The 55,735-nt window shown below is 71.7% G+C and carries 53 protein-coding genes (2 of these 53 only partly in view); 31 read left to right on the top strand and 22 right to left on the bottom strand.

Annotated features, from left to right (window positions below; translation table 11 throughout):
• Positions 1 to 240, top strand: the 3' portion of a protein-coding gene (locus tag ACIP84_RS25945) for a RidA family protein (protein ID WP_355961838.1). 195 nt of this gene lie to the left of the window's left edge; only the last 240 of its 435 coding nucleotides appear in the window; the start codon falls outside the window, past its left edge; the stop codon is at positions 238 to 240.
• Positions 241 to 381: 141 nt separating this feature from the next.
• Positions 382 to 1,824 carry a GntP family permease gene (locus ACIP84_RS25940; RefSeq protein ID WP_401800704.1) on the top strand — a complete coding sequence of 481 codons (1,443 nt, stop codon included), beginning with the start codon at positions 382 to 384 and terminating at the stop codon, positions 1,822 to 1,824.
• A 122-nt stretch (positions 1,825 to 1,946) separates the two neighbouring features.
• Here the strand turns inward: ACIP84_RS25940 and ACIP84_RS25935 are convergent, their stop codons facing one another.
• Positions 1,947 to 3,302 carry a M14 family metallopeptidase gene (locus tag ACIP84_RS25935; protein WP_355961843.1) on the bottom strand — a complete coding sequence of 452 codons (1,356 nt, stop codon included), beginning with the start codon at positions 3,300 to 3,302 and terminating at the stop codon, positions 1,947 to 1,949.
• 171 nt (positions 3,303 to 3,473) lie between these two features.
• Between ACIP84_RS25935 and ACIP84_RS25930 the strand changes: the two genes are divergently transcribed.
• A complete protein-coding gene (locus ACIP84_RS25930) occupies positions 3,474 to 4,817 on the top strand; it encodes a protein kinase (RefSeq protein ID WP_401800701.1) in 1,344 nt (447 codons plus the stop codon).
• A gap of 89 nt (positions 4,818 to 4,906) precedes the next feature.
• On the opposite strand, the gene ACIP84_RS25925 is transcribed toward ACIP84_RS25930, so the two are convergent.
• The gene (locus ACIP84_RS25925; RefSeq protein ID WP_355961849.1) at positions 4,907 to 6,628 is read right to left on the bottom strand and encodes a glycoside hydrolase family 18 protein; all 1,722 of its coding nucleotides are present in this window, start codon (positions 6,626 to 6,628) and stop codon (positions 4,907 to 4,909) included.
• 419 nt (positions 6,629 to 7,047) lie between these two features.
• Between ACIP84_RS25925 and ACIP84_RS25920 the strand changes: the two genes are divergently transcribed.
• The 13 genes from ACIP84_RS25920 to ACIP84_RS25860 all read left to right on the top strand — a co-directional run bounded on the left by ACIP84_RS25920 (position 7,048) and on the right by ACIP84_RS25860 (position 17,284).
• Positions 7,048 to 8,157 carry a hypothetical protein gene (locus ACIP84_RS25920; RefSeq protein ID WP_401800697.1) on the top strand — a complete coding sequence of 370 codons (1,110 nt, stop codon included), beginning with the start codon at positions 7,048 to 7,050 and terminating at the stop codon, positions 8,155 to 8,157.
• 111 nt (positions 8,158 to 8,268) lie between these two features.
• Positions 8,269 to 8,976, top strand: a complete 708-nt coding sequence (cpaB, locus tag ACIP84_RS25915; RefSeq protein ID WP_355961853.1) for a Flp pilus assembly protein CpaB — start codon at positions 8,269 to 8,271, stop codon at positions 8,974 to 8,976.
• Between the two features lie 7 nt (positions 8,977 to 8,983).
• Positions 8,984 to 10,252 carry a CpaE family protein gene (locus ACIP84_RS25910; protein ID WP_401800694.1) on the top strand — a complete coding sequence of 423 codons (1,269 nt, stop codon included), beginning with the start codon at positions 8,984 to 8,986 and terminating at the stop codon, positions 10,250 to 10,252.
• 3 nt (positions 10,253 to 10,255) lie between these two features.
• A complete protein-coding gene (locus ACIP84_RS25905) occupies positions 10,256 to 10,633 on the top strand; it encodes a TadE/TadG family type IV pilus assembly protein (protein WP_401800691.1) in 378 nt (125 codons plus the stop codon).
• A complete protein-coding gene (locus ACIP84_RS25900) occupies positions 10,630 to 11,013 on the top strand; it encodes a TadE/TadG family type IV pilus assembly protein (RefSeq protein WP_401800689.1) in 384 nt (127 codons plus the stop codon). The genes ACIP84_RS25905 and ACIP84_RS25900 overlap by 4 nt, the downstream gene beginning before the upstream one ends.
• 16 nt (positions 11,014 to 11,029) lie before the next feature.
• Positions 11,030 to 12,376, top strand: a complete 1,347-nt coding sequence (locus ACIP84_RS25895; RefSeq protein ID WP_401800686.1) for a CpaF family protein — start codon at positions 11,030 to 11,032, stop codon at positions 12,374 to 12,376.
• Between the two features lie 31 nt (positions 12,377 to 12,407).
• Positions 12,408 to 13,349 carry a type II secretion system F family protein gene (locus ACIP84_RS25890; protein WP_355961868.1) on the top strand — a complete coding sequence of 314 codons (942 nt, stop codon included), beginning with the start codon at positions 12,408 to 12,410 and terminating at the stop codon, positions 13,347 to 13,349.
• Between the two features lie 15 nt (positions 13,350 to 13,364).
• Complete coding sequence (locus tag ACIP84_RS25885) at positions 13,365 to 14,252, top strand: DUF5936 domain-containing protein (protein ID WP_355961871.1); 888 nt, start codon at positions 13,365 to 13,367, stop codon at positions 14,250 to 14,252.
• A gap of 290 nt (positions 14,253 to 14,542) precedes the next feature.
• Positions 14,543 to 14,752 carry a hypothetical protein gene (locus ACIP84_RS25880; RefSeq protein ID WP_078944822.1) on the top strand — a complete coding sequence of 70 codons (210 nt, stop codon included), beginning with the start codon at positions 14,543 to 14,545 and terminating at the stop codon, positions 14,750 to 14,752.
• Positions 14,749 to 15,435, top strand: a complete 687-nt coding sequence (locus ACIP84_RS25875) for a pilus assembly protein TadG-related protein (protein WP_401801117.1) — start codon at positions 14,749 to 14,751, stop codon at positions 15,433 to 15,435. The genes ACIP84_RS25880 and ACIP84_RS25875 overlap by 4 nt, the downstream gene beginning before the upstream one ends.
• A 14-nt stretch (positions 15,436 to 15,449) precedes the next feature.
• Positions 15,450 to 16,022 (top strand): hypothetical protein, encoded by a 573-nt coding sequence (locus tag ACIP84_RS25870; RefSeq protein WP_401800681.1) that lies wholly within the window; start codon positions 15,450 to 15,452, stop codon positions 16,020 to 16,022.
• 9 nt (positions 16,023 to 16,031) lie between these two features.
• Positions 16,032 to 16,652 carry an OmpA family protein gene (locus ACIP84_RS25865; RefSeq protein ID WP_401800678.1) on the top strand — a complete coding sequence of 207 codons (621 nt, stop codon included), beginning with the start codon at positions 16,032 to 16,034 and terminating at the stop codon, positions 16,650 to 16,652.
• A 47-nt stretch (positions 16,653 to 16,699) separates the two neighbouring features.
• Complete coding sequence (locus tag ACIP84_RS25860) at positions 16,700 to 17,284, top strand: hypothetical protein (RefSeq protein ID WP_401800675.1); 585 nt, start codon at positions 16,700 to 16,702, stop codon at positions 17,282 to 17,284.
• A 13-nt stretch (positions 17,285 to 17,297) separates the two neighbouring features.
• Here the strand turns inward: ACIP84_RS25860 and ACIP84_RS25855 are convergent, their stop codons facing one another.
• Together ACIP84_RS25855 and ACIP84_RS25850 are read right to left on the bottom strand one after the other, a co-directional pair.
• On the bottom strand, positions 17,298 to 18,173 hold the full coding sequence (locus ACIP84_RS25855) for a hypothetical protein (RefSeq protein WP_355961887.1): 876 nt from the start codon (positions 18,171 to 18,173) through the stop codon (positions 17,298 to 17,300).
• Between the two features lie 109 nt (positions 18,174 to 18,282).
• Entirely contained in the window at positions 18,283 to 19,209 is a 927-nt protein-coding gene (locus ACIP84_RS25850) for a hypothetical protein (protein WP_401800672.1), read from the bottom strand.
• A 122-nt stretch (positions 19,210 to 19,331) separates the two neighbouring features.
• Between ACIP84_RS25850 and ACIP84_RS25845 the strand changes: the two genes are divergently transcribed.
• The gene (locus ACIP84_RS25845) at positions 19,332 to 19,751 is read left to right on the top strand and encodes a hypothetical protein (protein ID WP_355961893.1); all 420 of its coding nucleotides are present in this window, start codon (positions 19,332 to 19,334) and stop codon (positions 19,749 to 19,751) included.
• 168 nt (positions 19,752 to 19,919) lie between these two features.
• Positions 19,920 to 21,065: a glycosyltransferase family 39 protein gene (locus ACIP84_RS25840; protein WP_401800670.1), complete on the top strand. Its 1,146-nt coding sequence runs from the start codon at positions 19,920 to 19,922 to the stop codon at positions 21,063 to 21,065.
• Here ACIP84_RS25840 and ACIP84_RS25835 read toward each other — a convergent pair.
• Positions 21,037 to 21,411 (bottom strand): DUF192 domain-containing protein, encoded by a 375-nt coding sequence (locus tag ACIP84_RS25835; protein WP_401800667.1) that lies wholly within the window; start codon positions 21,409 to 21,411, stop codon positions 21,037 to 21,039. The genes ACIP84_RS25840 and ACIP84_RS25835 overlap by 29 nt on opposite strands.
• A 41-nt stretch (positions 21,412 to 21,452) precedes the next feature.
• Here ACIP84_RS25835 and ACIP84_RS25830 point away from each other — a divergent pair, with 41 nt between their 5' ends.
• Complete coding sequence (locus tag ACIP84_RS25830) at positions 21,453 to 22,190, top strand: prepilin peptidase (protein WP_401800664.1); 738 nt, start codon at positions 21,453 to 21,455, stop codon at positions 22,188 to 22,190.
• A 433-nt stretch (positions 22,191 to 22,623) separates the two neighbouring features.
• On the opposite strand, the gene mgrA is transcribed toward ACIP84_RS25830, so the two are convergent.
• Positions 22,624 to 23,661, bottom strand: coding sequence for an L-glyceraldehyde 3-phosphate reductase (gene mgrA / locus ACIP84_RS25825; protein WP_401800661.1), 1,038 nt, complete (start codon positions 23,659 to 23,661; stop codon positions 22,624 to 22,626).
• Positions 23,662 to 23,789: 128 nt separating this feature from the next.
• Between mgrA and ACIP84_RS25820 the strand changes: the two genes are divergently transcribed.
• From ACIP84_RS25820 to ACIP84_RS25800, 5 genes are all read left to right on the top strand, one after another.
• Positions 23,790 to 24,551: an isoprenyl transferase gene (locus tag ACIP84_RS25820; protein WP_401800658.1), complete on the top strand. Its 762-nt coding sequence runs from the start codon at positions 23,790 to 23,792 to the stop codon at positions 24,549 to 24,551.
• A 317-nt stretch (positions 24,552 to 24,868) separates the two neighbouring features.
• A complete protein-coding gene (locus ACIP84_RS25815; RefSeq protein ID WP_266968856.1) occupies positions 24,869 to 26,194 on the top strand; it encodes a PhoH family protein in 1,326 nt (441 codons plus the stop codon).
• A gap of 376 nt (positions 26,195 to 26,570) precedes the next feature.
• Positions 26,571 to 27,281 carry a transglycosylase SLT domain-containing protein gene (locus ACIP84_RS25810; RefSeq protein ID WP_355961912.1) on the top strand — a complete coding sequence of 237 codons (711 nt, stop codon included), beginning with the start codon at positions 26,571 to 26,573 and terminating at the stop codon, positions 27,279 to 27,281.
• Between the two features lie 138 nt (positions 27,282 to 27,419).
• Positions 27,420 to 28,907, top strand: coding sequence for an AI-2E family transporter (locus ACIP84_RS25805; protein WP_401800654.1), 1,488 nt, complete (start codon positions 27,420 to 27,422; stop codon positions 28,905 to 28,907).
• Positions 28,904 to 29,578 carry a hypothetical protein gene (locus ACIP84_RS25800; protein ID WP_355961918.1) on the top strand — a complete coding sequence of 225 codons (675 nt, stop codon included), beginning with the start codon at positions 28,904 to 28,906 and terminating at the stop codon, positions 29,576 to 29,578. The genes ACIP84_RS25805 and ACIP84_RS25800 overlap by 4 nt, the downstream gene beginning before the upstream one ends.
• Before the next feature lie 86 nt (positions 29,579 to 29,664).
• Here the strand turns inward: ACIP84_RS25800 and ACIP84_RS25795 are convergent, their stop codons facing one another.
• The gene (locus tag ACIP84_RS25795; RefSeq protein ID WP_015035886.1) at positions 29,665 to 30,204 is read right to left on the bottom strand and encodes an alkyl hydroperoxide reductase; all 540 of its coding nucleotides are present in this window, start codon (positions 30,202 to 30,204) and stop codon (positions 29,665 to 29,667) included.
• Between the two features lie 6 nt (positions 30,205 to 30,210).
• On the bottom strand, positions 30,211 to 30,765 hold the full coding sequence (locus ACIP84_RS25790) for a peroxiredoxin (protein ID WP_073809243.1): 555 nt from the start codon (positions 30,763 to 30,765) through the stop codon (positions 30,211 to 30,213).
• A 150-nt stretch (positions 30,766 to 30,915) separates the two neighbouring features.
• Between ACIP84_RS25790 and ACIP84_RS25785 the strand changes: the two genes are divergently transcribed.
• A complete protein-coding gene (locus tag ACIP84_RS25785) occupies positions 30,916 to 31,851 on the top strand; it encodes a hydrogen peroxide-inducible genes activator (RefSeq protein ID WP_401800649.1) in 936 nt (311 codons plus the stop codon).
• Between the two features lie 159 nt (positions 31,852 to 32,010).
• Here ACIP84_RS25785 and ACIP84_RS25780 read toward each other — a convergent pair whose 3' ends face one another.
• From ACIP84_RS25780 to ACIP84_RS25770, 3 genes are read right to left on the bottom strand one after another with little or no spacing between them, the layout of a single operon-like run.
• On the bottom strand, positions 32,011 to 34,383 hold the full coding sequence (locus ACIP84_RS25780; protein ID WP_401800647.1) for an FtsX-like permease family protein: 2,373 nt from the start codon (positions 34,381 to 34,383) through the stop codon (positions 32,011 to 32,013).
• Positions 34,380 to 35,063 (bottom strand): ABC transporter ATP-binding protein, encoded by a 684-nt coding sequence (locus ACIP84_RS25775; RefSeq protein WP_355961930.1) that lies wholly within the window; start codon positions 35,061 to 35,063, stop codon positions 34,380 to 34,382. Before ACIP84_RS25775 ends, ACIP84_RS25780 begins: the two co-directional genes overlap by 4 nt.
• The gene (locus tag ACIP84_RS25770; protein ID WP_017239865.1) at positions 35,060 to 35,584 is read right to left on the bottom strand and encodes a PadR family transcriptional regulator; all 525 of its coding nucleotides are present in this window, start codon (positions 35,582 to 35,584) and stop codon (positions 35,060 to 35,062) included. The genes ACIP84_RS25775 and ACIP84_RS25770 overlap by 4 nt, the downstream gene beginning before the upstream one ends.
• A gap of 279 nt (positions 35,585 to 35,863) precedes the next feature.
• Here ACIP84_RS25770 and ACIP84_RS25765 point away from each other — a divergent pair, with 279 nt between their 5' ends.
• The gene (locus tag ACIP84_RS25765) at positions 35,864 to 38,083 is read left to right on the top strand and encodes a transglycosylase domain-containing protein (protein ID WP_401800643.1); all 2,220 of its coding nucleotides are present in this window, start codon (positions 35,864 to 35,866) and stop codon (positions 38,081 to 38,083) included.
• A 102-nt stretch (positions 38,084 to 38,185) separates the two neighbouring features.
• On the opposite strand, the gene ACIP84_RS25760 is transcribed toward ACIP84_RS25765, so the two are convergent.
• From ACIP84_RS25760 to ACIP84_RS25750, 3 genes are all read right to left on the bottom strand, one after another.
• On the bottom strand, positions 38,186 to 40,150 hold the full coding sequence (locus ACIP84_RS25760) for an ATP-binding SpoIIE family protein phosphatase (RefSeq protein ID WP_355961936.1): 1,965 nt from the start codon (positions 40,148 to 40,150) through the stop codon (positions 38,186 to 38,188).
• Positions 40,151 to 40,461: 311 nt separating this feature from the next.
• The gene (locus tag ACIP84_RS25755; RefSeq protein ID WP_355961939.1) at positions 40,462 to 41,127 is read right to left on the bottom strand and encodes a DUF402 domain-containing protein; all 666 of its coding nucleotides are present in this window, start codon (positions 41,125 to 41,127) and stop codon (positions 40,462 to 40,464) included.
• 72 nt (positions 41,128 to 41,199) lie between these two features.
• Positions 41,200 to 42,609, bottom strand: a complete 1,410-nt coding sequence (locus ACIP84_RS25750) for a class II fumarate hydratase (protein WP_401800638.1) — start codon at positions 42,607 to 42,609, stop codon at positions 41,200 to 41,202.
• 106 nt (positions 42,610 to 42,715) lie between these two features.
• Between ACIP84_RS25750 and ACIP84_RS25745 the strand changes: the two genes are divergently transcribed.
• Positions 42,716 to 44,254: a ricin-type beta-trefoil lectin domain protein gene (locus ACIP84_RS25745; protein WP_401800636.1), complete on the top strand. Its 1,539-nt coding sequence runs from the start codon at positions 42,716 to 42,718 to the stop codon at positions 44,252 to 44,254.
• Between the two features lie 80 nt (positions 44,255 to 44,334).
• On the opposite strand, the gene ACIP84_RS25740 is transcribed toward ACIP84_RS25745, so the two are convergent.
• The 3 genes from ACIP84_RS25740 to ACIP84_RS25730 all read right to left on the bottom strand — a co-directional run bounded on the left by ACIP84_RS25740 (position 44,335) and on the right by ACIP84_RS25730 (position 47,632).
• Positions 44,335 to 44,994: a lipoprotein gene (locus ACIP84_RS25740; protein WP_401800633.1), complete on the bottom strand. Its 660-nt coding sequence runs from the start codon at positions 44,992 to 44,994 to the stop codon at positions 44,335 to 44,337.
• 124 nt (positions 44,995 to 45,118) lie between these two features.
• Positions 45,119 to 45,760, bottom strand: coding sequence for an HAD family acid phosphatase (locus ACIP84_RS25735; protein WP_401800630.1), 642 nt, complete (start codon positions 45,758 to 45,760; stop codon positions 45,119 to 45,121).
• 201 nt (positions 45,761 to 45,961) lie between these two features.
• On the bottom strand, positions 45,962 to 47,632 hold the full coding sequence (locus tag ACIP84_RS25730) for a fumarate hydratase (RefSeq protein WP_073909739.1): 1,671 nt from the start codon (positions 47,630 to 47,632) through the stop codon (positions 45,962 to 45,964).
• 348 nt (positions 47,633 to 47,980) lie between these two features.
• Between ACIP84_RS25730 and ACIP84_RS25725 the strand changes: the two genes are divergently transcribed.
• Positions 47,981 to 48,700: a DUF1707 domain-containing protein gene (locus ACIP84_RS25725; protein WP_355961957.1), complete on the top strand. Its 720-nt coding sequence runs from the start codon at positions 47,981 to 47,983 to the stop codon at positions 48,698 to 48,700.
• Between the two features lie 364 nt (positions 48,701 to 49,064).
• Positions 49,065 to 49,436: a WhiB family transcriptional regulator gene (locus ACIP84_RS25720; RefSeq protein WP_030320581.1), complete on the top strand. Its 372-nt coding sequence runs from the start codon at positions 49,065 to 49,067 to the stop codon at positions 49,434 to 49,436.
• Between the two features lie 144 nt (positions 49,437 to 49,580).
• On the opposite strand, the gene glpX is transcribed toward ACIP84_RS25720, so the two are convergent.
• On the bottom strand, positions 49,581 to 50,615 hold the full coding sequence (gene glpX / locus ACIP84_RS25715) for a class II fructose-bisphosphatase (RefSeq protein WP_355961961.1): 1,035 nt from the start codon (positions 50,613 to 50,615) through the stop codon (positions 49,581 to 49,583).
• 117 nt (positions 50,616 to 50,732) lie between these two features.
• On the opposite strand from glpX, the gene ACIP84_RS25710 reads away from it, so the two are divergent.
• Positions 50,733 to 51,266, top strand: a complete 534-nt coding sequence (locus ACIP84_RS25710; RefSeq protein ID WP_355961964.1) for a DUF4245 domain-containing protein — start codon at positions 50,733 to 50,735, stop codon at positions 51,264 to 51,266.
• Between the two features lie 106 nt (positions 51,267 to 51,372).
• Here the strand turns inward: ACIP84_RS25710 and ACIP84_RS25705 are convergent, their stop codons facing one another.
• The 4 genes from ACIP84_RS25705 to ACIP84_RS25690 form a co-directional block, all read right to left on the bottom strand.
• A complete protein-coding gene (locus ACIP84_RS25705; protein ID WP_355961966.1) occupies positions 51,373 to 51,963 on the bottom strand; it encodes a malonic semialdehyde reductase in 591 nt (196 codons plus the stop codon).
• Between the two features lie 410 nt (positions 51,964 to 52,373).
• Complete coding sequence (locus ACIP84_RS25700; RefSeq protein WP_355961969.1) at positions 52,374 to 52,649, bottom strand: exodeoxyribonuclease VII small subunit; 276 nt, start codon at positions 52,647 to 52,649, stop codon at positions 52,374 to 52,376.
• A 74-nt stretch (positions 52,650 to 52,723) separates the two neighbouring features.
• The gene (gene xseA, locus ACIP84_RS25695; RefSeq protein WP_355961972.1) at positions 52,724 to 53,941 is read right to left on the bottom strand and encodes an exodeoxyribonuclease VII large subunit; all 1,218 of its coding nucleotides are present in this window, start codon (positions 53,939 to 53,941) and stop codon (positions 52,724 to 52,726) included.
• Positions 53,942 to 54,288: 347 nt separating this feature from the next.
• Positions 54,289 to 55,659, bottom strand: coding sequence for an APC family permease (locus ACIP84_RS25690; protein WP_401801114.1), 1,371 nt, complete (start codon positions 55,657 to 55,659; stop codon positions 54,289 to 54,291).
• Between the two features lie 54 nt (positions 55,660 to 55,713).
• On the opposite strand from ACIP84_RS25690, the gene ACIP84_RS25685 reads away from it, so the two are divergent.
• Positions 55,714 to 55,735, top strand: the 5' end (the start) of a protein-coding gene (locus ACIP84_RS25685; RefSeq protein ID WP_401800624.1) for a 4-hydroxy-3-methylbut-2-enyl diphosphate reductase. 1,031 nt of this gene lie beyond the right edge of the window; only the first 22 of its 1,053 coding nucleotides appear in the window; its start codon is at positions 55,714 to 55,716; its stop codon lies off the right edge, out of view.

Raw genomic sequence — 55,735 nt, 5'->3', positions numbered from 1 at the left:
CTCCAGACCTTCGCCAACGTCAAGGCGATCCTGGAGGAGGGCGGCGCGAGCTGGGACGACGTGATGATGATGCGCGTCTACCTGACGGACGTGGACCACTTCGCCGAGATGAACGCGATCTACAACCAGTACTTCGAGGAGCAGGGCCTCAAGGCCCCCGCCTCCGCCCGCACCACCGTCTACGTCGGTCTGCCCAAGGGCCTCCTCATCGAGATCGACGCCCTCGCCGTCCTCGGCTGACCCCCGCACGTACGGCCGGAGCCCACGCGCCCGAACGGACCTGAACCGATCCACCTGAACCAGCCGCTCCACGGCACGGCGTTCTCCCCCGGAACGCCGTGCCGCGCTCCCCCCTACCCAAAAGCGAGGCCTCCCCCCGCCATGAACCCCGCCACGCCCCCGCACACCGGTGGACTGCTCCACCTGATACCCGGCACCGCCGGGCTGCTCACCGTCGCCGCCCTCGGCATCGCCGTCCTGCTCCTGCTGATCATCAAGATCCGGCTCCAGCCCTTCGTCGCGCTGCTCGCCGTCTCCATCGGTGTCGGCCTCGCCGCCGGCCTCTCCGTCACCGAACTCTTCGGCACCGTCCAGAAGTCCGCCGCCACCTCCGTCATCGAGACCGGCATGGGCGGCATCCTCGGCCACGTCGCGATCATCATCGGCCTCGGCACCATGCTCGGCGCGATCCTGGAGGTCTCCGGCGGCGCCGAGGTGCTGAGCAGCCGTCTCCTCGGCCTCTTCGGCGAGAAGCGCGCCCCCCTCGCCATGGGCCTCACCGGACTCATCTTCGGCATCCCGGTCTTCTTCGACGTCGGCATCTTCGTCCTCGCGCCGATCGTGTACGCCGCCGCCAAGCGGTCCGGCAAATCGATCCTGCTCTACGCCATGCCGCTGCTCGCGGGCCTCTCCATGACCCACGCCTTCCTGCCGCCGCACCCCGGACCGGTCGCCGCCGCCGGCCTCCTGCACGTCTCGCTCGGCTGGGTCATCCTGATGGGCGTCCTCGTCGGCGTCCCCGCCGTGCTCGCGGCCTGGGCGTACGCCGGCTGGATCGGCCGCCGGCTCTTCGTCGCGGTCCCGCAGGACATGGTCGAGGCCGCCGACGAGGCCAGGGCCAAGGTCGCCGCCGAGCGGACCGGCGGCACCGAGGCGCCCGTGGCCCTGTCCACCGTGCTCCTCATCATCGGCACGCCGCTGGTCCTCATCCTCGCCGCGACCTTCTCCTCCATCGCGCTGGACGAATCCACCCTCCGCTCCGTCATCGAGTTCTTCGGCAACCCGTTCGTCGCGCTGACGCTCGCGCTCTTCCTCGCGTACTGGCTGCTCGGCATCCGGAGCGGCTGGTCCCGGAAGTCCCTGGAGCAGGTGTCCACCTCCTCCCTCAAGCCGGTCGGCAACATCCTGCTCGTCGTCGGCGCGGGCGGGGTCTTCGGCGCGGTCCTCAAGGTGAGCGGCGTCGCCCAGGCGCTCTCCGACACCTTCCACGACGTCGGTCTCCCCGTCATCGTGCTCGCCTACCTGATCTCCCTGGTGCTGCGCGTCGCCCAGGGCTCGGCGACGGTCGCGATCGTCACCACGGCCGGCATCGTGCTGCCCCTCGTCGAGGGCGGCGACCACTCGCAGGCCTTCCTGGCCCTGGTCATCATGGCGATCTCGGCCGGTTCGATCTTCGCCTCGCACGTCAACGACGGGGGCTTCTGGATCGTCTCCAAGTACTTCGGCATCACCGAACGGGACACCCTGAAGTCGTGGACGGTGCTTGAGTCGGTGCTTTCCCTGGCCGGCTTCGGGGTGGCAGCCGCGCTGAGTCTGTTCGTCTGAGGGCGCGGGCACCGGGTGTCCGGAGTTTGACGCGCGAGGGCGCCGGGTGTCCGGAGTCCGACGCGCGAGGGCGCCCCGGCGGTGGTCCCGCCGGGGCGCCCCCCCCGTTCACGTACGGGCCGTCAGGCCGCGCAGTACTGCGCCTCCTTGCCGATCGAGCGGTACATGCAGTCGGCGTTCTCCAGGAGCTGCAGGACGGCGTCGCGGTTGCGGCTCGTCTCGCGCTCGATGACCTCGTCGGGCGGGTAGAAGCCGCCGCCGCCGGACGAGGACGGGTACATCTCGAAGGTGTACGCGAAGATCCGCTGCGAGCCCCACAGGTAGTCGTCGATCGACCCGTCCGTGATGTAGAGGTCGCTGGACTGCTCGGGCGTGTAGCCGTTGCTGGCCGCCATCTTGCCGCCGACCGCCGCGAAGGCGTTCCGGTCGTCGAGCGTCATGCCCGGCGCGGTGTTGGCCGTGGTCCAGCCGAAGGGCCAGAGCACGAGCTCGCTGTACGTGTGGAAGTCGATGGCCGCGGTGATCTGCTGCTTGCCGCCGACCACCCGGGAGCGGACGAAGTCGGCGACGACCTTGACCTCGGGGGCGGACTCGGGGGCCGCGCCGCGGTACGTCTCGGAGCTCTTGGAGCTGGAGGAGCCGCCGCAGCAGCCCCACTTGTAGTTCCAGTTCCGGTTCATGTCCGTACCGACGTACGAGGAGCCGGAGTTGGGCTGACGGTTCTTGCGCCAGCTGCGGTAGGAACCGCTCGCGATGTCGTACTCGCCGCCGTCCGGGTTGAGGTCCGGGACGATCCAGATCTCGCGGCCGTTCACGGCGTTGGTGATCCTGGAGTCGCTCCCGTACCCCGCGCCGAGCTCGCGGAGGAGGTATAGCGCCATCTCGACGGTGAGGTGCTCGCGGGCGTGCTGGTGGTGGGTGAAGAGGACCTCGGGCTCGGCCTCGTCGGTGGCGACGTTGTCGCTGATCTTGATGGCGACGATGTCCCGGCCCTGGTAGGACTTCCCGATCACCTGCTTGCGCATGATCGAGGGGTAGGAGGCGAGCCGTTGGTCGATCTCCGCGTTCATCTCCGCGTAGTTGTGGTACCTCGCGTCGGCGGAGGGGAAGTCGAGCGGGCCGGCCGCCTTGCCGCCCTCGGCGGTCCGGTCCGGCGGGCCGGGGAGGGCGACCGGCTTGTAGCCGAGCGCCTTGAGGTTCCTCAGCTGTTCGGTGTTGGCACTGACCACGACCGACCGGGCGTCGACCTCGTCGATCGAGACACCGGTGGCGGTCAGCGCGCTCCGGGCGGCCGGGGTGGAGGGTCCGGCGACCTCGTACTGCCGGATCACCTCGTCGGCGCCGACGGCGAGCCGGGCGGCGGCCGACGACGGGTCGGCCCCGGCGGGTGTCGTGAGGGCGGACAGGGGCGCCGCGAGGGCGAGCGCCACGAGGGCCGCGAGGGTGGCGGACCTTCTGCCGCGGAGAGAACGTCGCATGCTGTCTCCTGGGTGGGGAGGGTGGGGGGTGCGACAAGCGCGTGCGGGTGTTCTGTGTTCGGTGTTCTGCGTTCTGCGTTCGGTGCACCGTGTTCGGTGTTCCGTGTTCGGCCACATGGTGATGCTGTGTCATGGACCGGTCAAGATACTGAGTTCGGCCATACTGTCCCGGTGGGGACCCTCATCGGTAGATACGTCATCGAGCACAAGCTAGGCGAAGGCGGCATGGGCACCGTCTATCTGGCCCGATCGCGCGGCGGGCGTGCCGTGGCCGTCAAGGTGGCCCGGCCGGAACTCGCCTCCGATCCCTCCTTCCGCGCGCGCTTCCGCGCCGAGGTCGCCGCGGCCCGGCAGGTCGGCGGCTTCCACACCGCCCAGGTCGTGGACGCCGACCCCGACGCCGAGGCGCCCTGGCTCGCCACCGCCTACATCCCCGGCCCCACCCTCTCGGCACTCGTCACCGCCGAGGGCCCGATGGACGAGGGACGGCTGCGCTCGCTCGGCGCCGCGCTCGCCGAGGCCCTGGAGGCCATCCACGCCTGCGGGCTCGTCCACCGCGACCTCAAGCCCGGCAACATCGTCATGGCCCCCGACGGCCCCCGCGTCCTCGACTTCGGCATCGCCCGCGCGCTGGAGTCGACCCGGCTCACAGCCACCGGCTCCGCCTTCGGCACCCCCGGCTACCTCGCCCCCGAACAGGCCCTCGGCGAGGAGGTCACGGGCGCGGCGGACGTCTTCGCGCTGGGCGCGGTGCTGGTCGCCGCGGCGGGCGGCCGCCCCTTCGGGGACGGCACGCCGATGGGCCTCATGTACCGCGCCGTGCACGAGGGCCCGGACCTCGCCTCCGTGCCGGAGTCCCTGCGCGGGCTCGTGGGCCGCTGCCTCGCGAAGGACCCGGCCGGACGGCCGACGCCGGAGGAGATCCTGGACGTGCTGGGCGAGGCGGTGACGCGGGACGGCGCGGGGGCGGTGCCGCCGCCGACGGTCCTCGACGCGCCCGCCACGCCGCGCCATCCGGTCCCGCCGGGGTTCGGGCCGCCGCAGGACTCGGTCCCGCCGTCGTACGGACCGCCGGGAGCCGCCGCCCCGTCGACGCCCGTGCCGCCGCAGGCCGCGGTGCCGTCGCCGTACGCGCCCCCGGCTCCGCACGACTCGGTCCCGCCGGGGTTCGGCCCGCCGACCCCCGCCTTCTTCGTCCCGCAGCCGGTCCCGCCGCCGCCCGCCGCGCCCCCGCAGCCCGTGCCGGATTTCGTGGCCGCCGACAGCGTGTACGGGATCGTCGTGGACGGCGCCGGAATCTGCCTCCAGCTGCTCGACGACGAAGCCGAGTTCACCTGGGCCGAGATCGGAGCCGTACGGTACGAGCGGACCCGGCGCGGACGGTCGCTGCGGATCGCCGTCGACCTCTACGGCGGCACCAGCTACCTCTGCGAGATCGACGGCCGCCGGGCGGCCAGGGTCGAGGAGTGGGTCAGGGGGCTCGACAGGGTCCTGGTCCGGTTCCTGCCCAGGTGAGGTCCGCCGGTCCGAGGCCGAAGGCCTGAGGAGACGACGCGGCGCCGCCGGGAGACCGGCGGCGCCGCGGGTGGTGCGGGATCGTTCCGTTACGGCAGGTTGTGGACGTGCGGGCCCACCGCGTTCGACCAGGCGTTGCCGGCCGTCGCGTCCCAGTTGGTCGACCAGGTCATGGCGCCGCGCAGCGTCGGCCAGGCCTGGGCCGGCTTGAAGGTGCCGCAGCTCGTGAGCTTGGTCAGGCAGTCGAGCGCGTTCTTCACGATCTGCGGGTCGACGTAGCCGCTGCCCGCGCCCCGCGTGGAGGCGGGGACGCCCAGGCCGACCTGCGACGGGGAGAGACCGCCCTGGATCTGGATGCAGGCGAGCGCGGTGAGGAAGTCCACCGAGCCCTGGCTGTAGACCTTGCCGTCGCAGCCGAGCATCGAACCGCTGTTGTAGTACTGCATGTTGACGACCGTGAGGATGTCCTTCACGGCGAGCGCGGTCTTGAAGTACTCCGTGCCCGTGTTCTGCATGTCGATGGTCTGCGGGGCCATGGTCAGGACCAGCGACGAACCGGCCTTGGCGGACAGCTGGCGCAGCGCCTTGGTCAGGTACGTCGAGTTGATGCCGTGCTCGAGGTCGATGTCGACGCCGTTGAAGCCGTACTCCTGCATCAGGGCGTACGCGCTGTTCGCGAAGGCGGTCGCGGAGGCGTCACTGTTGATCGTGACGTTCCCCTTCTCGCCGCCGACCGAGATGACGACGGACTTGCCGGCGGCCTTCTTCGCGGCGATGTCCGCCTTGAAGTCGGCGACCGAGGCGTAGCCGACGGCCGGGTCGAGGTTGAAGACGATCTGGCCGGCCGTGGTCGTCGAGTCGGCGAACGAGACGGCGATGATGTCGTACTGCGACTGCACGTCCCGCAGCTTCTGCACGGTGGCGCCGTTGTTGAAGTTCTGCCAGTAGCCGGTGAGGGCGTGCTTGGGCACGGCAGGGCCGGGGCCCGGGTCGGTGACCTTGGCGGTCCTGGCCGAGACGGCGGCGGACTTCGCGGACTCGCCCGCGGAGTTCGTCGCGGAGACCTGGAACTGGTACGCCGTGTCCGCCGTGAGTCCGCTGATCGTGGCCGAAGTACCGCTCACGGTCTGCGGGTTGCCGCCGTCGCGGTACACCTTGTAGCCCGTGGCGCCGGAGACCGCGCCCCAGCTCAGGCCGACCGAGGAGGAGGTGACGGTGCCCGCGGCGAGACCGGCCGGGGTGGACGGGACCACCGGGTCGGGGTCCTGGCCGCCGCCCCCGTCGGGGCCGAAGACGCTGACGTCGTCGACGGAGTACGGGGAGGTCCCGTACCAGCCGTGGGTGTAGAGCTCGACCGAGGTGGTGCTCGCCCCCGTGGTGAACGTGGTGGTGAGCTGCTTCCAGGCGGCGCTGTCGGGCGTCCAGGTGGAGACGCTGCCGGAGCCGGTCCCGGTGTTGTTCACGCCGAGGTAGGCGTAGCCGCCCTGCACCCAGGCGCTCAGCGTGTATGTCGAGTTGGGCTTCACGGCCACGGTCTGTACGCACTTGGCGTTGTCGAGTCCGGCCGGGGTCGCCCGGAGCGCGCCGGCCCCGGTGCGGACCGGGGAGGAGACGGCGGCGCCGCTCCCTGCGGAACAGGACCAGTTGGCGAGGCCGTTCTCGAAACCGGCGTTCTTGGCGACGTTGACGTCGGCCGCCTGCGCGGTGCCGGCTCCGCCGACGAGGACGAGCCCGGAGCCGACGGCGAGCGCGAGCGCTCCGCCGAGCCAGCGGCGTCCGTGCGGGCGGGTGGTGGTGCGGTCCACGTGCATCCTCCGGAGGGGAGTTGGGGATGTGGGGGATGTGGAGGTGCCGTACGTCGTCGTACGGAGGGGCTCGTACGGGGGTACGAGGCGGTACGGGGGGTAGGGGGGTGCGGAAGGTGCCGGCGGTACGGGCAGTGCGGGCGGTGGCCACCGCTGTGGGGACAAGTTGGTCCAGACCAATCGCGTTGTCAAGACCTCTGGCAGCAAGCCCTGTTCGGAGCGGGTGACCGCTGCCCGGCGCGGGCCGACGGGTTCGCGCTCCGGACCCCCGAGAAAGGCGGCCGGCTTGGCGGATTGTGTGTTCACCACCCCGGGGGTCGTGGATAAGGTGCAGAGACGGCAGCACCCTGCGGTGATGCCGTGAACGCGGTAAGTGATCCGCGGCCCCCGGGACACCGGAGGCCGGAGGGGACGGGGGGTCCGACGTGCCGACAGCGATCGCGGTCACCAGTGCCGACCTGGTGCTGCCGCCGACCGACCCCGGAACCCCGCACGCCACCGTCCTGCCGGCTCCCGAGACCCGGTCGCTCGACGCCTCGGTCGCCGACATGCAGCAGCTCCTCGCGCGGTACGGGCACGTGGTCGTCGTCTGCCCCACCTCCGCACCGCCCGCCGTCGAACAACGGCTGCGCGCCGTCCGGGCCCTGCTCGAAAGCGACCGGATCGCCCTGGTCGGCACCGACCTGCCACCCCTCGGAGCGGCCGTACTCGTCCGCCAGCTCCGCCAGTTGGCGGGCTGTGACTTCAGCCCCGGCGTCCTCGCCTCCGCCGCCCGGCTGCTCGCCCACTACATCTACGCCGGTGCCGTCCTCGGCTCCGTCTCCCGGCTCGACCGCGTCCCCGTCAGCCTCGGCTCCCACCTCAAGGGCTGGCTCCCCGGCGCCCACTTCGCCGTACTCGCCGGCCCCACCGCGCAGATCACCCGCGTCGGGTCCGGCGAGGTAACCCTCCCCGGACCCGAGTTCACCACCGAACTCCTGCTCGCCCGCGGCCAGCTCCAGACCGACTGGCCCACGACCACCCTCGTCCCCGGGTGGCGGATCCACGGCCCCGTCCTGGAGACACCGCTGCCCGAGGCGTCGCCCCGCTGGTGGGGGACGGGAAAGCTCGTCGAGTTCGCCGCGTACCTGCCCGACCTGCCCGTCCTCTACCAGCTGGTCTCCTCCGTACGGCGCGAGACCTGCCACTGGTGCGCGATGGACCTCATCGGCGACCGCTGCGGCTTCTGCGGAGCCCCCCTCCAGCTCGGAGCGGTACCGGAGCAGGGCGGCCGCGCGCTGCACGGCGCCCAGGACGGAGGCCGGCGCGAAGGCGGCACCCGCGCGCTCGGGCCGGCGGCGCAGGCGACCCCGCAGCCGGGCGGCGCGCACCCGGCCCCGTACCAGGGCCCGCACGCGACCCACCCGGGCCCCCCGACCCACCCGGGCCCCCCGACCCACCCGGGCCCCCCGACCCACCCGGGCCCCCCGTCCTCCTCGTACACCCAGCTCACTCCCGTGAACGCGCAGGGGAACCCCACCCGTGCCCTGCCCTGAGCCGCTCCCCGCCCCCTCCGCGCCGACCCCCTTCCGCGCCCCCGCCTCCCGCCCCCGACCGCCCGCTCCCGTCCGCCCCGGACCCACGTCTCCGATCGAGGTAGTACGGCCATGAACTCCCGCCAGCGCCGCGGCGTGATCCTGCTGCTGCTGTCCGTCCTGTGCGCGATCGGCGCCTTCGCCGGTGTGCTCGCCGTCATCAGCGACGTGAACTCCAAGGTCGGCCCGGAGACCACCGCGTACCGGATCAAGGAGAACGTGGCCCCGTACGCCCCCCTGAGGGCGAGCCAGTTCGAGAAGATCTCCATGCCGGAGCGCTGGCTCTCGGAGACCGCCGTCACCGACCTCCGCCAGATCGAGGGCCGCATCGCCGTCACCCAGCTCAAGGCCGGCTCGCTCCTCCAGTCCGACATGATCGTCGAGCAGCCCGAGCTCCAGCCGGGCCAGCAGGAGATCGCGATCATGATCGACGCCGCCACCGGCGTCGCCGGCAAGATCACCGCGGGCGCCACCGTCAACATCTACGCCACCTTCGCCGGCGACAAGAAGGGCGAGGCCTCCCAGTCCCGCATGATCGTCGCCGGCGCCCGCGTCCTCGACGTCGGCAAGCTCACCCCGATCAGGGACAGCTCCCAGAGCTCCGCACGCGCCGACGCGGCCGTGCCGATCTCCTTCGCCCTCTCCACCCTCGACGCCCAGCGCGTCGCGTACGCCGAGTCCTTCGCCGAGCACGTACGCCTCGCCCTGGTCGCACCCACCACCGGCGGCGCCCCCGCCGACCAGCGCGACCGCACCTACACGCTCGAAAAGGACAAGTGAGGCCGGTATGACCACCAGGATCCTGCCGGCCGTCGGCGACCCCGACGCGGCCCGGTCCGTCACCACACTCATCGGGCAGCTCCCCGACGCAGAGCCCGCCCCGCCGGTCACCGACTCCACCCAGCTCGTCGACACCCTCGCGCGGCTCGCCGCCGCCTCGCTCGACGAACTCCCCGAGGTCGTCCTGGTGCACGAGCGGATCGGCCCCGTACCCGCGCTCGAACTCGTCCGCGAGGTCGCCCTCCGCTTCCCCGCCGTCGGCGTCGTCCTCATCACCGCCGACGCGAGCCCCGTCCTCTTCTCCGCCGCCATGGACTCCGGCGCGCGGGGACTCGTCACCCTGCCCCTCGGCTACGAGGAACTCGCCAGCCGCGTCCAGGCCGCCGCCCAGTGGTCCGCCGGCGTCCGCCGCCACCTCGGCGCGGGAGCCGACCAGGTCACCGGACCCGGCGGCACCGTCGTCACCGTCAGCGGCGCCAAGGGAGGGGTCGGCGCCACCGTCACCGCCGTCCACCTCGCCCTCGCGGCCCGCGCCTCCGGGCGTACCGTCGCGCTCGTCGACATGGACCTCCAGAGCGGCGACATCGCCTCCTACCTGGACGTCCAGTTCCGGCGTTCCGTGGCCGACCTCGCCTCCATCGCCGACATCTCGCCGCGGGTCCTCCAGGACGCCGTGTACGTCCACGAGACCGGACTCTCCCTGCTCCTCGCCCCGGCGGAGGGCGAGCGCGGCGAGGAGGTCACCGACCGCGCCGCCCGCCAGATCGTCAGCGCCCTGCGCGGCCGGCACGAGGTCGTCGTCGTCGACTGCGGCTCCCAGCTCAACAGCGCCAACGCCGCGGCGATCGAGATGGCCGACACCGCGATCCTCGTCGCCACACCGGACGTGGTCGCCGTCCGGGCGGCCAAGCGGACCGTACGCATGTGGGAACGGCTCCAGGTCCGCAAGGCCGAGGAGACGGTGACCCTGGTCAACCGCCACCACCGCTCCACCGAGATCCAGCCGCCCCTCGTCCAGAAGATCACCGGCACCCGGGTCGCGGGCGTCGCCGTCCCCGCCCACTTCAAGGAGCTCCAGGCGGTCGTCGACGCGGGCCGGCTGCACGAGCTCGACGCCAAGTCGACGGTCAAGCAGGCGCTGTGGGCCCTCGCGGGCGAGCTCGGCCTGGTCCAGGCACCGGCCGCGACGCCGACGGCCGGCCGGCCCGGCCAGCAGCTCGCACGGGCGGGCGACCGGGGCTCGCTGGGACTGCGGCGCCGCGCCGGAGGGCGCTGACCCATGCGCATCCACCAGGGCTCGGGCAGGGACGACAGGGGACAGGTGGCGGTCGAGTTCCTCGGCATGGTGCCGCTGATCCTGCTCACCCTCGCGCTGCTCTGGCAGATCGTCCTGGTCGGATACGCGTTCACGCTCGCGGGGAACGCGGCGGACGAGGCGGCACGGGCCTGCGCCGTCGGCGACGACGGGGCGGCCGCGGCCGCCCGGCACATCAGCGGCGCCTGGAGCGCCTCCGGTGGGGACTGCGGAGACGTGAGCGGCGGCATGGTCCGCGTACGGGTCTCCGTCGAGGTGCCGGTCCTCGTCCCCGGGCTCGGCGGGCTCTTCCCCGTGGTGGGCGAGGCGGGGGCCGTGTACGAGGAGGACCGCACGCCATGAGGAGAGAACCGCGCACCGGGCGGCGCGACCCCGGCCAGGCCGCCATCGAGTACCTCGGCTTCCTGCCGATCCTGCTGATCGTCGGCCTCGCCGGGCTCCAGCTCGGCATCGCCGCGTACGCCGCGCAACAGGCGGGCACGGCGGCACGCGCGGCCGCGCGGGCGGAGAGCAGCGACGCGGAGGACGGGCTCGACGCGCGGGCGGCCGCCGGCGCCGCCGTGAGCGGCTGGATCGATCCTGACGTCGTCACGTACCGGGGGGGTGACGAGGTCACCGTCACCGTGACCGTGAAGATCCCGTCCGTCGTGCCCTTCGTGAAGGGCTTCGGCGAAGTGACGAAGACCGCCACCATGCCCCTGCCCGACGAGGAGGACGAGTGAGAAGGGACCACGAATCATGAGTCTGCGGGCCCGGATCAGCGCCCCCGAGGACCACGGGGGCGGCGCTGCGGCCCGGGAGGACGGCCATCTGGTCGCCGCCTTCCGCGCCAAGCTCCTGGAGGAGATCGACCTCACCGAGATGTCCGCGCTCGCGGCCGCCGAGCGGCGCGCCCGTCTGGAGCGCGTCCTCGGGCACATCATCAGCCGCGAGGGGCCCGTCCTCTCCACCGCCGAGCGGGCCCAGCTGATCCGCCGCGTCGTCGACGAGGCCCTCGGTCTCGGCGTACTCGAACCACTCCTCGAAGACGCCTCGATCACCGAGATCATGGTCAACGGCCCCGACCAGATCTTCATCGAGCGGGCCGGCCGCGTCGAACTGCTGCCACTCCGCTTCGCCTCCCACGACCAGCTGATGCAGACCATCGAGCGGATCGTCTCCACCGTCAACCGGCGGGTCGACGAGTCGAACCCGATGGTCGACGCCCGACTGCCGTCCGGCGAGCGCGTCAACGTCATCATCCCGCCGCTCTCGCTCACCGGGGCCACCCTCACCATCCGCCGCTTCCCCCGGGCGTACACACTCCACGAGATGGTCGGTCTCGGTTCGCTCGACGAGCAGATGCTGCTCCTGCTGTCGGGACTGGTTCAGGCCAAGTTCAACCTGATCGTCTCGGGCGCCACCGGCACCGGGAAGACCACCCTCCTCAACGCCCTCTCCGGTCTCGTGCCCGACGGCGAGCGGATCATCACCATCGAGGACTCGGCCGAACTCCAGCTCCAGCAGTCCCACGTGATCCGTCTCGAGGCCCGCCCGCCGAACATCGAGGGCCGGGGAGCGATCTCCATCCGCGATCTCGTCCGCAACTCGCTCCGCATGCGGCCCGACCGGATCATCGTCGGTGAGGTCCGCGGCGGTGAGACCCTCGACATGCTCCAGGCGATGTCCACCGGCCACGACGGCTCGCTCGCCACCGTCCACGCCAACTCGGCCGAGGACGCGCTGATGCGGCTCCAGACGCTGGCGTCGATGTCCGAGGTCAAGGTGCCGTTCGAGGCGCTCCGGGACCAGATCAACAGCGCCGTGGACGTCCTCGTCCAGCTCACCCGGCACCCCGACGGCACCCGTCGGATCACCGAGATCTCCGTCCTCGCCTCCCACGGGCGCGAACGTTTCCTGCTCGCCACGGTGTGCCGGTTCCAGGCGCAGCCGGTGGCCGCGGACGGGCGGGTGTACGGGCAGTTCACCTACCACCCGCTGCCGAGGCGGGTCGCGGAGCGGCTCTACCTGGCGGGCCAGCCCATCCCGCAGGCCTTCGGCGTGGCCGTGACGGAAGCCCACCTCACCACCCGCGAGGCCGACTGATGCCGACGAGAGCCGACGAGGAGCAAGGCCCATGACCGACCCCTTCTGGCTGACGATCGGCGTCGCGCTGCTCTGCTGCGTCCTGGGCATCACCGGGATCCAGCTGTACGCGAGCGGGGCCCGCCGGCACGCGGCGCTCGTCGCGCGGCTCGACGAGTCGGGCGCCCCCGAGGGCACCGGACGTCGGAGGCGCCGCTTCCAGGGCGTCGACCGGCGGGTCCGGCGGACGACCCTCGGCCGGAAGCTGGAGCTGCGGATCGCGGCGACCGGTCTCGACGTCACCCCGGGCGAGTTCACGGTGGCCCTGGCGGCGACGGTGGCCGTCCTGTGGGTCGTCGGCCAGGCCGCGCTGTCGCCGTTCTTCGGCCCGATCTGCGGACTGCTCGGCATCTGGGTGGCCATGGGCTATCTCGGCTGGCAGCGGCAGAAGCGGATCGAGAAGTTCATCAACCAACTCCCGGAACTCTCCCGAATCCTGGCCAACGCCACCCAGGCCGGGCTCGCGCTCCGGATGGCCCTCAGCCTGGCCGCCGACGAGATGGAGGCGCCGGCCGGGGACGAACTGGAGAAGGTCGCCCAGCAGTTGGCCGTCGGCACGTCGCTCGACGACGCCCTGGGGGAACTCGCCGAACGCCTCCCGTCCCGCGAGCTCGTCGTCCTCGTCACCACCCTGGTCCTGGCCAACCGGGCCGGCGGCACCGTCGTCTCGTCCCTGCGGAACCTCACCGAGACGCTGGAGGAGCGCAAGGAGACCCGGCGCGAGGTCCGTACCCAGCTCTCACAGGTGAGCATGACCGCGTACTCCGTGCCCGTCATCGGCGTCGGTTCGCTTCTGCTCATCGACAACATGCAGCCCGGGGCGCTGGACCGGATGACCGGTTCCGGTCTCGGGCAGTTCGCCGTCGTCGCCGCGTTCGCCCTGTACGTGGTGGGCTTCATCGCCATCCGCCGCTTCTCGAAGATCGACGTGTAGGGACGGACTGCCGCCGTGGACCTCCTCCTCGCCCTCCTCGCGGGCCTCGCCGTGGCCGGGGCCGCGTACGGCATCCGCCTCTACCGCGCGGACGCCAAACTCCCCGACGACCTCCGGCTCGCCCTGGAGGTCGGCGCCACCCGCACCGGGGCCGTCGACTCGGCCGTCGACCGCCTCGGCATGCGCTGGTCGCCGACCGTGCTCCGCCTGATGGGCCCCAAGCGGGTCAACGCGGTCCGGCGCCGCATCGACCTGGCCGGAAACCCGGGCGGCCTGACGATCGACCGGTACGGGGCGAGGCGGGCGGTCTACGGCTTCCTCGGCGTCCTGGGCGGCCTGCTGATGCTGAGCAGGGGGTCCTTCCTGGTGGCGGTCCTCCTCTTCGCGTTCGGCGCGTTCTGGACGGAGGTCGGCATCTGGTCGGCGGTCCGCATCCGCAAGGACCAGATCGAACGCACGCTGCCGGACTTCCTGGACGTACTGGCCGTCGTGGTGTCGGCGGGCCTCGGCTTCCGTCAGGCGCTGGAACGGGTGGCGGAGAAGTACGAAGGCCCGTGGTCGGACGAACTCCGCATCACGCTCCGGCAGATGGACATGGGCGTGAGCCGCCGCCAGGCCTTCGACGAACTGCGCCGGCGGAACGACTCGGAGCAGGTGGCGCAGTTCGTGACGGCGCTGCAGCAGGGCGAGGAGCTGGGCGCGCCGATCGTGGACACGCTGATACAGATCGCCAACGACATGCGGCGCACGGACGCGCAGAACGCGCGCAGGAAGGCGGCGAAGGCGGTACCGAAGGCGACGATGGTCATCACGACGCTGATGGTCCCGGCGACGATGATCCTGCTGGGCGCGGGCCTGTTCCTGGGCACGGGGACGGACTTCGGGTCGGTGACGGGAGAGTGAGGCGCCGAGGGGGCGGCCGGTGACATATTCACGGGAAAGGCCTTCGCGCGCACAACAGGATGTGCCACAGTGCGGACTGAGTGTGAGGGAGGGGAGTGATGGGCGTGCTCGCGAGGAGCCTCGGGAACCGTCGAATCGCCACCCGCACACGGTCCGAGGCCATAGCCTCCCGGCTGGGCAGGAGGCCCACCCGATGACCAGGGCCCACACGGCCCACGGGCCCTGTCCGCCGACCCGCCGGTCGGCGAACCGAACCCGAGCACAGGCGTCTGAACGCGGAGGGGACCACGATGAACGACGCGATGCTGAAGGCCCTGACGAGGGCCAAGGTGGGAGTGACCGCGCGACTGCTGCGAGGGGATCGCGGGCAGACGGCGGTGGAGTATCTGGGGATCATCGTGGTGGTGGTGGCGATCGTGGTCGCGATCACTGGTACGGATATCGGGCAGTCGATCAAGGACGCGATCGCCACGAAGATCACCGAGCTGACGGGCGGCTGAGGGCCGCGCGCCGTGGCAACGGTGACGCGGGCCAGGCCTTTCCGGTCTACGTCGCGGCCATAGCGGGGTTGTTGTTTCTGGGGTTCGTCTACTTCGTGGTGGGACAAGCTGGCGCTACGCGCAACGGCGCCCAGACCGCCGCGGACGCGGCGGCACTTGCCGCCGCGCAGGATGCTCGGGACCAGCTCCGCGATGGGTGGATCGCCGTCATTCTCGAACCTGGGCGGTGGGAGGACTTCCTCCAGGGAAAAGCCTATGACGGCACCCTGGCGTGCCAGCAGGCGGCTGACTTCGCCGGCAGGAACGGTGCGGACATCCTGGATGGCGGATGTCTGCCCCTGTCGGGGGCGGAAGGCTTCAGCGTCACAGTGCAGACACGGGAGACCGTCGGTCGGTCCCTCGTGCCAGGAACGGAGACTAGGCACGCCACTGCTTCTGCAAAGGCCGTGATCAAGCCGAAATGCAACTTCACGCCAGCAGAAGTGCCTGGACCGGAAGTAACCGAGCCGGATCCCGATCCTACGGAACCGACCGAGGAGCCGGAGCCCGAACCCGAACCCGAACCCGAACCGATCACTGGGCTCACCTGTGATGACGAGGCCTGGACGATCGATCCCGAGGACCCGGAACTTCCCGACGTCGAGGACCTCTTCACTGTCCGACTGGCCGGAGACGACGAGTAAAGGAAGCGCGTTTCATGAATAAGCGGTACGCACGGAAGGGGTTGGCCTCCCTGGTGATTGCGTCGGTCGCTCTCCTCGCAGTCGGCTGCGGAGCTGAGGACAAGCCGAAGGCGGATAAACCGGCCGCGACCACTCCTTCGGCGCAGAAGACCCAGGAGGGTCAAGAGTCCCAGAGCGCGGAAGAGCCTGCCGAAGTGCTGGCAGTCGCCAAGGGGCAGAAGGGGCTCGAGTTGTCTATCAACTCCGTGGAGCGAGATGCGGGCGGATTCCTGACCATCAAGGGGCAATTGAAGAACACCTCCAGCACGGCGACCATCGTTTCCTCTCGCCTGAGTGGTGACGAGACCGAGGTCGTGAAGCACGGGAACTCCCTGGGCGGAGCCACGCTCGTCGACTCGGTCGGCAAGAAGCGGTATTACGTACTACGGGACACGGACGGGCGCCCGCTGACCACTTCCGGGCTCACCAATCTTGGCGCCGACCGGTCGATCCCGGTCTTCATGCAATTCCCGGCCCCACCCCCCGCCACAACCGACGTCTCGTTCCAGCTCCCCACCTTCGAACCCGCCACCCTCAAACTCTCCTGAGGCGACGCCATGACGACGACATACCGCCGCCTCGCCGTACTCCTGGTCGCATCCGTCGCCCTGGGGCCCCTCCTCGTGCCCGTCGCCTTCGCCGACGATCCCCCCGGGTCCGCCGCGAGTGCGTCCCCGCCGCCGGCCGTCGATCCCAGCTCCCCGGGGCTCATGCTTCCCGACGGTGCCACCCTCGCCGCCGCCAAGGTGCTCGACATCAAGCAGATCGTCGAGGACGAGGGGGGTGAGCAGCGCCGTCAGGACACCAACGTGGACGTGACGTTCGCGCTGCAGGCCGAGGTCCTGTTCCCCAAGAACAGTGCCAAGCTCGGCGCCGCCGCCAACGCCCGTATCGCCGCCATCGCCGCCGAGATCAACAAGCTCGGCTCCGGTCGCGTCCGGGTCTTCGGGTTCACCGACAACCTCGGGACGTACGAGCACGGGCTCAAGCTGTCGAAGGAGCGGGCCGTCGCCGTGCAGCAGGTCCTCGCGCGGGGTCTCGACCCGGGCACGACCTTCGACATCCGGGGCTACAGCGAGGACTACCCGATCGCCGACAACGGCTCCGAGGAGGGCCGCAAGAAGAACCGTCGCGTCGAGATCTCCTTCCCCCGCACCACACCACCCGTCACGCCCTGAGGCCGACGCCCCCGCGGCCGGGCTGCCCGCGGGCATACTGGCGTGTCATGAGCACTGCCGGATTCACGCTTCGCCACACCGACCCCGAGGCCGCTTCCCGATGGCTCGCCCCCGCGCCCTCCTGGGGCGGGGCGATCCCGGGGCTCGGGTCCGTGGAGTTGCGGTACGGGAACGCCGTCGGGCGGGGCGACGGCTTCGCGCAGTTCTCGGTCGCCGGCGAGCGCCTGCCGCAGGGGGTCTTCAGCGGCATCCGGTTCGGCAGGGCGCCACTGCCCGCCCGCGCCAGGTTCCAGGTCGGCGAGTACACCGGCACCCTGAGCCGCCGCCGCAGCGGCCTGTCCCGGGACGGCCGCGCCCTGCGCATCGGTCTCGCCGGCCGGGCGTACCGCTACCGGCGGGGCCAGGACAAGCGGGTCACCGAGCTGCTCCGGCAGGGGATCGTCGTCCGGGTCACCCGCGACGACTGGAGCAGGCCGGTGACGCTCGATGTCAGGACCGAGGGCCAGGTCGACGCCGTGGACCTGTCCCTGGCCCTGCTCCTCCAGGGCGTCTACACCCGGCACCTGGCCCAGAGCGGCCGCTGGTACTCCCTGCCGGGCCGGATCCTGAACCGTACGCCCGACATCTTCTGATTCCTCCGGTGGCTCAGGTGCCCGGCTTCCAGAGGGTGACCTCCAGGGCGATCTGCGCCGGCGGGGCGATCGAGGACTGGGGGTTGCCGCCGATGAAGCCGGTGATCACGACCCGGGCGATGTTCCCCTTGTCGGTCAGGACACAGAGGACCGTCTTGGCGGGGAGGTCCCACTTGGACATGGCGGACTCGGTGAAGCCGCCGACCCTGGCGGCCCGTGCGCAGTCCTGGGCCTGCTCCGAGGCGTCCGTGGGCTGGAGCTGGGCCGCGTTGCGGCCGTTGCGCAGGGAGAGGTAGCCCTCCAGGGTGTCCTGGTAGGTGAGGTCGGCCTCGATGGGGACGCCGCTCTGTTCGGCCTTCTCCTTCGCCCTGTCCCACTCCTCGCGGGTGTACCGGCGCGTGGCCGGCGCGTCGAAGTCGATGGTGCCGAGGTCGGAACCGGGCGGCAGGCCGAGGGACATGGCCTGCTTCGGGTAGAACTCGGTGTACGACCCGGCCGTCGGTGCCGTCGCCGACGCCGTCGAGGAGCTGTCCGGGGAGGGCCCGTCGCTCACCTGGTCAGACCCTGTCGAGGGCTCCGATGACGGCACCTCGGAGGTCGACGGAGGCGGCGTGCCCGGCTCCGTGGCCGTGCGGGACTGCGTCGGTGCCTTCGCGTCCGAGGGGCTCTCGCCCTTGTCCGTCAGGGCGGAGGTCAGGACGGCGCCGGCCAGGGAGAAGACGCCGGCGATGACCGCGCCGATGACGGTGATCCGGACGGCTTCGCTCTGTCTGCCGAGCCAGCCCTGCCGTCGGGGCGGCGGCTGCGGGGGAGGCGGCGGGAACGGCCCGCCGGGCGAACCGGCGTCCTGGTGCGGGTGGTTGCTCGGAGGCATGGGGGCCGTGGACACCGAAACTCCCTGTTTCTCTCTGGTGTTGATGGAGATCGCCGAGACGCGCTGCCGTGGTGATCTCTTCGCAGCCAACGGACTTTACCCTGCGCCTCGTTGCTCCTCCTCGTCAGAGAGTCAGCGCCGCCCTGATCGTGGCCGTCATCCGGTCCGGATGCCGGAAGACCTCGCCCGCCGTGAACCGCAGCACCCGGCGGATCTCCGGGCAGGACTGCAGCGCGTTGAAGCGGGCCACGTCCCGCTCGTGGGCGCGGCGGGTGCCGTGGAAGGCGTAGCCCTCGACCTCCACCGCCAGGCCCTGCGCGCGGAACAGGAAGTCCGGGCGCAGCGCAGGCCCCGCCGCCGTCCGCAGGATCGGCTGGCACTCCGGGAACAGGTCGGCGTCCCCCATCCGCAGCCTCGCCACCGTCTCCGCCGGTGAGCCCGACGCCGGCTCGGCGAGCCGCAGCCAGGACCGGGCGCGGGGCGCTCCCCGCCGGGGCGCCGCGAGTTCGGCGGTGAGGTCCTCGTGGCGGACGAGCGCCTCGCGCCGCACCCCTTCGACCGTCCGCCGCGCGAGTGCCGAGTCGGCGACCACCACGGCCTCCTCCCGGCCGGCGGCCGCCCGTATCAGGTCGCCGACCGTCCGCGCCGGGGTCGTGGTCCGCAGGCCCCGTCGTATCGTCCCGTCGCCGGCCGTCAGGAACCTCGTGCCGTGGACGCGCACCCGTGTTCCCCCGCCGGCCGTCGAGCGGGACGCCGCAGGGGCGGTGAACTCCAGGCGGTCCACCCGCCCCGGCGGCTCCAGCCGCTCGATGCGGTGCAGTCGTGCCGCCGTCCCGTGGCTGCACACCCACTCCGGGCGCAGGAGCTGGAGCGCCGTCGCCCGCACCCGCCAATCCACCTCCTTGCCCGGGGCCGCCCACGCACCCCGGCAGATCCGCTGCCAGCCGTCCCCGCGCAGGCGGCCGGCCAGGCGGCCCGGGGGCCAGCCCGCCGCGACCGCCCAGACCGTCAGGAGGACCCCGCCCCTGGCGAGGATCGCCAACTCGTACATACGCCCAACGATCCACGGAAGAGGGACACTTCGCACCCCCTGTGGAAAACCTGCCGAAAGCCGTCGTCAGGAAAGCGCAAAGGTGGCGGGACAAGCCTGTCGGGCAGGAGCATTCTGGACAGATGACGACGACGGGCGAGACTCCGGGCGCGGCCCCGGGTCTGCGGAGCGCGCAGAGGGTGCAGAGCGCGCAGAGTGTGCAGTTGGTCAGCGATCTCGTCACCCGGATCCCCGAGTTCCGGGACGTGTACGAGAATCATGTCTTCCATCAGGGCGGTGTGCAGCCGCACGTGTTCTTCTGGGACGTCGTCCAGGACACCGTCCGCTCCTTCCTCGGCGAGTCCCCGTGTGCGGCTGACTGGCGCCGCACTCTCGCCTTCCTGGAGGAGCAGAGCTGTCGTGGTGTCCTCGGTGTCGACGAGGTCATCGTCACCTCCTTCCTCGGCGACCTGCCCTCCCCGCACGAGCCGGGGCACGCCATCGTCCAGCAGCTGGGTCCCGTCATGGCCGCGAAGTTCGTCCGCATAAGGCCACGGGGCTGAGCCCAGCGACGCCACGGGGCCGAACCCATCGATGCCACGGGGCTGAGCCCCGGCGATGCCACGGTGGCCGAGCCCAGCGATGCCCGGTCCGAGCCGCACGATGCCGCCGGCCCGAGCCGCGCAAGGCCGCCCGGATGGGCTACGCGCGCCGCCGGGATAATCGGGCGCATGTCCCCGCCGTCCCCGCCCGCACTCAGCCGTCGCAGGCGCGCCCTCCGTCCCCTCCGTACCCTCGACCCCACCGTCCTCGCCGTCGGCGGGTACGCCGTGACCCGCCTCATCGGCCTCGCGGTCCTCGCGATCGCCTCCGCCGTCACCGGCGAGGACGGGCTGCACCGGCTCAAGGGCCGCTGGGACTCCGTCTGGTACGTGCGGATCGCCGAGAACGGCTACGGGTACCAGGCCACCCTGCCGAACGGTGACGTCCACCCCGACCTGGCCTTCTTCCCGCTCCTCCCGGCCCTGGAGCGCGGTCTCTCCACCGTCCTCCCGCTGGACGCGGCCACCGCCGGGCTGCTGGTCTCCTGGACCGCCGGACTCGCCGCCGCGTGGGGAATGTACCGGTGCGGCGCGCACGCCTTCGGAGCCCGCGCCGGCATTCTGCTCGCCGTCCTCTGGGGCGTGTACCCGACCGCGTTCGTCCAGTCGATGGCGTACACGGAGACGCTGTTCACCGCCTTCGCCGCCTGGTCGCTGTACGCGGTGCTGCGCGGGCGCTGGATCCTGGCCGGCGCCCTGTGCGCGGCGGCCGGGCTCACCCGGCCGACGGCCGTCGCCCTGATCGCCGCCCTGGGGATCACCGCACTCGTCACGCTCGTACGGGACCGGCGGCTGCCCCCGCGGACGGTCGCCGGAGTCCTGATCGCGCCGCTCGGCTGGCTCGCGTACATCGCGTACGTCGGCGTCCGCCAGGACAGTGCGACCGCCTACTTCGACGTCCAGGCGGCCTGGGGCAACTCCATCGACGGCGGTGTCGCCCTCGCCCGGTTCATCGCCGGTCTGCCGTGGCCCGCCGCCCTCGGACTCTGCGCGGCGCTCGCGCTGCTCGGCCGGCTGGTCGTCCTCTGCGTACGGCAGCGGCAGCCGCTGCCCCTGCTGCTCTACACGATCGGCGTCGTGTTCGTCTCGCTCGTCGGCGCCGCGTACTTCGGCTCCCGGCCGCGGCTGATGATGCCCGCGTTCGGGCTGCTGCTCCCGCCCGCCGTGGCCCTCGCTCGGCTCCGCGTCCGGACCGCCGTGCCGGTCCTCGGCGGGCTCGCGCTCGCCTCCGCCGTGTACGGGGCGTTCACCCTGCTCGGTTCGGGACCGCCGTGACGTCCACGCGCACGCGTACCCCCGGCCGCAGCCCCCAGCCGGCCATCGCGCCCGCCTCCGCCTCCAGGACGTGCCGGCCGCGCGGCCGGATCATGCCGAGCCGTCCCGGCCGCATCGTGACGACGGAGCGGACCGTGAAGGAGCGGTCCAGATATGCCACGTCGATCGCGAACCGCATCCCGAAGGTGTGCACGCTGTTCGTCCGGACGATGAGCATCGCCCCCGCGATCCCGTCCCGCCCGAGCAGCCCCCGCCGCCGCGCGCGGTACGAGGCCGCCACCTCCAGCGGCACCTCCCCGACCGCGTCGGTCGCCAGCGTCCCCGTCCCGTCCGCCCATTTCCCCATGTGCCAGACCGTAGCGGCCCGCCGAGCCTAGGGTCGGCTCCGTGTACGTCACGACGATCACCCTCGCCGCCCTCTGGGGCGCCGCCGTCGGGCTGTTCGTGCCGCGTGCCGCGTACCGGCTCTCCGTGGCCTTCGAGGAACCGTGGCGGGACCGCTGCCCCGTCGGGCACGAGCTCGCGGGGCCCGCGCGCGGCTGGCTCGGCGGGCCGGGGCGGCAGGACTGCGCGACGACCGGAAGCCCGCACACGGCACCGCTGCTCACCGCTCTCGTCTGCGCCGTGCTCGCCGCCGCCACCGGCGGGCCCCGGCCCGAGCTCGCGGTCTGGCTGCTCGGCGCGCCCTTCGCCGTGCTCCTCGCCACCGTGGACACGCGCGTGCACCGGCTTCCGGACGCTCTCACCCTGCCGCTGGCCGCCGCGGTGCCGCTGCTCCTCGGTGTCGCCGAGCTCCTGCCGTACGACGCGGGCTCCTGGCTCCACGCGCTGCTGGGCGCGCTCGCGCTCGGCGGGGCCTATCTGGTGCTCCATCTGATCAACCCGGGCCAGCTCGGTCTGGGCGACGTCAAGCTGGCGGTGCCGCTCGGCGCGGCCCTCGGCTGGTACGGCTGGGGCGTGCTCTTCACGGGGGCCTTCGCGGGGTTCCTGTTCGGGGCGGTGTACGGCGTCGGGCTCGTCCTCCTGCGCCGCGCCGACCGCTCCTCGGCGATCCCCTTCGGCCCTTTCATGCTCGCCGGCGGGCTGCTGGGGCTGCTCCTCGGCGCGTTCACCGCGCTTCCGTGACGGTCGTGCCCGCCGGTCACCGCGGCATCGCCCGCCGTGACGGCGGCGGCCCGCCTCCCCGCGCGCCCGGTGGCCTGACCTGCCGGAAGGCGGTCCCGTGCGGCTGCCTTCCGTCAACGCGGCGCCCGGCCCGGGCGGTCCCTCTTCGGAGGGACGGAACTCCGCCGCCGCGCCGGGGCGCAAACCCGCCACAGGGGCCTGCACCCCTTGTCCCGCCTGGGATCCGGCGAATTCGTCGGGGTTCGTTCGGCGTACGTGGCGCGCAACACGACTAACGAAGGGTTATGGTGGAAACCCCCCCTCGGGCCGGTCCGTATCCCCCCCACGGACCGGCCCGTTTTCTTTCCCGGATCCCGCGAGGGCCTGCCCCCGGATCCTCCCGACGGCCTGCCCCGGATCCCCACAGGGCCTGCCCCCGGTCACTCCGGACGCGTCAGGACCGGCCGGCCCAGATGTTCGTCCCCTGGGTGTCCACGGCGAACGAGTCGATCTCCACCAGCTCGTCGGCGGTCAGCGGCGGGGCCGCGAGAGCCGCCACGTTCTCCTCCAGCTGGGCGACGCTGGACGCGCCGATCAGCGCCGAGGTCATCCGCTCGTCGCGCAGCACCCACGACAGCGCCAGCTGCGCCAGCGACTGCCCGCGCCGGCCCGCGATGTCCGCGAGACCGCGCAGCCGCCGCAGCACCTCGTCGGAGAGCAGGTTCGGGTCGAGGGACTTGCCCTGGGTGGCCCGCGAGCCCTCCGGGATGCCCTTCAGGTACTTGTCGGTGAGCAGCCCCTGCGCCAGCGGCACGAAGGAGATGCAGCCCATGCCGGCCTCCTCCAGCGTGTCGAGGAGGCCGTCCTCCTCGGTCCAGCGGTTGATCATCGAGTACGAGGGCTGGTGGATGAGGGCCGGGACACCCATCTCACGCAGGATCCGCGCGGCCTCGGCGGTCTGCTCGCTGGTGTACGAGGAGACGCCCACGTACAGCGCCTTGCCCTGCTGGACGGCGGAGGCCAGGGCCCCCATCGTCTCCTCCAGCGGGGTGTGCGGGTCGAAGCGGTGCGAGTAGAAGATGTCGACGTAGTCGAGGCCCATCCGGTTCAGGGAGGCGTCGAGCGAGGACAGCAGGTACTTGCGGGAGCCCCACTCGCCGTACGGGCCGGGGTGCATCTCGTAGCCGGCCTTGGTGGAGACGATCAGCTCGTCGCGGTAGGGCGCGAAGTCCTGGGCGAAGAGCTTGCCGAAGTTGAGCTCGGCGGAGCCGGGCGGCGGCCCGTAGTTGTTCGCCAGGTCGAAGTGGGTGACGCCGAGGTCGAAGGCGCGGCGCAGGATGGCCCGCTGGGTGTCGAGCGCGCGGTCGTCGCCGAAGTTGTGCCAGAGGCCGAGGGAGATCGCGGGAAGCTTGAGGCCGCTGCGGCCCGAGCGGCGGTACTCCATGGAGTCATAGCGGTCCGCGGAGGCGCGGTACAGGGGGGAATCAGTCACGTATCTCTGCTTATCACGGACTTGTGACAGTCCCGGGCTGGGAGCCCGTCGCCCGTCCGCAGTAGTGTGGCGGCTTGCGGACCGCCGCGGCACGGCGGGCCTGCCGCTGCATGGAGAGGTAAAGAACAGTGAACCTGCGCGACCTGGTGTACGGGCTCTACGCACGCCGGGTGGAAGGCCGCCTCGACCATGCCCAGGTGCCCAAGCACATCGGGGTCATCCTCGACGGGAACCGCCGCTGGGCCAAGGCCTCCGGCGGGACGCCCGAGCAGGGCCACAAGGCGGGCGCGGACAAGATCCAGGAGCTGCTCGGCTGGTGCGCCGAGACCGACGTCGAGGTCGTCACGCTCTGGATGCTCTCCACGGACAACCTGAACCGGCCCGAGGAGCAGCTCGTCCCGCTGCTCGGCATCATCGAGAACGCCGTGCGGGCGCTCGCCGCCGACGGCCGCTGGCGCGTCAACCACGTCGGCACGATGGACCTGCTGCCCGCCCGTACGCAGTCGGTGCTCAAGGAGGCCGAGCAGTCCACCCACGACAACACGGGGATACTCGTGAACGTGGCCGTGGGCTACGGCGGCCGGCAGGAGATCGCGGACGCGGTCCGCTCGCTGCTCCTGGAGCACGCGGAGCGCGGCACGAGCTTCGAGGAGCTCGCCGAGATCGTCGACGTCGAGCACATCTCGGAGCACCTCTACACGCGCGGCCAGCCCGACCCGGACCTGGTGATCCGCACCAGCGGCGAGCAGCGGCTGTCCGGATTCATGCTGTGGCAGAGCGCCCATTCCGAGTACTACTTCTGTGAAGTGCACTGGCCGGCCTTCCGCAAGGTCGACTTCCTGCGGGCGCTGCGTGACTACGCCGCCCGGCACCGGCGCTACGGAACCTGATTCCCGGACTCGGACGGTCCCCGGAGCACCCCGGGGACCTGACCGGAACCGATCACCTCGTGTTCACGAACACGTCGTCATATGCCATGGCATGGCAGAGCCTGTTAGAGGGCATATCCCTGGTGAAGTGAGCGGCACGGAGACCGCCACCCGGGAGGCCCCTTGCACCAGGACGACCGTGCGGGACACGTACGGGAGAAGCGGAGGGCCGTGGTTCGGCCCGTGCACGGCGGCCTGAACCCGGTCCCATTCCGCAGCGACACCGGTTCCGTCGCACCCCGACCTCACAGGGGTCTTCCGAGGGGGTCTGTCCTTCCGTGGTGACCAGCACGAAGCGCCGCCTTTCCGACCGGCGCACCTATGTTCTCGACACCAGCGTCCTGCTGGCCGACCCCAACGCCATGTCGCGCTTCGAGGAGCACGAGGTAGTGCTCCCGATCGTCGTGGTGACGGAGCTCGAGGCCAAGCGGCACCATCCCGAACTCGGCTACTTCGCCCGGCAGGCCCTGCGCCTCCTGGACGACTTCCGGGTCCGGTACGGGCGCCTGGACGCCCCGCTCCCCATCGGGGAGCTGGGCGGCACCCTGCGTGTCGAACTCAACCATTCCGACCCCGGCGTACTGCCCGCCGGCTACAGGTTGGGGGACAACGACTCACGGATCCTCGCGGTCGCGCGCAACCTCCAGGCGGAGGGGTACGACGTCACGGTCGTCTCCAAGGACCTGCCGCTGCGCATCAAGGCCTCGTCGGTCGGCCTCCTCGCCGAGGAGTACCGCGCCGAACTGGCCATCACCGACGCCAACGGCTGGACCGGGATGTCCGAGCTGGCGCTCTCCGGCGAGCAGGTGGACCTGCTCTACGACCAGGAGTCGCTGTACGTGCCGGAGGCCGCGGAGCTTCCGGTCCACACGGGTCTGGTGCTCCAGTCCGAGCGGGGCAAGGCGCTCGGCCGGGTCACCGCCGAGGGGAACGTACGGCTGGTCCGCGGCGACCGGGAGGCCTTCGGGCTCCGCGGCCGCAGCGCCGAGCAGCGGATCGCGCTGGATCTGCTCCTCGACCCGGACGTCGGCATCATCTCCATGGGCGGCCGGGCCGGCACCGGCAAGTCCGCGCTCGCGCTCTGCGCGGGCCTGGAGGCGGTCCTGGAGCGCCGTCAGCACCAGAAGGTGATGGTCTTCCGTCCGCTGTACGCGGTCGGCGGCCAGGAGCTCGGCTACCTGCCTGGCAGCGAGGCGGAGAAGATGAGCCCGTGGGCTCAGGCCGTCTTCGACACGCTGTCCTCGGTCGCGAGCCGTGAGGTGGTGGAGGAGGTGCTCGGCCGCGGGATGCTGGAGGTCCTGCCGCTCACCCACATCCGGGGCCGTTCGCTCCACGACGCGTTCGTCATCGTGGACGAGGCCCAGTCCCTGGAGCGGAACGTCCTGTTGACCGTTCTGTCCCGAATCGGGGCGAATTCGCGGGTCGTTCTGACCCATGACGTCGCCCAGCGGGACAACCTCAGGGTCGGCCGGTACGACGGAGTCGTCGCCGTGGTCGAGAAACTGAAGGGGCATCCGCTCTTCGCCCATGTCACCCTCACCCGCTCCGAGCGCTCCCAGATCGCGGCGCTCGTGACGGAGATGCTGGAGGACGGTCAGATCTGACCCGATTCGTACGCGTACGTATGCGTACGGAAGTTGGCGCCGCCCGGCAGAGCGCAGGAGCTTAGCCGGGCGGCGCCCCCATGTCCGCCTTATCTTCGAAAACACCTGCCCGCGCCCAGGTGTGAGCTTTCACACGCAACGCAGAATTGCCTTGCGGTGTCGCCGTCCGGCAAAGTCTTGCTTCCGTCAGGCCCCGCATACGGCACCCGTGCACCTTCAGGCGCACAACCACCACATAACTCCACAGTCGTTCGCCGTATGCCGCCCACAGCACCACGGGCCCGTGTCTTCTGTGACCGTGTACGTCGGAGACCAGCGCCAGGGGCACGATTTCGCCCGCGTGGTCACCTGTGCGGGCGTGCTGGAAGGAAACCGTGTGAGCCGGATCTCGGTCCGGGGATTCGCGGTGGCTTCGGCCACTGCGGTCACCACCGTCGGCGCCGTCATGGGCGTTGCGTCGGGTAACGCCGCTCAGTCCTCGGACGACAACTTCGAGGCCGCCGCGGCCGACACCACGCTGCTCGCGGACATTCCCGTGGGCGAACAGGCCCAGGTACAGGTCTCGTCCCTCTCGGAGCAGGCCGACGTCCAGGCCGCCGCTGCCGACTCCGTCGCCAAGAAGTCCGCGGAGGAGACGGCTCGTCTCCGCGCCGCCAAGGACGCCGAGGCGAAGAAGGAGGCGGCCGACAAGGCCGCCGCCGAGGAGAAGGCCGAGAAGGAGCGCAAGGAGGCGGAGGAGCGCGCCAGCCGTTCCGCGGTCCGCGACGCCTCGTCCTTCAGCGCGCAGGGCTCGTACTCGGTCTCCGAGGTCAAGGCGATCGCCCGCCAGATGGTCCCGGCCTCGCAGTTCCAGTGCTTCAGCAACATCGTGGACCACGAGTCCACCTGGAACTACAAGGCCGTCAACCCGGGTTCGGGCGCCTACGGTCTCGTCCAGGCGCTCCCGGGCAACAAGATGGCCAGCGCCGGCGCCGACTGGCAGACCAATCCGGCCACCCAGATCAAGTGGGGCCTCAACTACATGAACGACCGCTACGGCAGCCCGTGTGGCGCCTGGTCGTTCTGGCTGTCCCACCGCTGGTACTAGTACGGCGTGCTCAACCCCGGGGAGCCCCTCACCGTCCTACGGTGAGGGGCTTCTTGCGTGTAGTTTCGAATGCCCGCGGTCTCCGGGGGCAACGGTGGGGGAACGGTGGGAAAGAGCGAGCGGGGGATGAGGAAAGCGATGTCGAGAGTGCCAGGGTGGCTGGGACGGCTGGGCGAGAGCCTGAGCCGCATGGGTGAGCGCCTCGACGAGCGCCGTGCCGAGGCGGAGCGCGAGGAGCCGCTCGGCCCGACGTTCGAGGACCCGGGGGAGCGGCGCCCGGCCGGCGCGGCCCCCACTGCCGGGGACGCCGACGGAACCGGTACCGGTACCGGAGTCACCGCCGGGGCGGCCGCCGCCGTGCCCGCCCGCCCCGACGTGGACCCGGACACCGCCGCACCGCTCCCGCCGGCCGCCGGCGAGCCCGGTCTCTCCGTCCCCGCACCCCCCACGTACGCACCGGCCGTCGCCGCGAGGCCCGATCCCGCCGCCGCGATCCCGTGGGGCATGCGGGTGGCCGCCGAGGCGAGTTGGCGCCTGCTCGTCTTCGCCGGCACCGTCTGGGTGCTGATGAAGGTGATCAGCTCCGTCCAGCTGGTCGTCCTCGCGTTCGTCGCCGCGCTCCTCGTCACCGCCCTGCTCCAGCCCACCGTGGCCATGCTGCGCAGGAAGGGCCTGCCGCGCGGGCTCGCCACCGCCGTCACCGCCGTCTCCGGCTTCGTCGTGATGGGTCTGGTCGGCTGGTTCGTGGTCTGGCAGGTGATGGACAACATCGACAACCTGACCGACCGCGTCAAGGACGGCATCGAGGAGCTCAAGCGCTGGGCCCTGGACAGCCCGTTCCATGTGACCGAGCGCCAGATCAACGACATCGCGAAGAACCTCAGCGACACCATCGGCGCCAACGCCGAGCAGATCACCTCCGTCGGACTGCAGGGCGTCGCCGTCTTCGTCGAGACGATGACCGGCATCCTGCTCGCCATGTTCTCGACGCTCTTCCTGCTGTACGACGGGAAGAAGGTCTGGGAGTGGACGCTCAAGCTGGTCCCCGCCCAAGCCCGGCCCGGCGTCGCGGGCGCGGGCCCGCGCGCCTGGCGCACCCTCACCGCCTATGTGCGGGGCACGGTGCTCGTCGCCCTCATCGACGCGGTCTTCATCGGCCTCGGACTCTGGTTCCTCGACGTGCCGATGGCCGTACCGCTCGCCGTCTTCATCTTCCTCTTCGCCTTCATCCCGCTCGTCGGCGCGGTCGTCTCCGGCGCCCTCGCGGTGGTCGTCGCCCTCGTCACCAACGGACCGTTCACCGCGCTCATGGTGCTGATCGTCGTCCTCGCCGTGCAGCAGATCGAGGGCCATGTGCTCCAGCCCTTCATCCTCGGACGCGCGGTGCGGGTCCACCCGCTGGCCGTCGTCCTCGCGGTCGCGGCCGGCGGCCTGACCGCCGGCATCGGCGGTGCCGTGGTCGCGGTCCCGCTGGTCGCCGTCGTCAACACGGCGGTCGGATACCTGCGCGCGTACAGCAGGGAGCAGGCGCTGCGCAGCGCGCGGGAACCTCGCGGGGCGACCGCCTACGAGATCGCGCCGACCCCGGCCCCCGGCGCGCTCGCGGGCAAGGGGGACGGCGAGTGATATCGGAACCGGAGCTCGACGGGGACAGCTCGTACGAGAGCACCGAGGTTCTGACGGAGGAGCGGGCCCCGCGCCCGCCCAGGCCCCGCCGCCCCTGGCTGTGGGCGCTCGGCGGCGCGGTGGTGGCGTCGGCGGTCTGGGGCGGGGCGCTCTACGCGGTCCAGCGGGGCGAGGAGCCGGGTCCGGACATGCGGGGCTACAAGGCCGTGAAGAACCTCTGCGAGACGGCCAGGCTGGGGGCGCTCACCAGCATCCTGGGCAAGCGGTCCTCGGACACCGAGGCGGAGCTGGCCGACGATGCCGCGTTGGAGACGCAGCACTGCCCGGTGCTGTTCGGGTCGCCCGAGACCGGGTACAGCGGGAGCGTCGAGTACACGAGGCACCTGGTGACCGACCCGGGGCCCGAGTTCGACGCCCGGGCCAAGCGGTTCGAGATGGAGCCGTACCAAGGGCTCGGGGAGAAGGCCTACCTGCAGGTCGACGACGCGTTCGGGGCGCAGCTCCTGGTGCTCGACGGGCAGGTGGAGATCGAGATCAACTTCAGCTCGATGTCCAGCTGGGACCAGGACACCGGTGAGGGCGTCCGGGACACCGAGCCGGTCGACCTCTCCGGGATCGAGATCCCGCTCGCCCAGGACATGCTGGCGCTCATGGCCGCGCTCAAGAAGTGACCCCGCGCGGGGGGTGACCACCCTCCGGACGCGACGAAAGGGCCCCGGGGCGCGAAGCCCCGGGGCCCTTCTCGTACCGTGACGCCCTACTCGGCGGAGGCGAGGACCGCTTCCGCGTCGAGGGTGACGCCGACCGCCTGGATCACCGCGGCGATCTTGACGGCCTCCTGGATCGTGGCGCGGTCGACACCGGCCTGGCGCAGGACCTGCTCGTGCGAGTCGAGGCACTGGCCGCAGCCGTTGATCGCGGACACCGCCAGCGACCACAGCTCGAAGTCGACCTTCTCGACGCCCGGGTTGCCGATGACGTTCATCCGCAGACCGGCGCGCATCGTCCCGTACTCGGGGTCCGACAGCAGGTGCCGGGTCCGGTAGAAGACGTTGTTCATCGCCATGATCGCGGCGGCGGACTTGGCCGCCTGGTACGCCTCGGGCTTCAGGTTGGCCTGGGCCTCGGGCTCCAGCTCCTTGAGGACCTTCGGCGAGCGCGAGGCGATCGCGCAGGCGAGGACGGTGCCCCAGAGCTGCTGCTGGGGCAGCTCGCTGTTGCCGATGACCGAACCGAGGTTCAGCTTCAGGTCCTTGGCGAAGTCCGGTATGGCGGACTTCAGTTCGTCGAGAGCCATGTCAGATCACTCGCCCGACAGGAGCGCGGCGGCGTCGAGGGTGCCCTCGCCCTTGTTCCAGTTGCAGGGGCACAGCTCGTCGGTCTGCAGGGCGTCGAGGACCCGCAGGACCTCCTTGGGGTTACGGCCGACGGATCCGGCGGTCACCATGGTGAACTGGATCTCGTTGTTCGGGTCCACGATGAAGACGGCACGCTGGGCGAAGCCGTCCTCGCCGCGCACGCCGCAGTCGCTCATGAGCTCGTGCTTGGAGTCGGCCAGCATCGGGAAGGGCAGGTCACGCAGGTCGGCGTGGTCCTTGCGCCAGGCGTGGTGCACGAACTCGGAGTCGCCGGAGACGCCGAGGATCTGGGCGTCGCGGTCCGCGAACTCGTCGTTCAGCTTGCCGAACGCGGCGATCTCGGTGGGGCAGACGAAGGTGAAGTCCTTCGGCCAGAAGAACACCACGCGCCACTTGCCCTCGTAGGCCTTGTGGTCGATCTGCTCGAACTCCTTGCCGCTCTCCAGCGACACGCAGGCGGTCAGGTCGTAGGCGGGGAACTTGTCACCGACAGTGAGCACGCGCTCTCCTTGCAAACAGGAAGGGTCCCTTTTGGGGTCTTCCGTGGGGGTTGGACGGCTCACAGCATGGCACGGAGTGCATTGATCAGTGAAATAGCTAGAGTGGGTCGTGTTGATCGAAGGTGGTTATCAGTGATCCCGGCACGACGTGTGAAACAGCCCAGCCTGTCCCAGCTCAGAGCCTTCGCGGCGGTGGCGGAGCATCTCCACTTCCGCGACGCGGCGGCCGCCATCGGCATGAGCCAGCCCGCGCTCTCGGGCGCGGTTTCGGCACTCGAAGAGGCACTCGGTGTCCAGCTCCTCGAGCGTACGACGAGAAAGGTGCTGCTCTCGCCCGCGGGGGAGCGGCTCGCGGTCCGCGCCCGGGCGGTCCTCGACGCGGTGGCCGAGCTGATGGAGGAGGCGGAGGCGGCCCAGGCCCCGTTCACCGGGGTGCTGCGGCTCGGAGTGATCCCGACGGTCGCCCCGTATCTCCTGCCGACGGTGCTGCGGCTCGTCCACCGGCGCTACCCGGACCTCGACCTCCAGGTCCACGAGGAGCAGACCTCCTCCCTCCTGGAGGGGCTCGCCGCCGGGCGGCTGGACCTGCTGCTGCTCGCCGTGCCGCTCGGAGTGCCCGGGGTCACCGAGCTGCCCCTCTTCGACGAGGACTTCGTCCTGGTCACCCCGCAGGGGCATCCGCTGGCCGGCCGGGACGACATTCCGCGCGAGGCCCTCAAGGAGCTGCGGCTGCTCCTCCTCGACGAGGGGCACTGCCTGCGCGACCAGGCCCTCGACATCTGCCGCGAGGCCGGGCGCACGGACGGCGCCGAGGTCACCACCACCGCGGCGGGGCTCTCCACCCTGGTCCAGCTGGTGGCCGGCGGTCTCGGGGTGACGCTGCTGCCGCGCACCGCCGTCACGGTCGAGACCGCCCGGAACAACGCCCTGTGGACGGGGCTGTTCACCGAGCCGGCCCCGGCCCGGCGGATCGCCCTCGCGATGCGGACGGGCGCGGCCCGGCACGCCGAGTTCGAGGAACTGGCGGCGGAGCTGCGGGGCGCGATGCGAGGCCTTCCGGTACGGGTGCTCGGCGACGGCTCCTGAGATCCGCCGGGGCGGGACAGCGGCGCCGGCTCCTGAGATCCGCCGGGGCGGGACAGCGGCGCCGCCTCCCGGGGCCCCCGTACGGGTGAGGGCGGCGGTTCCTGAGACCCCCCGGTGTCAGGAACCGCCGCCCACCTCCTCGTACATCCGCCCGGAGGGTTACTCCGTGCGCAGCCCGTCCGCCCGCATCAGGCGCCAGAGGACCGGCATGCTCAGCAGCGTCACGGCCGCGATCAGGCCGAGACCGATCCCGACGACGGGCAGGAAGACCCACCAGTCCTGGACCTGCTGCCCGCCCATCTTCAGCAGGACCACCCCGAGGCCGGTCCCGCCCGCGACGGCGAGGACCAGACCGAGGACGATCGGCACCGCCGTCTGCCACAGCACCGACCAGCTCAGGGTGGAGCGCCGGGTGCCGAAGGCGACCAGCGAGGAGAGCAGCCGCTTGCGGTCCCTGAGCTGCTCCAGGGTCGCGACCAGGAGCGAAGCCGCCACCAGCAGCATCGTCAGCGTGGAGCCGACGAGGATGCCGGTGCGGACGCTGCTGAACGCGGCGTTCCGCTCGGTGTCCGCGAGCGTGCGGACCCAGGACGTCGGGGAGATGGCCTCCGCCGTGTTCCGTACGAGGTCGGCGGCGTCCGGCACGGCCGGGTCGAGCCTGACCATGGCCTGCGCGTCGGGGTCGTCGAGCCGGGCGGCGTCGATCGCCTTCGGGGTGGCGAGGACGCCGTACTCGTACATGCCCGTCGGGTCCGGGCGGGAGTCCACGACCCGGGCGGTGGCGGGGATGCGCCACCGCGGCAGCGGGCCGCCCTCGGCGCGCTTCGGCTCGTCCGGGTGCGGATGAGGGTCGCGCAGGGCGACCGTGGCGCCGGGCCGTGCCGCCCTGGTGACGAAGGAGTCGTCCGGGTTGCCCTGCGCGCCGTGCGCGAGGAAGACGAACACGTCGCCGTCCGTGCAGGAGGGCAGGACGGCGAACTCCGCGAGAGAGGCGCAGTCGCCGACCCTGAGCGAGGTCATCGGGGCGAACTCCTCGCCCTCTTTCAGGGGGCCCGCACGCCACACATGCGATTCGACGATGCCGGTGACGCCGGTGACGCCCTTGGTCCGCTCGAAGCGGTCGATCATCGCGCGGGCCTTGTCGGCGGTCCCGGCGTCGACACCGACGGCGATCTGGGCACGGGACACGTCCTGGCCGGTGACCTCGGTGAAGTCGTTCTCCATCGCCTGGAAGAGCATCTGGAGCGCGATCGCGCCCGTCGCGGCCACGACGATGCCGCTGACCGCGCGGGCCGCCGTGCCACTGCTCAGCTGGAGCCGGCGGACGGCGAGCTGCCAGGCCACCGGGCCCGCGTGGAGCCGCTTCACCCCGGCCTCGACGAGCCACGGCAGCAGGGTGGTCAGGCCGATCAGGGCGAGGGTGGTGCCGGTCGCCACGCCCACGGTGTCGAGGCTCGTCTCGGTCACCCGGACCTCGCCCATGAGCGGGACGAGCAGCGCGACCCCGGCCGCGAGGAGCAGCAGGCGCCACCACAGCCGACGGCGGCGGGGAGTGGAGGTCCGGACGACCCCGAGCGGCTCGATCACCACGCCGCGCAGCGCGAAGAGGGTGACCACGACGGAGGAGACCGGGACGGTGGCGAGGGTGAGCACGGCGAGCGCGGGCATCGGTACGACGTCGGACGGGTAGGCGTTGACGTCCCAGATGGTGAACGCCCCGGCGAACTGCCGGGCCACCGCGAAGAGTCCGAGGCCCACGAGGAGGCCGAGCAGCGAGCCCGCGAGGGACTCGCCGGCCGCGATCCGCCGGGTCATGGCGGTGTCCGCGCCGACGAGGCGGAGCGCCGCGAGCCGACGGTCGCGCTGCTCGCCGCCGAAGCGGACGGCGGTGGCGATGAAGACGAGCACGGGCAGCAGCAGGACGACGCAGGCGACGACGACGAGGAGGATCAGGAACGCGTTCATCGGTTCCTCGGGCACCGACCAGCCGTAGCGCACCCCGCGTCCGTCGAAGTTGTCGGTGGTGAGGAAGCCGACGTGGGCGACGTACCGGAGGTCGGCGGGGCCGATGAGGCCGTCCTGCCCGATGGTTCCGGCGACCTTGTAGGGGAGGCGCTCCTTGAGGAGGGCGCCGTCGGGGGAGCCGAGCAGGTCCCGGAGCGCGGGGGAGACCAGCATCTCGCCGCGCTGGGGGAACGCCGCCGCGCCCGGCGGGACCGCTGGGCTTTCGCCCTCCGGGGTGAGCAGCAGGCCGCTGATGACGTCGTCCCGGTAGACGGTGGTCCTGCCGAGGTGGAGGAAGGAGTCGTCCCGGGGCTCGTTGACCATCTCACTGCCGTCGACGGCGCGGACGGACTCGCGGACCTCCCGCTGGAAGAGCATGTTCGGCAGGGAGGAGGCGAGCAGCAGCATGGCCACGCCGAAGCCGACTCCGGTCGCGGTGAGCAGGGTGCGGAGGAGGCCCGAGCGGCCTCCGGTGACCGCGAACCGGGCGCCGAGCGCCAGGTCGCGGGTCCAGGTGCGGAGCGTCATGCCACCCACTCCGCGTCGCGTACGGCTCCGTCGCGTACGACGATCTCGCGGTCCGAATAGGCGGCGACACGGGCCTCGTGGGTGACGAGGACGACGGCGGCGCCGGTGTCCCGGGAGGCGTCGGTGAGCAGCTGCATGACCCGCTCGCCGTTGAGGGAGTCGAGTGCGCCGGTCGGCTCGTCGGCGAAGATCACCCGCGGGGCGGTGACGAGCGCGCGGGCGACGGCGACGCGCTGGCCCTGACCGCCGGATATCTCGCCGGGGCGCTTGTGCGCGGTGTCGTCGACCTCCAGACGGGCCATCCACTCGGCGGCCCTGGCCTCGGCGGCCTTCCGCTTCTCGCCGTTGAGGCGGAGCGGGAGGGCCACGTTCTCGACGCAGGTCAGCTCGGGGACGAGCTGGCCGAACTGGAAGACGAAGCCGAAGTCGGTACGGCGCAGGGAGCTGAGCGCACTGTCGGACAGGGCGGTGAGTTCGCGTCCGTCGTAGGTGATCGTGCCCGCGTCGGGGCGCACGATGCCGGCCAGACAGTGCAGCAGGGTCGACTTGCCGGAGCCGGAGGGTCCCATGATGGCGACGACCTCGCCGGCCCGGAGCGCGAAGGAGGCGCGGGCGAGGGCGGTGGTCGGGCCGTAGGTCTTGTCCAGGCCGGTGGCCGTCAGGAGCGGGGTGGGGGTCATCGGCGGATCTCCTCGGCGAGCCGGTCGAGGCGGGCGGCGGTCAGTTCCAGCCAGCGCAGGTCCGCCTCCAGGTGGAAGAGGGCGTGGTCGCAGATGAGCTGGTCGGCGAGGTCGCCGTCCTTCTTGCGGCGGGTGAGCTCTCGCATCAGGCGCAGGTGCTCGGCGCGCTGGGTGTCGAGGAGCTCGGCGGCGCCGCGGCCGGTCAGCAGGGCCAGGACGACCTTGGTGTAGAGCGTCGACTGGAGGTACGGCTCGGGCTTCTCGGGGGTGGTGAGCCACTGGGCGACATCGGTGATGCCCGCCTCGGTGATGGCGTACCGCTTCCGTTCCGGGCCGCCGCCCGCCTCGATGCCGTCGACGACGACGAGGCCGTTCTTCAGGAGCCGGGACATGGTCGAGTAGACCTGGCCGTAGTGCAGCGGCCGGTCGTGGCCGAACTTCTCGTCGAAGGCGCGCTTGAGGTCGTAACCGTGGCGCGGGCCGGACTCCAGGAGTCCCAGGAGGGTGTGACCGATGGACATGCGGGTCACTGTACACGGGGTGTATACCTACGATGTATAGCGGCCCGTCGGGAGGCGGTAAGGCCTGGTCGCAAAGCGGAAGGACTCCCTCACGCAACCATCGGCCCCGTCCGAGCGTCGGTTCCTCTGGGCATGGGTGCTGATTCTCACGTCCGGAAAAGGCGTGATCGGTTGTCCTTTGTCTGCATCGTCGGTGTTAGCTGACTAGCTGAGCAGATCCGGCGCGGGGGCACGGGCCGGGGCACGCCGGGACACACGACGAGCGGAGCGACACGACACATGGGCCGACCGGACAAGAGCAAGGCGAAGAAACGCGGCCTGCGCCGCTTCTTCTCCTGGAAGAAGCTCCTGGGCACCTTCTTCGTGGCCTGCCTGCTCGCCATGGGCGCCCTGTACGTCGTCTACCTCCTGGTCCCCGTGCCGACGGCCAACGCCGAGGCGATGATGCAGAGCAACATCTACAAGTACGCCAACGGCAAGGTCCTCGCCCGCACCGGCAAGATCAACCGCGAGATCGTCGGCCTCGACAAGATCCCCCTGAAGGTCCAGAAGGCGTTCGTCGCCGCGGAGAACAAGACCTTCTACAAGGACAACGGCGTCGACATCAAGGGCACCACCCGCGCCGCCTGGTCCACCATCACCGGCAAGGGCAAGCAGGGTGGCTCGACCATCACCCAGCAGTACGTCAAGAACTACTACCTGAGCCAGGACCAGACCGCGACGCGCAAGCTCAAGGAAATGGTCATCGCCATCAAGGTCGACCAGCAGTCGACCAAGAGCGAGATCCTCGCCGGGTACATGAACACCAGCTACTACGGTCGCAGCGCCTACGGCATACAGGCCGCGGCCCGCTCGTACTACGGCGTCGACGCCACCCAGCTCACCACCGCCCAGGGCGCCTACCTCGCCTCGCTGCTCCAGGCGCCCAACCAGTACGACTGGACCTCCGCGAGCACCACCGGCCGCAAGCTCGTCGAGGAGCGCTGGAACTACGTCCTCGACAACATGGTCGGCGAGGGCTGGCTCCCCGAGTCCGAGCGTGCCGCCATGAAGTTCCCCGTCCCGCAGAAGCCCAAGCCCCTCCCCGGCATGGAGGGCCAGACCGGCTACATCGTCGAGGCCGCCAACCAGGAGCTGATGCGCCAGGGCGTCAGCGAGGAGGACATCAAGGCCGGCGGCTGGACGATCACCCTCTCCATCGACGAGAAGCGGCAGAAGGACCTCGTCAAGGCCGTCGACCGGCAGCTGGAGGCCAAGCTCGACCGCAAGGGCGACAAGAAGGACGCCACCGTCCAGGCGGGCGCCACCTCCGTCGACCCGAAGACCGGCGAGGTCGTCGCGATGTACGGCGGCGTCGGCGCCACCGAGCACTGGACGTCCAACGCGACCCGCCGCGACTACCAGCCGGCCTCCACCTTCAAGCCGATCGTCCTCGCCTCCGCGCTCGACAACCGCTCCGTCACCCAGGACGGGCGCGAGATCGGCCTCGGCACGACCTACGACGGCACCAGCAAGCGCAAGGTCGTCGGCAGCGACATCCCCTTCGCGCCGGAGAACGAGGACAACCGGAGCTACGGCCCCGTCAGCGTCCAGAAGGCCACCAACAGCTCCATCAACTCCGTCTACGCCCAGATGATCGTGGACGTCGGCCCCGCCAGGACCAAGAAGACCGCCCTCGCCCTCGGCATGAAGGACGGCGCGGACTTCGGCGAGACCCCCGCCATGTCCCTCGGCACCATGGGCGCCTCCACGATGGACATGGCCGGCGTCTACGCCACGCTCGACAACCACGGCAAGAAGGTCACCCCGACCCTCGTGAAGGCCGCCGCGCACAAGGACCGCACGCTCTCCCCGGCCAAGGGGATCGGCGGGCAGGTCATCAGCCGCGAGGCCGCCGACACCGTCACCCAGGCCATGACGGGCGTCGTGCAGAACGGTTCCGGCTTCCGTGCCGCCGGCGAGTACGAGGCCGCCGGCAAGACCGGCACCTCCGAGAACAACCGCTCCGCCTGGTTCGTGGGCTACACCCCCGAACTCGTCACCGCCGTCGGCCTCTTCGGCGAGGACGCCAAGGGCAACCAGGTCACCCTCACCGACACCATCAACGCGGGCCGCGCCAACGGTGGCCGTACGCCCGCCCAGATCTGGGGCGACTACACCACCGGCGCCCTCGACGGCGGCTCCGACGCCTCCTTCGACCTGGAGACCGACGGCTCGACCGGCTTCGACCCGGACCCGACGCCCACCGGGAGCACCGAGCCGACGGAGGAGCCGACGACCGAGGAGCCGACGCAGGAGCCGACCACGCGGTCCCCGGACTCGACGCCCCCGCCGACCTCCACGGCCACCACGCCGGCCGAGCCGACGCGCGACCCGGCCACCACGCCGCCGGAGCCCACGACCGCCCCGCCGGTCACCGACGAGCCGTCACCGCCGCCGTCGATCGAGCCGCCGGACCCGGACACCAGCCAGGGCAGCACGGACCGCCCCCTGCAGTAGCGACACGAAAGGGCCGGCCCCCATGGGGGGCCGGCCCTTTCCCTCGCGCGTGCGGCCGCGCCGCGGCTACGACCGCGCGCCGCGCATACGACCGCGCCGCGGCTACGACTGACTCGGCGTCGCCAGCTCGAACCAGACCACCTTGCCGCCGGAGAGCCGGGTCGCCCCCCAGCGCCGCGCCAGCCGGTTCACCAGGAACAGGCCGCGCCCGCCCTCGTCGGTGTCACGCGCCCGCCGCTGCCGGGGCAGCTGCGGCGAGTCGTCACCGACCTCGCAGCGCAGCACGTCCGTCCGCAGCAGCCGCAGCGTCACCGGCCGTTCCGCGTACCGCACGGCGTTGGTCACGACCTCGCTGATCAGCAGCTCGACCGAGTCCGTCAGCTCCTCCAGGTCCCAGCGGGCGAGCGCCCGCCGCGCGAGCCGCCGGGCCCGGCCGGGGGCCGCGTCCTCCGGATCCAGGAACCAGTACGCCACGTCGCTCGGCGCGATGCCGTCGAACCGCGCCGCGAGCAGCGCGATGTCGTCGTCCCGGTCACCGGGACCCAGCATGTCCAGCACGTCGTCGCAGAGCGCCTCCAGCGGCGGCGAGTGGTCCGGCCCGGTCAGCTGCGCCGTCGCCGCGAGGCGCTCCCGCAGCTGCTCGATGCCGGTCCACACGTCCCGCAGCCGGGACTCCACCAGACCGTCCGTGTAGAGCAGCAGCGTGGCACCGGCCGGGGCGTCCAGCTCGACCGCCTCGAAGTCCACGCCGCCGACGCCGATCGGGGCGCCCGGGGGCACCCGCAGCACCTCGGCACGGCCGCCCAGGTGGAGGAGTATCGGCGGCGGATGACCGGCGTTGGCCACGGTGATCCGGTGCGAGACCGGGTCGTACACCGCGTACATGCAGGTCGCCATCCGGTTCTCGCCGAGCCGCTGCGCCTGCTCGTCCAGGTGGTGCAGGACCTCCTGCGGCGGCAGGTCGAGCCCCGCCAGGGTCTGCGCGGTCGTGCGCAGCTGGCCCATGATCGCCGCCGAGGTCATGGAGTGGCCCATGACGTCGCCGACGACCAGCGCGACCCGGCTGCCGGGCAGCGGGATCGCGTCGTACCAGTCGCCGCCCACCCGGGCCGTCTCGGCCGCCGGCAGATAGCGCGAGGCCAGCTTGACGCCGGTCGGCTGCGGCAGCGAGTCCGGCAGCATCGTCCGCTGGAGCTCGTCCGCGATGTACGCCTCACGGCCGTACAGCACGGCCTTGTCGATGCCGAGCGCGGTGTGCGTGGCCAACTGTGCCGCGACGAGCAGGTCGTTCGGCTCGAAGCCGGCCCGCTCGGGGCGGCGCAGGAACACGGCGGCGCCGATCACCCGGCGCCGGCCGCGCAGCGGCGCGAGGACGGCCCGCAGCCCGCCGGGCAGCGGATGCTCGGGGCCGAGGAGTTCGGTCAGCGCGGTCTTGGCGGCGGCGGAGTCGCCGAACACCGGCCGCACCCCGCGCAGGACCTCGGCCAGCGCCCCGCCGGACCGCACCTCGCAGAGTTCGGCCGCGGGGGTCGGATCCGGATCGGGTACGAGGACGAGCTCCTCGCCCTCCAGATCGCTTAACCGCAGCCGGTCCGTGCGGCGCAGCCGCAACACGAACGGCGCGACCGGCCGCTCGTCGCCCACCGGCAGCGGGTCGCGGAGGTAGACGAGGATCTCGTCGGAGAAGGTCGGCACGGTCGCCCGGCACAGACCCAGCACGATCTCGTCCAGGTCGATGCCGCGGGCGATGCGCCGCGTCGCCGCCCCGACGAACCGCAGCTTCTCGCCCTCGCGCCGTGCGACGGTGTCCCCGCCGCGGCCGCCGCCCTGGAGCTGCGCCGACACGGCGACGGCCATGGTTCCGGGGCCGCCGGGGGCCGTGGGCGGCGGGGGCGCGGGCAGGTCGGGGCCCGGCGTCGCGGCGGCCGCCGGGCCCGCCGGCCCGCCCGGCTGTGCGGGCACGTCGGAGGGCAGGCCGGCCGCCGCCTCCTGGCGAGGGCGCGCGCGTTCCTGCGACCGGGCAGCCAGGGGCTGCCGGCCTTCGTGGGAGGTGGGATGCTCCGTCACGCGTGGGATTCCGTCCGTCCGGGCCGGTGGTGCGATGCACTCGCTCTTCTCGCCGATGCCGCGCCTTCGGCGGGGCTAAACCCCTTGTGTGCGGTGGATGTGAAGGCTCCGCGAGCGGTGGCACCAGCGGGGGTCGGAACACCCGGGCAGACGTCCGGCACTGCTCTCCCCCTCGTGGATGACTTCTGGTCAGGTCCTGCGCTGAGTTCGGTCGTTGACGTGCTGCTCCGTCGGTCTGACGTGCCGTTCGGTCCGCCTCTGCCGTGCGGAGGACGATCCTACGTTTGAACCCCGGGGGCGCATCAAGGGTCTCACGGTGCCGTGTGCGCCGGAGTGCGGTCCCAGTCGGCCGGCAGCTCCGGAACCCGCCATGCCGGATCGGGCCGCCAGTTCTCCCAGCCGTCCGAGAACGGCGCCCCCCACGCCGTGATGCGGTCCACCGCACGCTGCCCCGCGCCCCGCACGCGTGCGGCCAGTTCCGGACCCATCAGACCGGACCGCTGCGCCTGCGCGAACTCGTCCTCGTCCCGCCACAGCCAGCTGCGGTCGGGGTAGACGGAGATGTCGAGGAAGTGGTCCTCGGAGTCGAAGCCGCCGGACCAGCGGACCCGCGGCTCCTCCAGGTTCACGTACCAGCTGCGGAAGCGCCAGCCCCGCTCCCAGAACAACCACACGGACCACGGCTCGCCGGGCCGCGCCAGCATCAGGACGCCGCTGCCGGACCACCGCGCGCGTTCCGTGGTGCGCGGCGCGGTGTAGCGGGTGGCGAGGGGCTCCTCGTGCACGGGCGTGCCGTCGGCGAGCACCGGGCGGACGCATTCCGTGCCGGGCGCCATCCAGACCGCGAGGAGGTCCGGTGTGTCCTGGACGACCGTCACCGGTCGGCAGATGTGCACGTCTCCGGTGCCGTTGCCGCGGTAGCGCCAGAGGATGTGCTCCCCCGGCGCCCAATGCTGAGAGCCGCCCGATCCTGTCATGCGCAGATCTTAGGGGCGCGCTCCCACGACCGCAGCGGCATGGATCACGGATGAGTCATCCGAGTACGTCTGTCACGGGCGCGTCATCCGCAGGACGTCCAGCGCCTCGTCCAGCTGCTCGACCGTCAGGTCGCCGCGCTCCACGTACCCGGACTCCAGCACCACCTCGCGGATGGTCTTCCGCTCGGCCAGCGACTTCTTCGCGACCTTGGCGGCCTCCTCGTAGCCGATGTACTTGTTCAGCGGGGTGACCACGGACGGCGAGGACTCGGCGTACTCGCGGGCCCGCTCGACGTTGGCCGTGATCCCGTCGACCGTGCGGTCGGCGAGCAGCCGGGACGCGTTGGCCAGGAGCCGTACGGACTCCAGGAGGTTCTTGGCCATCACCGGCAGCATCACGTTGAGCTCGAAGTTCCCGGCCGCGCCGGCCACCGCGACCGTGGTGTCGTTTCCGGTCACCTGCGCGGCGACCATGAGGACCGCCTCGGGGATCACCGGGTTCACCTTGCCCGGCATGATCGACGAGCCGGGCTGGAGGTCGGGGAGGTTGATCTCGGCGAGGCCGGTGCGGGGTCCGCTGGCCATCCAGCGCAGATCGTTGGCGATCTTGGTGAGGGAGACCGCGATCGTGCGGAGCTGCCCGGACGTCTCCACCAGGGCGTCCCGGGCGCCCTGCGCCTCGAAGTGGTCGCGGGCCTCGGTCAGCGGCAGGCCGGTCGCGCGGGCGACCTCCGCGATGACGGCCGCGGAGAAGCCGGCCGGGGTGTTGATGCCGGTGCCCACCGCCGTACCGCCGAGGGGGAGTTCGGCGAGCCGGGGGAGGGCGGAGCGCAGCCGCTCGACCCCGTACCGGACCTGGGCCGCGTAGCCGCCGAACTCCTGGCCGAGGGTGACCGGGGTGGCGTCCATGAGGTGCGTACGGCCGGACTTCACCACCGACGCGAATTCGGCCGATTTTCGCTCAAGGGAAGCGGCCAGATGATCGAGGGCGGGGATCAGGTCGCGGGTGACGGCGCCGGTGGCCGCGATGTGGATCGAGGACGGGAAGACGTCGTTGGAGGACTGCGAGGCGTTCACATGGTCGTTGGGGTGGACCTCGCGGCCCTCGGGGAGCCGCTCGGTGGCGAGGGTGGCGATGACCTCGTTGGTGTTCATGTTGGACGAGGTGCCGGAACCGGTCTGGAAGACGTCCACCGGGAAGTGCTCGTCCCAGCGCCCCCCGGCGACCTCCTCCGCCGCCGAGACGATGGCCTCGGCGCGGTCCCGGTCGATCACGCCGAGCTCCGCGTTGACCTGGGCGGCGGCGGCCTTGATCCGGGCGAGGGCCTCGATGTGGGCGCGCTCCAGGCGCTGCCCGGAGACCGGGAAGTTCTCCACGGCCCGCTGGGTCTGGGCCCGCCACTTGGCGTGCGAGGGGACCCGCACCTCACCCATGGAGTCGTGTTCGATCCGGTAGCCGTCGGCCTGGTCTGTGTCGTTCATGTTCCTCAACCTCCTATGAAAGATGAGCACTTGTCTTGTTCGATGTATTCCCATCGGGCGTACCGGCCAGTAAAAACCGTGGGTAACCCCACTTCCAGGAGGCGCAATGACGCGCACCAGGTACAGACACCGCTGGCCCATCGCCGCCGTCGCCGCGGCCGCCGCCGCGCTCGGCACGATGACCGCCGCCGCCCCCGCCGGAGCCGCCGGCACGGACGCCGCCGGCACCAGCGCGGTGACCGCCGCCGTACCGCTCCCGCCCGCCCTCGAAGCCGTTCGCGCCGCCGAGGCCACCAAGATCTACGGCAGTCCCGAGGAGCGCCCGCTCGCCCAGCGCAGGACCGGCCTGATCTCGCTCGGTGACAGCGAGATCTCCGGCGAGGGGGTCGGCACCTACGAGTCCCCGACCAACGGTCCCACCAACTGGTGCCACCGCTCGCCCGACGCCGCCATCCACCGCACCGGAATCCCCGCGGACCTCACGTTCAACGTGTCCTGCTCCGGCGCGTACACCGGCAACATCCGCATCGGCGGCTCGAAGCAGTACGCCGACGAGCTCGTCCAGAGCGACAACCTGGCCGTCAAGGCGCGCAACACCCGGATCAAGATGATCACCCTCGTCGCCGGCGCCAACGACGACCTGCAGTTCGGGCCCGTCATGACCGACTGCGTCCAGCGCTATCTGCTCCTCCAGGGTGCCTGCGAGCCCGCGTACGCGAGCGGCTGGCAGGCCCGCGTCGACGCGCTCGTCCCCAAGGTCGAGCAGACCGTCCGCGACCTCAAGGCCGTGATGCGCGACGCCGGTTACGCCGACGGCGACTACAAGCTCGTCGTCATGGGCTACCCCAGCCCGATCGGCCCCGACTTCCGCGACAACCCCGGCTTCCCCGGCAAGCTGATCTGCGGCGGACTCGGCTACGACTCCGACACCGTCTGGGGCCGCAACACCGCCGTCCCCGCCTTCGAGCGCGGGATGCGCGCGGCGGCCGCCTCCACCGGCGCCGTCTACCTCGACAACTCGCGGCTCTTCCACGGCCACGAGGTCTGCATGGAGGACGCCTGGGCCCGCGGTCTCTACATCGACCTCTCCAAGCCCGGGACCCCGGACGAGAACTCCGTACGGCAGTCCTTCCACCCCAACGCGCGCGGGCACGCCGCCTTCGCGTCCTGCCTCACCCAGATCTACAACTCGGGTGTGCGTGAGGCCAGTTGTGCCGACGTGAACTCCTCGGGCACGCCGACCCTCTTCCCGCTCGCCTGGGACGACGCCTACAAGCCCCTGAAGAACCAGGCCACCGGCAACTGTCTGGACGTCGACGCGGCCACCTCGTCCAACGGCACGGCCGTCCTCGGCTGGGACTGCCACGGCGGCCGCAACCAGGGCTGGTGGTACGACTCCACCCGTCGCACCGTCCACACCCAGCTGACCCAGGACCGCTGCCTCGACGTCCCCGCGTCCGGCTACCAGGCGGGCAGGGCGCTCGTCCTGTGGAACTGCCACGGCGGCGCCAACCAGAGGTTCGTCCGCGACGGCGCCACGATCCGCCCGGCCGACGCGACCGGCCTCTGCCTCACCCAGAGCGCGGCGAAGCAGCCGATCAGGCTCCAGACCTGCGACGGCTCGGCGAACCAGAAGTTCGCGTAGCCGGCCGACACCCCGTCAGCACCGTGGCCCCCGTCCGATCACGGACGGGGGCCACGGGCCTGCTCCGTACCGGCGCGGGCTCAGAGCGCCCGGAGCGTGGTCCTGGCCAGCTCGTAGGCCGGGATCATCGCCCGGTGCTCCGCGGTGTCGAGCCCCCCGAGGTGCACGATCACCGTCCCCCTCGGCGTCGAGACGGCGAAGGCGCGCTCCTCCTTCGACTCCTCCATCACCTTGTCGTGGACGGTGTACGTCACCTCGGTGACCGGCCCCGCGCCGGACCCGCTCTCCCTGTAGACCACCTCGGACGTGTTCTGCTCGGCCTTCACGAACCCTTCGAGGGCCGCCCTGGCCGGGCCCTTCCCGGCCGTCCACACCCGCAGGAAGCCCACATGCCCGGCCGGCTTGGCGTCGACCTCGCAGCGCACGGTGGCCGGCCCCTGCCGGGTGAGCGCCGCGAACTCCGGGTTCTCGGGGTCCTCGACCGCCTTCGGCGTCCACTTCTCCGCCACCCCGAAGGACACGGGCAGCGCGCAGACCGTCCCCGGACCGCCGACGGTCCGGGCGGACGCGGCGGCGGGCGCCTTCCCGGCAGGGGCGGGCGTCTGTGCCGCGGGAGCCGCCGTGGGCCGTGCGCCCTGGGTGACCTCGGGCACCGGCTCGACGTCGGCGCAGCCGCTGAGCAGCAACCCCGCCGCCACGGCGGCGCCGACCGGGGCCAGGGTCCGTATCGGGTGTCTCATGCGCGTCAGCGTAGTGGCGGTCCGGCCGTCCACCGGACGGACGGGTCCGGGAGGCGGCGTCGCGCCACGGGTGAAGCCGCCCGGGCGGAGTCCGGCCGGGTCCGGGCGGGCTCACCGCGGTGGTTCAGGAGAGCTTGCCGCCGTAGTCCGGGAGCTTGAACGTGCGCTCGGCGTGACCGCCGACCAGGTCGGTGGTGTTGTTGCCGATGTTCGCGATGATCGTGTAGCCCTTGCCCTCGATCTTCGCGCGCTGCTCCGTCTTGTACGCGCTGACCTCGGCGAACAGGTCGGGAAGCGAGCGCACGTACAGCCCGTCGACCGGGTAGCCGACCTGCTTCAGGTTCCAGTCCGTGAGCGAGTGGATGATCCCCGGGCGGGCGGTCACGAAGAAGATGTCGACCCCGCGGTCGTGGGCCTCGCGGACGAGGGTGCGCACCTCGGCGATGGCCGGGGTCGGCAGCTCCCAGAAGGGGTGGAAGTCCGTCTCCAGCGAGCTGTTGTCGATGTCGAGGACGATCGCCTGCTTCTCGTCGCCGGCGTTCCTGGAACGCTCCTCGATGTACGGGCGGGCCTGCGCGACCACGGCGGCCACGTCACGGCGCCAGGTCGTGTAGTCGACGTCCTTGAAGGCGGCGGTCGAGGTGCTGTGGCCGTCCGGGTCGGAGGCGGAGGCGGTGGGCGCGGGGCCGACGACGAGGAAGGCGGTCAGCGCGAGCGTGGCGGTGGTTCCGGCGGCGGCGCGCCTGCGGAAGGGCGTGACGGGCATGGGGGGCTCCTTGGTCGACCGGCTCGGGGACTTTGGCATGCTCGCGCTCAATACTGGACAGTAGGCAACGAGATGGCTACCGGTCGGTAGCGACTTTCTGAGCGAACGACGAAGCCCCGGGCCGGTCGACGAAGCCCCGGGCCGGACGACGAAGCCCCCCGGTCCAGGAGGACCGGGGGGCGGATGTCAGGCGTCGGGTGATCAGCCGAGACCGGGGCCCCGCACCGGGATGTGCGTGAACGTCGGCTCCGGGGCCGGGTTCTGGAAGAAGTCGTTGCCCTTGTCGTCCACCACGATGAACGCAGGGAAGTCCTCGACCTCGATCTTCCAGACCGCCTCCATGCCGAGCTCCTCGTACTCGACGACCTCGACCTTCTTGATGCAGTCCTGCGCGAGCCGCGCCGCCGGGCCGCCGATCGAGCCGAGGTAGAAGCCGCCGTGGCTGCCGCAGGCGTTGGTGACCTGCTGCGAGCGGTTGCCCTTGGCCAGCATGACCTTCGAGCCGCCCGCCGCCTGGAACTGCTCCACGTACGAGTCCATCCGGCCGGCCGTCGTCGGGCCGAAGGAACCGGAGGCGTACCCCTCGGGGGTCTTCGCCGGGCCCGCGTAGTAGACCGGGTGGTCCTTCAGGTACTGCGGCATCTCCTCGCCCGCGTCCAGGCGCTCCTTGATCTTGGCGTGCGCGATGTCGCGCGCCACGACCAGCGGGCCGTTGAGGGAGAGGCGGGTCTTGACCGGGTACTTGGTCAGCTCGGCGAGGATGTCGTCCATCGGCTGGTTCAGGTCGATGGTGACGACGTCGCTCTCCTCGGAGAGATGCTCGTCGGTCGTCTCCGGCAGGAAACGCGCCGGGTCGGTCTCCAGCTGCTCCAGGAAGACGCCCTCGGCGGTGATCTTCGCGACGGCCTGGCGGTCGGCCGAGCAGGAGACGGCGATCGCGACGGGCAGTGAGGCGCCGTGGCGGGGGAGACGGACGACGCGGACGTCGTGGCAGAAGTACTTGCCGCCGAACTGCGCGCCGATGCCGATCTTCTGCGTCAGCTCGAAGACCTTCTCCTCCAGCTCCTTGTCGCGGAAGCCGTGGCCGGTCTCGGCCGAGCCCTCGGCGGGCAGCTCGTCCAGGTAGTGCGCGGAGGCGTACTTCGCGGTCTTGAGCGCGAACTCGGCGGACGTGCCGCCGACGACGATCGCCAGGTGGTACGGCGGGCAGGCGGCCGTGCCGAGCGAGCGGATCTTCTCCTCCAGGAACTTCATCATGCTCGCCTCGTTGAGCACGGCCTTCGTCTCCTGGTAGAGGAAGGACTTGTTGGCGGAGCCGCCGCCCTTGGCCATGAAGAGGAACTTGTACGCGCCGCCGTCGGTCGCGTACAGCTCGATCTGCGCGGGCAGGTTCGAGCCGGTGTTCTTCTCCTCCCACATGGTGACCGGGGCCATCTGCGAGTACCGCAGGTTGAGCTTGGTGTACGCGTCGTAGATGCCCTTGGAGAGGGCCTCCTCGTCGCGGCCGGAGGTCAGCACGTTCTGGCCGCGCTTGCCCATGACGATCGCGGTGCCCGTGTCCTGGCACATGGGCAGGACGCCGGCGGCGGCGATGTTCGCGTTCTTGAGGAGGTCGAGCGCGACGAACTTGTCGTTCGACGAGGCCTCGGGGTCGTCGATGATCCGGCGCAGCTGGGCCAGGTGGGCCGGGCGCAGGAAGTGCTGGATGTCGCGGATGGCCTCGGCGGCCAGGGTGCGCAGCGCCTCCGGCTCGACCTTGAGGAACGTACGGCCGTCGGCCTCGAAGGTGGAGACACCTTCGGAGGTCACCAGGCGGTAGGGCGTGGTGTCCTCTCCCAGGGGGAGCAGATCGGAGTACGCAAACTCTGGCATGGGGGCCATTCCTCACTCGGCAAGACGGCGCACCGCCTCCGTTGGCAGTGCGCCCTCCAGCGTAGAACGAGGCCCGGGGCCCGGTCCTGTGAGGTAAGGCTCACTTGGGGCCGGGACCGTGCCGGAGTGGCGTGTTTCGAGGGGTCCGGTCGAGCGGGGGCCGGGGCGGTCCGGTCGGTCTCGGGGCATGGCCGGTCGGGGTCGGGTCGGGTCGGTCTCGGGGTGAGGCCGGCCCCGGGACGGGCAGGGGCTCCAACGCGCCGTTTCCGGCGTCCGGTTCGAGACTTGTCCACAGGCCGCGGCCCCGCCCCCTGGTCGCGATCTATCGCGTTTCGCTAGGCTGGCGACGTGGACCTCGAAAAGAAGCCCGAACCCGAAAAGCAGCCGGAGCCGCAGCGGCAGGCCGCACCCGCCGAGCCCGCCCCCGCGGAGACCGTCTTCGCCGACCCGCAGGGCTCGTTGCGGGCCTCGGACGCGGACCGGGACCGGATCGCGGACATCCTCAGGGACGCCCTGGCCGAGGGGCGGATCGACGCCGAGGAGCACTCGGACCGGATCGACTCGGTGTACCGCGCGAAGACCGTCGGGGAGCTGGAGCCGATCGTCCGCGACCTGCCGGGCGCCCGGACGCGCCAGGAGCCCGCGCCGGACTACGGGTACGGCCCGGAGGACGCCGACGGTCCCCCGGCCAACCTCGTCGCGATCTTCTCCAGCACCACCCGCAAGGGACGGTGGCGGGTGAGCCGCCGCACGAACGCGTTCGCGCTCTTCGGGAACATCGAGATCGACCTGACCGAGGCGATCTTCGCGCAGCGGCTGACCACCATCAACGCCACGTCGATCTTCGGCAACGTCGAGGTCCGGGTCCCGGAGAACATCAGCCTGCGGGGCAACGGCAGCGGGATCTTCGGCAACTTCGAGGTCGTGACCCTGGAGGGCGTCGACCCGCAGGCCCCGGTCGTCGTCATCAACGGCTACTCGGTCTTCGGGAACGTCGAGGCCAGACCCAAGCGCGGCAAGTGGATCACCGACCTCCAGGACAGGATGCGCAAGCACCTCGGCCACTGACGCGGCGACGCGCGACGCGACGCACGGGCCGACCCGCGAGGCGGCGTGAGGTGAGGGGCGCGAGGCTCCGGCTACGGGGTCCCGCGACCGGGTCCCACGGCCGGGTCCCACGGCCAGGTCCTGCGGACGGGGCCACGGCCGGGTCCTGCGGCCGGGTCCACGGCCGGTCCCGCCTTCGGCCCCACGGCCGGGTCCCGCTGCCGGGTCCTACACGCCGTTCCGACCGGCGGCCAAGGGGTGACCGGAATTCGCCCTCGGGTATCCGCAGTGCGGAACGGCGCGGCACGCAGTGCATAGGCGCGCGCACAGCGGGTAGGGCTGGTGCATCGCCGCTCGCTCGCGAAGCCGTCGTCAGGAGTAGACCGTGCTGCAACTGCCGCATCAGCCCCTCCAGGTCGCCGCCGTGCCCCCTCAGCGCGCCCCTGCACGGGAGGACGAGGCCGGTCCTTGGCACGCGGAGGCGGTGTGCCGCCGGGACGAGGCCGGACTGTTCTTCGCCCCCTCCAAGGAGCCGACCGCCGCGCGGCTCGCGCGTGAGGCGGCGGCCAAGCGGGTCTGCGGCCGCTGTCCCGTGATGGTCGAGTGCCGGGAGCACGCGCTCCTCCAGCCCGAGCCGTACGGGGTGTGGGGCGGGCTCACCGCGGCGGAGCGCCGCGTCGCCCTGGCCCGCCGCCGGCGGCGCGAGGTGGAGTTGCGGAAGGCGGCCGCGACCGACCGCATCGCCCAGGCGGGCTGACGCGGACGCGCAGCCTTCGCGGCTGACGGGTAGCGCGGCCACCGCCGTCGTTCCGTACGGGAAGGGGCGCCCCCACCGCACATGGGGGCGCCCCTCTTCGTACCGCTTCGTGGTGAAGCGTGGGTGCTGCGTCGACCGGCGCCGCTACTTCGCGCGGTCGAAGTCGATCTTGCTGTACGCGCGCAGCTTCGAGAGCCGGTGCGTGGAGTCGATCTGCCGGATCGTGCCGGACTTCGAGCGCATGACGAGCGACTGCGTGGTCGCCGTCTCGGCGCGGTAGCGCACCCCGCGGAGCAGCTCGCCGTCGGTGATGCCGGTCGCGACGAAGAACACGTTGTCGCCGCCGACCAGGTCGTTCGTGGAGAGCACCCGGTCCAGGTCGTGGCCCGCGTCGAGGGCCTTCTGGCGCTCGGCCTCGTCCTTCGGCCACAGCTTGCCCTGGATCACACCGCCGAGGCACTTGATGGCGCAGGCGGAGATGATGCCCTCGGGGGTGCCGCCGATGCCCATGAGCATGTCGACGCCGGTGCCCTCGCGGACCGCCATGATCGAACCGGCGACGTCGCCGTCCGAGATGAACTTGATGCGGGCGCCGGTCTCGCGGATCTCCTTGACGATGCCCTCGTGACGGGGGCGGTCCAGGATGACGACCGTGATGTCCTCGGGGGAGGAGTTCTTCGCCTTGGCGACCCGGCGGATGTTGACCGAGACGGGGGCGTTGATGTCGACGAAGTCGGCGGCCTCGGGGCCGGTGACCAGCTTGTCCATGTAGAAGACCGCGGACGGGTCGAACATGGTGCCGCGGTCGGCGGCGGCCAGGACGGCGATCGCGTTCGGCATGCCCTTGGCGTTCAGCGTGGTGCCGTCGATCGGGTCGACGGCGATGTCGACCTCGGCGCCGGTGCCGTCGCCGACCCGCTCGCCGTTGAAGAGCATGGGCGCTTCGTCCTTCTCGCCCTCGCCGATGACGACCACGCCGTTCATCGAGACGGTGGAGATCAGGGTGCGCATGGCGTTGACCGCCGCGCCGTCCGCGCCGATCTTGTCGCCGCGGCCGACCCAGCGGCCGGCGGCCATGGCGGCGGCCTCGGTGACGCGGACCAGCTCAAGGGCGAGGTTGCGGTCGGGAGCCTCGGGGGAGACCACGAGCTCGGGCGGCAGATTCTGCTGCTCGGTCATCGGAACGCACCTTTCTGTACGGCGACGGCCGGTTAAGGGAGGGTGCTGCGACTCTATCGGTACGTCGACAAAATGAGCAGAGGGGCCCACGTATGAGCACGGACCCTTGATGCGACCATGGTGCGCGTGGCAGGTATGCGAGGCAGGCAGACGGTACGCGGGATGTTCCAGTCCCTCGGGGTGATCTTGGTCGCCGCGGGAGTGATGTATCTCTTCATTCCGCATGATGAGAGCGCCGAACCGGTCAAGGCGAAGGACTACCGGGTCGAGCTCCTGACGGCTCAGCGGGCGGCACCGTATCCGGTGCTGGCCCCCGAGGGCCTCGGCGAGGGCTGGAAGGCGACGGTCGTCTCGTACAAGCGCGAGAACGCCGACGCCTGGCAGCTCGGCTTCCTCTCGCCGGACACCCAGTACGTGGCGATCCACCAGTCGACGGCGGCGCCGAAGACCTTCGTGCCGGACGTCACCCAGCGGGCGAAGAACACCGGCAAGACCGAGACGGTGGCGGGCCGGGTCTGGCAGCGCTGGGAGGGCCCGAAGTACGACGCGCTCGTCCGGGTGGACGGCGGGGCGACGACGGTGGTGACCGGCACGGCGTCGTTCGAGCGGCTCACCGAGATGGTGGGCTCGCTCCAGTCGAAGAAGGCCTGATCCGGAAAGCGCGAAGAGACCGCGAAGAGAGCACGGAAAGGCCCCGCACTCGTGGAGTGCGGGGCCTTTCCGTGTCGGCTCCGCCGTCGTCACCGCGTCAGCGGACTCAGACGGTGGTGACGACCTCGTCGAAGGAGAGGCGCGGGGAGCGCGGGAACCAGGCGTCCTCGCCCGGCTTGCCGATGTTGACGACCATCAGCGGGGTGTGGTCGTCGTCCAGGAACTCCTTCTGGACGCCGGCGAAGTCCAGGCCGGTCATCGGGCCGGCGGCCAGGCCGGCGGCGCGGACGCCCACGATGAAGTACGCGGCCTGGAGGGCGGCGTTCAGGACGGCGGACTGCTCGCGGACCGGACGCTCGGCGAAGAACATGTCCTTGGCCTGCGGGAAGTGCGGAAGCAGGGCCGGGAGCTCCTCGTGGAACTCGTTGTCGGCCGAGAGGATCGCGACGAGCGGGGCGGTGGCGGTCTTGGGCCGGTTGCCCTCGGCCATGTGCTTGACCAGGCGCTCGCGGGCCTCGGGGGAGCGGACCAGGGTGATGCGCAGCGGGGTCTGGTTGAAGGCGGTCGGGCCGTACTTCACCAGGTCGTAGATCGCCTGGAGCTGCTCGTCGGTCACCGGCTCGTCGGTGAACGTGTTGGCGGTGCGGGCCTCGCGGAAAAGGAGATCCTGAGCGGCGGCGTCAAGGGCGAGAGACATGCTGCGTACCTTCCGGACTGCAAAGGGGGGTCGCTCGTGGGGATCCAAGCGATGTCCTCGACAGTACGCCGAAGATTGGTGAAAGTTCAACCAATCCATCCGGATAGTGATCCGCTTCACTCGCCAGTGTACGCCGCACCGACGAGTCGCCGCAGGCCGGCGGCGCGGGGCGGCCCTCGCGGGGGCGGCTACGGGGTTCCGCTCGGGCGGTCCGGGGGCGGGCGGCGGGGTTTCGCCGGTGCGGGCCGGGGGCGGGCGGCCGGGGGTCCGCCCCCCGTACATGCCGGGGGCGGGCGGCCGGGTCTCGCCGATGCGGGGCGGGGCCGGGCGGCGGGGTTCCGCCCCCGTAGCTGCCGGTGCCGGGCGGGTGGCCGGCCCGTGCGGCGGGCGGGCGGCCCCGGCGTGGGCGGCTACTCGTCCCCGTCGCCGCCCGCGGCGCCCTCGGCCTCCTCCGCCGCGCGTTCGGCGGCGAGCGAGGCGTCCAGCCGGGCCCGCGCCCCTTCCAGGCGGCGCCGGCAGACCTTCGCCAGCTCCTCACCGCGCTCCCAGAGCGCGAGGGACTCCTCCAGGGACGTCCCGCCCGCTTCGAGCCGCCGTACGACCTCGATCAGCTCGTCCCGCGCCTGCTCGTACCCGAGCGCCGCCTCGTCCGTACCCGATCCCGCCGTACCCGTTCCCGCTGCCATGTGCCGCTCCACCCTCCGTAACCGGTTCTCTTGCGTCCTGCGTGGTCCTGCTTGCGATCCCGCGGGGGTCCTGATCAGGCCGGGTCGGCCACGCGCCGTACCGCGAACTCGCCCTCCGCGACCCGGGCCCGCAGCTCCTCGTCCACCGCGACCTCCCCGGGGGAGCGGACCACGGAGCCGTCGGCCCGCTGGAGCACCGCGTACCCCCGCTCCATCGTCGCGGCGGGCGACAGCGCCCGGACCCGCGCCTGTGTGTGCGACAGCTCGGAGTCCGCCCGGTCCAGGAGGTGGCCGAGGACCCGACGGCTCCGCGCGAGCAGCGCGACGAGCTCGTCCTCGCGGACCTCGACCATGCGCTGCGGGTGCTCCATGACGGGCCGGGCGAGCGTGTGCGCGAGACCGCGCTCCTCCCGGTCGAGCAGCCCGCGCACGGTCCTCAGCGCCCGGTCCCGCAGCCCGCGCACGCGGTCCAGCTCCTCGCCGACGTCCGGCACGACCTTCTTGGCCGCGTCGGTCGGCGTCGACGCGCGCAGGTCGGCCACGAGGTCGAGGAGGGGCGAGTCGGGTTCGTGGCCGATGGCCGAGACCACCGGCGTACGGCAGTCGGCGACGGCCCTGACGAGCTGCTCGTCCGAGAACGGCAGCAGGTCCTCGACGCTGCCGCCGCCCCGGGCCACGATGATGACGTCGACGTCCTCGTGGGTGTCCAGCTCCTTGACGGCCTGGATGACCTGGGGCACGGCCTTCACGCCCTGCACCGCCACGTTCCGCACCTCGAAGGCGACGGCGGGCCAGCGGCGGCGCGCGTTCTCCAGGACGTCCCGCTCCGCCGCGGAGGCGCGGCCGCAGACCAGGCCGATGCGGTGCGGCAGGAACGGCAGCGGCTTCTTCCGGTCGAGCGCGAACAGCCCCTCGGAGGCCAGGCTCCGCTTCAGCTGCTCGAGCCGGGCGAGCAGCTCGCCGATCCCGACCGGCTTGATCTCCACCGCCCGCAGCGACAACTGGCCGCGCGGCGCGTACCACTCGGGCTTGGCGCGCACGACGACCCGGGCACCCTCCGACACGACGTCCGCGACGGCGTCGAAGACCTGGCGGTAGCAGGTGACGCCGATGGAGATGTCGTACGAGGGATCCCGCAGCGTCAGGAAGACGACCCCGGCGCCTGGGCGCCGGGACAACTGCGTGATCTGCCCCTCTACCCAGATCGCCCCGAGCCGGTCGATCCACCCCCCGATCAGACGGGAGACCTCACCGACGGGAAGCGGTGCTTCGGCGGACGTAGTCAGAGCCATGGACCGAGCGTAACCGCGCGATACGACAACGTCAGGGGCACGCGCACGGGGCACGCGCCCGCCCGGCCCCGGCTTGTCCCGGGCTTGCCCTGCCCGGGGCCGCAGGTGAGCCCGCCCCGCGAAGATCCGCCCCCGCCCCGCAGCGAGCGCCCCGCCCCCGACGCCCTCGCGACGCGAGGCACCGTGAGGTCCCGAGACGCCTGGCCCCGCTCGCGGCGCGACGCCCCGCGACGCCTCGCGCCCCGTCGCGAGCGAGGCCCTGCGACGCCCAGCGGCCCCGCGAGGCTCCTCAGCGTTCCGCCGGAGTCCTCGTCGCGCCCCGCACAGCCAGCGCCCCGCGAGGCTCCTCAGTGTTCCGCCGGAGTCCTCGTCGCGCCCTGCACTGCCAGGACGATCAGGCCCACGCCCAGCCAGACCACGCCCACCACCTGCGCCGCCACCGAGGCCTCCACGATGACCGCGATCAGGATCGCGGCGCCGAGCACGGGCAGCACGACGTGCTTCAGCCAGTGCGGCGGCCCCTCCGCGCGCCGTACCGCGAACCAGCCCACCACGCTCGCGTGCAGCAGGACGAAGGCCGTCAGGGCGCCCACGTCCACGACCGACACCAGGTGGTCGAGGCCGTCGTCCCGCCGGGCCGCCCACACCGCCGCGATCATCGTCACAGTCGCCGACACCAGGAGCGCCACCCGCGGCACGCCCCCGTCCGTCCGGGCGAGCAGATGCGGCAGGCGCCGGTCGCGGCCCATCGCGAAGAGCAGGCGGCCACCGGCCGCCTGCCCCGCGAGCGCCGCGAAGGCCGCGCCGATCGCCTTCGAGACGGCCACGAGGTCGTGCAGCCAGCCGCCGACCGCGCTCTCGACGGCGTCGTAGAAGGCCGACCCCTGCTTCCCCGGGTCGGCGGCGAGCTCGGCCGAGGAGACCGGTTCGAGCAGGGCCACCAGCCAGGTCTGCGCGATGAACAGGACACCCGCGAGGGCCAGGCAGAACAGCAGTGCCCGTGCCACCTTGGCCGAGCCGCCCGTGACCTCCTCCGCGAAGGAGGCGATCGCGTCGAAGCCCAGGTAGGACAGGACGGCCACGGACACCGCGCCGATGACGGCGGCCAGGGAGAACGCCCCGTCACCGGTGATCGGCGACCACCAGTCGCGCCGGGCCCCGTCCTGCGCGAGCGCCACGATCGCGGAGACGACGAAGACCAGCAGCACGACGATCTCCATCGCGAGCACCGCGAGGCCGACCCGGGCCGCCGCCCGTACGCCCCAGAGGTTGAGCAGGGTCGTCAGGACGACGGCGATCCCGGTCCACACCCACCGGTCGACCTCCGGGACCAGCGCCTCCATGGCGATGCCCGCGAAGAGGTAGGCGACCGCCGGGATCAGCAGGTAGTCGAGCATCGCCATCCAGCCGGCGATGAACCCCGGACCCTCGCCGAGGCCCTTGCGCGCGTACGTGAAGACGGAGCCGGCCTGCGGTGCGACCCGCACCATCTGCGCGTAGCTGAAGGCGGTGAACGCCATGGCGACCGTGGCCACGACGTACACGAGGGCGACCGAGCCGCCGGACTTCGCGTCGAGCGTGCCGAAGACGCCGACGGGCGCCATGGGGGCGATGAAGAGCAGCCCGTAGACGACCAGGTCCCGGAACCCGAGGTTCCGACGAAGTCCCGTATGTTCCGCGTCTTCCCCGCGCGCCGCCACCTGCGATTCCTCGGCCATGGCCACAGTTTCGGCCACGGCACCGATCAAACCGCTCACCGACGCGGCCTTACGATGGGACGCATGACTGCAACGC

This window comes from Streptomyces sp. NPDC088707 (genome assembly GCF_044752725.1).
Classification (GTDB): Bacteria; Actinomycetota; Actinomycetes; order Streptomycetales; family Streptomycetaceae; genus Streptomyces.
The sequence above is the reverse complement of the archived record's forward strand: the minus strand, read 5'-3'. Positions and strand labels throughout refer to the sequence as shown.

Excerpts from the sequence above, each read along its gene's own strand:
- ACIP84_RS25940 (WP_401800704.1), top strand. The coding sequence starts at position 382 with ATGAACCCCGCCACGCCCCCGCACACCGGTGGACTGCTCCACCTGATA.
- ACIP84_RS25935 (WP_355961843.1), bottom strand. The coding sequence starts at position 3,302 with ATGCGACGTTCTCTCCGCGGCAGAAGGTCCGCCACCCTCGCGGCCCTC.
- ACIP84_RS25925 (WP_355961849.1), bottom strand. The coding sequence starts at position 6,628 with ATGCACGTGGACCGCACCACCACCCGCCCGCACGGACGCCGCTGGCTC.
- cpaB (WP_355961853.1), top strand. The coding sequence starts at position 8,269 with ATGAACTCCCGCCAGCGCCGCGGCGTGATCCTGCTGCTGCTGTCCGTC.
- ACIP84_RS25910 (WP_401800694.1), top strand. The coding sequence starts at position 8,984 with ATGACCACCAGGATCCTGCCGGCCGTCGGCGACCCCGACGCGGCCCGG.
- ACIP84_RS25905 (WP_401800691.1), top strand. The coding sequence starts at position 10,256 with ATGCGCATCCACCAGGGCTCGGGCAGGGACGACAGGGGACAGGTGGCG.
- ACIP84_RS25900 (WP_401800689.1), top strand. The coding sequence starts at position 10,630 with ATGAGGAGAGAACCGCGCACCGGGCGGCGCGACCCCGGCCAGGCCGCC.
- ACIP84_RS25895 (WP_401800686.1), top strand. The coding sequence starts at position 11,030 with ATGAGTCTGCGGGCCCGGATCAGCGCCCCCGAGGACCACGGGGGCGGC.
- ACIP84_RS25890 (WP_355961868.1), top strand. The coding sequence starts at position 12,408 with ATGACCGACCCCTTCTGGCTGACGATCGGCGTCGCGCTGCTCTGCTGC.
- ACIP84_RS25880 (WP_078944822.1), top strand. The coding sequence starts at position 14,543 with ATGAACGACGCGATGCTGAAGGCCCTGACGAGGGCCAAGGTGGGAGTG.
- ACIP84_RS25870 (WP_401800681.1), top strand. The coding sequence starts at position 15,450 with ATGAATAAGCGGTACGCACGGAAGGGGTTGGCCTCCCTGGTGATTGCG.
- ACIP84_RS25865 (WP_401800678.1), top strand. The coding sequence starts at position 16,032 with ATGACGACGACATACCGCCGCCTCGCCGTACTCCTGGTCGCATCCGTC.
- ACIP84_RS25860 (WP_401800675.1), top strand. The coding sequence starts at position 16,700 with ATGAGCACTGCCGGATTCACGCTTCGCCACACCGACCCCGAGGCCGCT.
- ACIP84_RS25850 (WP_401800672.1), bottom strand. The coding sequence starts at position 19,209 with ATGTACGAGTTGGCGATCCTCGCCAGGGGCGGGGTCCTCCTGACGGTC.
- ACIP84_RS25845 (WP_355961893.1), top strand. The coding sequence starts at position 19,332 with ATGACGACGACGGGCGAGACTCCGGGCGCGGCCCCGGGTCTGCGGAGC.
- ACIP84_RS25840 (WP_401800670.1), top strand. The coding sequence starts at position 19,920 with ATGTCCCCGCCGTCCCCGCCCGCACTCAGCCGTCGCAGGCGCGCCCTC.
- ACIP84_RS25835 (WP_401800667.1), bottom strand. The coding sequence starts at position 21,411 with ATGGGGAAATGGGCGGACGGGACGGGGACGCTGGCGACCGACGCGGTC.
- ACIP84_RS25805 (WP_401800654.1), top strand. The coding sequence starts at position 27,420 with ATGTCGAGAGTGCCAGGGTGGCTGGGACGGCTGGGCGAGAGCCTGAGC.
- ACIP84_RS25795 (WP_015035886.1), bottom strand. The coding sequence starts at position 30,204 with ATGGCTCTCGACGAACTGAAGTCCGCCATACCGGACTTCGCCAAGGAC.
- ACIP84_RS25780 (WP_401800647.1), bottom strand. The coding sequence starts at position 34,383 with ATGACGCTCCGCACCTGGACCCGCGACCTGGCGCTCGGCGCCCGGTTC.
- ACIP84_RS25775 (WP_355961930.1), bottom strand. The coding sequence starts at position 35,063 with ATGACCCCCACCCCGCTCCTGACGGCCACCGGCCTGGACAAGACCTAC.
- ACIP84_RS25770 (WP_017239865.1), bottom strand. The coding sequence starts at position 35,584 with ATGTCCATCGGTCACACCCTCCTGGGACTCCTGGAGTCCGGCCCGCGC.
- ACIP84_RS25765 (WP_401800643.1), top strand. The coding sequence starts at position 35,864 with ATGGGCCGACCGGACAAGAGCAAGGCGAAGAAACGCGGCCTGCGCCGC.
- ACIP84_RS25755 (WP_355961939.1), bottom strand. The coding sequence starts at position 41,127 with ATGACAGGATCGGGCGGCTCTCAGCATTGGGCGCCGGGGGAGCACATC.
- ACIP84_RS25750 (WP_401800638.1), bottom strand. The coding sequence starts at position 42,609 with ATGAACGACACAGACCAGGCCGACGGCTACCGGATCGAACACGACTCC.
- ACIP84_RS25745 (WP_401800636.1), top strand. The coding sequence starts at position 42,716 with ATGACGCGCACCAGGTACAGACACCGCTGGCCCATCGCCGCCGTCGCC.
- ACIP84_RS25740 (WP_401800633.1), bottom strand. The coding sequence starts at position 44,994 with ATGAGACACCCGATACGGACCCTGGCCCCGGTCGGCGCCGCCGTGGCG.
- ACIP84_RS25735 (WP_401800630.1), bottom strand. The coding sequence starts at position 45,760 with ATGCCCGTCACGCCCTTCCGCAGGCGCGCCGCCGCCGGAACCACCGCC.
- ACIP84_RS25730 (WP_073909739.1), bottom strand. The coding sequence starts at position 47,632 with ATGCCAGAGTTTGCGTACTCCGATCTGCTCCCCCTGGGAGAGGACACC.
- glpX (WP_355961961.1), bottom strand. The coding sequence starts at position 50,615 with ATGACCGAGCAGCAGAATCTGCCGCCCGAGCTCGTGGTCTCCCCCGAG.
- ACIP84_RS25710 (WP_355961964.1), top strand. The coding sequence starts at position 50,733 with ATGGTGCGCGTGGCAGGTATGCGAGGCAGGCAGACGGTACGCGGGATG.
- ACIP84_RS25705 (WP_355961966.1), bottom strand. The coding sequence starts at position 51,963 with ATGTCTCTCGCCCTTGACGCCGCCGCTCAGGATCTCCTTTTCCGCGAG.
- ACIP84_RS25700 (WP_355961969.1), bottom strand. The coding sequence starts at position 52,649 with ATGGCAGCGGGAACGGGTACGGCGGGATCGGGTACGGACGAGGCGGCG.
- xseA (WP_355961972.1), bottom strand. The coding sequence starts at position 53,941 with ATGGCTCTGACTACGTCCGCCGAAGCACCGCTTCCCGTCGGTGAGGTC.
- ACIP84_RS25690 (WP_401801114.1), bottom strand. The coding sequence starts at position 55,659 with ATGGCCGAGGAATCGCAGGTGGCGGCGCGCGGGGAAGACGCGGAACAT.